The organism is Peterkaempfera bronchialis (assembly GCF_003258605.2).
GTDB lineage: Bacteria > Actinomycetota > Actinomycetes > Streptomycetales > Streptomycetaceae > Peterkaempfera > Peterkaempfera bronchialis.
Window position 1 is genome coordinate 453,718 of sequence record NZ_CP031264.1, and the last position, 54,090, is coordinate 507,807.

Sequence of the window (54,090 nt, forward strand, 5' to 3'; positions counted from 1 at the left end):
CAGCGGGTCCAGCTCGGGCTCGTTCTTGGGGACCGTGATCGCATGGTCGGCCAGCCGGGCGTCCGGCACCCGGTGGCCCACCGTCAGCACCCGGCCGCTGCGGGCCCGGATCTCGCCCAGCGTGGTGAGGTTCTTGTCCAGCAGCTCGTCGTCCGGGACGACCGCGACGGTCGGCAGCTCGGGGCTGATCAGCGCCAGCGGCCCGTGCTTGAGCTCGCTCGCCGGATAGGCCTCGGCGTGGACATAGGAGACCTCCTTGAGCTTCTGGGCGCCCTCGCGGGCGACCGGCCAGCCGCGCACCCGGCCGATGAACATCATGCCGTCGTGCTTGGCGTACTCCGCCGCCAGTTCGGCGATGCGCTGCTCCTGGGCGAGGATCTCCCGGATCTGGTCCGGAAGGGCCTTCAGCCCGGCGCAGATCCGCCGGCCCTCGGCGGGCGACAGGTCGTGGATGCGGCCGAAGTGCAGGGCGAGCAGCGCGAAGGCGACCACGGTGGAGGTGAACGCCTTGGTGGAGGCCACCGAGATCTCCGGTCCGGCGTGCAGATAGACGCCGCCGTCGCAGGCGCGGGCGATGGCGCTGCCGACGGTGTTGACCACACCCAGGACACGGCCGCCCTTGCGCTTGACCTCCTGCACGGCGGCCAGGGTGTCATAGGTCTCGCCGGACTGGCTGACCGCGATGTAGAGGGTGTCCGCCTCGATCACCGGGTTGCGGTAGCGGAACTCGGAGGCCGGTTCGGCATGGGCGGGGATCCGGGCCAGCTCCTCGACCAGCTGGGCGCCCATCTCGCCGGCGTAGTAGGCGGAGCCGCAGCCCAGGATCTTGACCCGGCGGATCTCGCGCAGCTCGCGGGCGTCCAGGTTGAGGCCGCCGAGGTGGGCGGTGTGGAAGCGGTCGTCGAGACGGCCGCGCAGGGTGCGCTCCACGGCGGCGGGCTGCTCGTGGATCTCCTTCACCAGGTAGTGCTCATGCCCGCCGGTGTCATAGGAGCCGAACTCCCAGTCGACGGTGGACGGCTCCTTGGCGGTGGTGCGGGCGTCCTCGGTGAAGGTGCGGAAGCCGTCGGCGCGCACGGTGGCCAGCTCGCCGTCGTCCAGGTGGACCACCTGGCGGGTGTAGCGGACCAGCGCGGCGACATCGGAGGCGGCGAACATCTCCTTCTCGCCGATCCCCAGCACGATCGGGCTGCCGTTGCGGGCGGCCACGATCCGGTCGGGCTGCTCGGCGTCCAGCACCGCGATGCCGTAGGTGCCGACCACATGGGTGAGCGCCTGCCGTACGGCGTCCTCCAGTTCGGTGCCCTCGGCGACATGCGCGGCGATCAGATGGGCCAGCACCTCGCTGTCGGTCTCCGAGGCGAAGGCGACGCCGTCGGCGGTGAGCCGGGCGCGCAGCTCGTCGGCGTTTTCGATGATGCCGTTGTGCACCACCGCGATCCGCTGGGAGCCGTCCAGATGCGGATGGGCGTTGGCGTCGCTGGGCTCGCCATGGGTGGCCCAGCGGGTGTGGCCGATGCCGACCGAGCCCTTGAACCGGGCGGGCAGTGCCTCGGCGAGGTCGGCGACCCTGCCCTTGGTCTTGCGGACCTTGAGGCCGCCGCCGCGTCCGCAGACGGCCACACCGGCCGAGTCATAGCCCCGGTACTCCAGCCGCTGAAGGCCCTCCAGCAGGATGGGGGCGGCGTCCTTGGGGCCGATGTAGGCGACGATGCCGCACATGGTGGTCTCCTCCTGGGGTGGTGGGGTCCGGCTCAGCCGTAGACGATGCGGCGGAGCTGCCGGGCGGACAGCTCGGGCGCGGCGACCCGGCGGGCGGGCAGCTCGGCGGCGATCCGGGCGAAGATCTTCTCGTTGGTGAGGCCACGTGCCTGGAGCTCGCCGTGGCGGCGCCGCACATACTCCTCGGCGGTCTCCGAGAAGTACGCCAGCACATCGGCGACCACCCGCGCCGCCTCCCCGGGCGCCAGCGGACTGGTGCGGGTGAGGTGGGCGAGCAGGTCCTCATGCGGATGCTGTGGAAGGGGCACGGAGCAGGAGCCTAGGCATACCGCGCCGGACACACCAAGATTCCTGCCCGAATTCGGGCAGGAACGGCACCCTTCCGGCTCGTCGCGGCCCCAAAGGCCCGACGGTGGGACGGGACACGTACGATCGACTGCGCCCGCAGCGCCGACGACGCCGCCCCCGGGACCCACCCCGCGCCACCCCCTCCCCTGGAGCACCGACGTTGAGCGAGACCCCCCGTGAGGACTTCCGCGCCGCCGCCCACGCCACGGCCGACCTGGTCGCCGACTACCTCGGCGGGGTGGCCGAGCGCCCGGTGTGGCAGCCCACCGGCGAGGCGGCGCGCGAGCGGCTGCTGACGGCTCCGCTGCCCGCCGCCGGACGGCCGCTTGAGGAACTGCCGGCCGCGCTCTCCACCGAGGTGATGCCGTACCCGATGGGCAACGGCCACCCCCGCTTCTTCGGCTGGGTGAACTCCGCCCCCGCCCCGGCGGGCGTACTGGCCACGCTGGCCGCCGCCGCGATCAACCCCAGCTCGGCCGGCGGCGACCACGCCGATGTGCACCTGGAGCGGGCGGTGGTGCGGTGGATCGCCGAACTGGTGGGCTTCCCCCATGAGCCGGGCGCCGGCATCCTCACCTCCGGGACCTCCATGGCGACCATCCTCTGCCTGGCCGCCGCCCGGGAACGGGCCGCCCGCCGGGCCGGCTGGGACGTGCGCGCGGACGGACTCGCCGGGATGCCCCCGCTGGTCGCGTACGCCACCGGCGAGACCCACTCCTGTGTCCGCAAGGCCGCCGAGCTGCTGGGCCTGGGCAGCCGCCGGCTGCGTACCGTGCCCACCGACGCCGACGGCCACCTGGACGTGGCGGCGCTGCGCCGGGCGGTGGCGGCCGACCGGGCCGAGGGGCTGCTGCCGTTCCTGGTCGCGGCGTCCGCCGGCACGGTGAACACCGGGGCCGTGGACCCCCTGGACGCCGTCGCCGACCTCTGCGCCGAGGAGGGCCTCTGGCTGCATGTGGACGGCGCGTACGGCGCCTTCGGCGTACTGGACCCGGAGATCGCCCACCGCTACGCCGGGATGGAGCGGGCCGACTCGCTGGCGCTGGACCCGCACAAGTGGCTGGGCGTGCCGGTGGACTGCGGCTGCGCGCTGGTCCGGGACGCCGCCGGGCTGCGGGCCACCTTCAGCCTGGTGCCGCCCTATCTGCGCGACGAGCAGGCCGGCGGGCTGGGCTGGTTCTCCGAGTACGGCATGGAGCAGACCCGGCCGTTCCGCTCGCTCAAGGTGTGGGCCACCATCGCCCACCGGGGCAGGGACGGCATCGCCGCCGACATCGCCCGCTGCACGGCGCTCGCCCGGCACTTGGGCGCGCTGGTGGAGCAGGACCCGGAGCTGGAACCGGCGGCCCCCGTCGAGACCTCCATCGTGGCCTTCCGCCACCGCGCCCCCGGGCTCTCGGACGAGGACGTGGACGCGGTCAACCGCGACCTGCCTGCGGCCGTGCAGCGGCGCGGCCGGGCCTTTGTCACCGGCACGGTGCTGGACGGCCGGGAGGCGCTGCGGGCCTGCCTGCTGAACGCCGCCACCACCGAGCAGGACCTGGAGGTGCTGCTGGCTGAGGTGCGGGCCGCAGCCGCCGAGCTGGTGGCCGAGCGGCGGCGCGGCTGACGGGGTGCCCGGGCCCGCTCAGCCTCAGCCTCAGCCTTGGCCGAGCGGGACGCCCAGCCCTTCCAGCACCTCGGCGCCCGGCAGCGCGGCCAGGACCTTGCCGGGCAGCAGCAGCTTGGAGCGGCGCACACCGCTGCCGACGACCACCCAGGGGGCGTCCGCAGCGGCGGCGTCCACCAGCAGCGGCCAGGCGGCGGGCAGGCCGACCGGGGTGATGCCGCCGTACTCCATGCCGCTCTCCGACACCGCGGTATCCATCGGCGCGAAGGACGCCTTGCGGGCGCCGAGGTGGCGGCGGACCAGGCCGTTGACGTCGGCCCGGGTACCGGCCAGCACCATGCAGGCGGCCAGGGTGGTGGTGGAAGCGCGCTTGGCCGCGACGATCACGCAGTTGGCGGACTGCTCGGGCAGCACGCCATAGGTCTCGCAGAAGACGGCGGTGTCGGCGGCGTCCGGGTCGGTGTCGACGACCAGCACCGACTCCACGGGCTCGGCCGCGCTCCACGCGGCCAGGGCGGCGGCCACCGGCGCGGCGACCAGGTCGGGACGTTCCACGGCGGGCCAGGCTTCGGCGAAGGTACCGATCGGTGCGCTGCTGCTCATGGCGGGATCCTATGCCGCGCCACCGACGTCAGGTGGCGGCTTTCGCGTCGACCACGGCCAGGGTGAAGCCGTCATAGCCCTTGCTGCCCACGGTCTGCACGGCGGTCGCGGTGACCCCGGGCTCGGCGGCGATCAGCTCATGCAGGCGGCGCACACCCTGGACGGCCGGGTCGGTGGAGGCGGCGTCGGCGACGGCTCCGCCGCGCACGGTGTTGTCCACGATGATCACCGTGCCGGGGCGGGAGAACCGGAGCGCCCAGCGGAAGTAGTCGGCATTGCTGGGCTTGTCCGCGTCGATGAAGACCAGGTCGAACGGGCCGTACCCCTGCTCGGCGAGAACGGGGAGGATGTCCAGGGCCGCTCCCTGGCGGATCTCGACCCGGTCGGCGAGACCCGCCCGCTCCACATTGGCGCGGGCGACCTCGGCGTGCCGGGGGTCGATCTCCAGGGTGACCAGGGTGCCGTCCTCGGGCAGGGCGCGGGCCAGCCAGATGGTGCTGTACCCGCCGAGGGTGCCGACCTCCAGGATGGACCGGGCCTGCTGGACCCGGGCCAGCAGGTGCAGCAGCTTGCCCTGGCCGGGGGTGACATTGATCGAGGGCAGTCCTGCGGTCTCGCTGGCCCTCAGCGCCGCGTCCAGCGTCGGGTCGGCACCGATCAGGGTGGCGGTGAGGTACTGGTCGACTGCCGTCCACCGGTCCTGTGTCATGGGCTTCCCTCTTCCTGTGGTTGGTCGCCTGCCGCCACCATGATCCCCCGCCCCGGCGTGCCCCGACGGGAGACACAGAGAGGCGGCCGAATGCCAGACGCTGGGCGCTGGGCGCTAGGCGCTGGGCGCTGGACGGCGACAGCGAGGCCGAGAGGGCAGGCCACACCGCCCCTGTCCGGACCGGCACAGCCAGGCCGAAGGCCAGGAGGAGGCGGGAGGCGGGGGCCCGGCGGCCAGGGTGGGGGTCAGCGGGGGGCGGGGGGTACGGAGACGACCATGGTGAGGTGGAGGGGGAGGTCGGCGGTGTTGCGGTAGGCGTGGGGCAGGGCGGCGTCGAAGGAGGCGGTGGTGCCGACCGGGACGGTGTGGTCGCGGCCGTCGACGGTGAGGGTGAGGACGCCCGCGTCGACCCGGACCAGTTCGACCGTGCCGGGCGGGTGCGGGTCGGAGGAGTGGCCCTCGCCGGGTTCGATCCGCCAGGACCACAGCTCCAGCGGGCCGGGCGCCTCGACCCCGGCTTGCAGGGTGCCGCTGCTGCCCGCCGGGGTGGTCCACAGCGGCACCGCCTGCTCGGCCGGGACCAGCCGGACCGCCGCCCCCTCGGCGTAGTCCAGCAGCCGGGCGATGGAGACCCCGAGGGCGTCGGCGAGCCGGACGACCGTGCCGACGCTGGGGTTGGTACGGGCCTGCTCGATCTGCACGATCATGCCTCGGCTGACCCCCGAGCGGGCCGCCAGGGCGTCCAGGGTGTGTCCCCGGTCGCTGCGCAGCCGCTTCAGGTTGCGGGCGAGCGCCTGCGAGACAACGTCGGTGTCGGGCACGCCGTCGACCCTTCCTATGGTCCAGTAAATTGCATCGCGGAGTTCACTCTGCTGCACTACGCTCCAGGCTGTCCGCAGAGTCCATCGAACTGTACTGCGAGGTTCACCATGCTGCCCTGCTCCGAGATCGCGCCATGACCGCACTGCTCGCCCTCACCAGCAGCCTGCTGTGGGGGTTCGCCGACTTCGGCGGGGGCCTGCTCACCCGCCGGATGCCCGCCCTGGTCGTGGTGGTCGCCTCGCAGGCGGTCGCCGCCGTGCTGCTGCTGGGGGCCGTGGCGGCGACCGGGGCCGTGGGTGACGCCGGTCCACGGCTGCTGTATGCGGTGGCGGCCGGGGTGATCGGACCGCTGGCGATGTTCTGCTTCTACCGGGCCCTGGCCATCGGCCCGATGGGTGTGGTGTCGCCGCTGGCCACGGTGGGTGTCGCGGTGCCGGTCGGGCTGGGCCTGGTGCTCGGCGAGCGTCCGGGGGCCGCCCAGGCCGCCGGGATCGCCGTGGCCGTCGCGGGGGTCGCCCTGGCGGGCGGGCCCGAACTCCGGGGGGCGGCGGTGGCACGCCGCGCAGTGGTGCTGACCCTGACCGCCGCCTTCGGGTTCGGCGCCGTGATGGCGCTGATCACGGAGGCGTCGGCGGGCGGCGGGCTGCTTCTCGCGCTCTGTGTGCAGCGGGTCTGCAATGTCGCCGTCGGCGGGGCCGCGCTGCTGCTCTCGGTCCGCCGCGATCCGGTCGGCGCGCTGCCCGCCGGCGGCCTCTGGCCCGCCGTACGGCTCCGGCTGCCCTCGCTGGCCTGGGTGGGCGTGGCGGATGTGGCCGCCAATGGCTCGTATGCGCTGGCCGCGCACGGCGGCCAGGTCTCGGTGGCGGCGGTGCTGGCATCGCTCTACCCCGTGGCCACCGCCCTGCTCGCCCGGGGGGTGCTGAAGGAGCGGCTGCGCCCGGTGCAGGCGGTGGGGGCGGGCCTGGCGCTGGTGGGCACGGTGCTGCTGGCCGCCGGGTGACCCGACGCGGCGGGCGGGGCGGTCACTCCCCGGCGGGGGCGGTCACCGACTCCGGCTCGGCGGCGGACTCCACCTCGCGGGCGTGCATGCGGGACGCCCGCCGCTTCATCAGCAGGAACGATCCCGCGCCGAGGCAGACGGCCAGGATCAGGCCCACATAGGAGAACCTCTTGAGCCAGTCCTCGGCCACCACGCCCAGGTAGTAGACGGCGGCCGTGGTGCCGCCCGCCCAGATGACGCCGCCCAGCACATTGGCGACCAGGAACTTCCAGTACGGCATGCGCAGCGCGCCCGCCAGCGGCCCGGCGAAGATCCGCAGCAGGGCGACAAAGCGGCCGAAGAAGACCGCCCACATGCCCCACTTCTGGAACGACCGCTCGGCGGACCCCAGGTGCTCGGGGCCGAAGTGCTTGGGGAAGCGCCGCCCGAGCCGTTCGAAGAGCGGCTTGCCGCCCTTGCGGCCGATGGCGTAGCCGATGGAGTCGCCCACGATGGCGCCGACGGTGGCACAGACACCCACCAGCACCGGGTTGACCGTGCCGTGCGAGGCCAGCAGGGCGGCGGCGACCAGGGCGATCTCACCGGGCAGCGGGATGCCCAGGCTCTCCAGGCCGATGATCAGCCCGACCAGCGCATAGACCGCCGTCGGCGGGACGCTCTCGATCCACACGTCGATATGCAACGCCGCTACCTCCGTGGGCGGTCGATGTCCGCTGTCTGCCGCCGATGCGCTGCACAGACGCTGCTACCTGCCGCTGAAGCCTATCCCGGCCGCCGCTGACCGGGACCGACCCCACGGGGGCCGACGCGGCCTCCGTACGCCCCCGGTTACTCCGACGAACCAGGTCCCCCGCACGGTTCCCGCCGGGCCCAAGTGGCCGCCGCCCGTCTCCGGGCGGCGGCCGGGGGCGCTCGCGGTCAGCGCGCGCCGGGTCCGTGGTGGGTTGCGAGATGCTCCACGATGCAGTCCGGGCCTGGGAAGATGAGCCGTTCGTGGCCGTCCTCGAAGCGCACCAGATAGGGCGGGGAACCGTCGGGTCCACGGACCTCGGCGATCCGGCCGATCCTCTCCTGGGCACCGACCGTGCGGCCGTGGATGTGCACCATGTCCCCGATGGCGGCGTGCATGGCAGGCCCTCCTTTCGCCGACGATGCCTCTCCCTTCGTTGGTATCAGGCACGGGCTCCCCTGTCACCCGCTGGACGGCCACCCGTCGGCCCACCCCGCGCGGACCGCCTCTATGCTGTGACCGGTCTCAGGGCCAAAGGGGCTTACAAGGGGGGAACGTGTTCGGCATCATCCGGCCGTGTCGGCACCGGCTGTCCGAGCGGTTGCGCACCTCCTGGGTGGCACACCTGTGCGGCCTCTGCCTCGCCCTGCGCGACGACCACGGCCAGCTCGCCCGTACGGCCACCAACTACGACGGGCTGGTCATCTCGGTGCTGGTGGAGGCGCAGTCCGACCGCGCCGACTCCACCGGGCGGCGTACCGCCGGGCCGTGCCCGCTGCGCGGGATGCGCACCGCCGAGGTGGCGCGCGGCGAGGGTGCCCGGCTGGCGGCGGCGGTGTCGCTGGCGCTGGCTGCGGCCAAGGTCCGGGACCATGTCGAGGACGGGGACGGCGCCTTCGCCCGCCGGCCGGTGGCCGCCGGGGCGCGCGCGGTCGCCGAGCGATGGGGGCGGCAGAGCGCTGGCGGCGGTGCCGGGGTGGGGTTCGACACCGGCGTACTGCTGGACGCCGTCGCCCGGCAGGGCGAGCTGGAGCGGACCGCGGGGCCGGGCACCTCGGTGCTGCTGGTCACCGAGCCGACCGAGACGGCCACCTCGGCGGCGTTCGCCCATACCGCCGTACTCGCCGGGCGGGAGGCGAACATCGCGCCGCTGGCGGAGGCCGGCCGCCTCTTCGGCCGACTGGCACATCTGCTGGACGCGGCGGAGGACCTCACCGACGACACCGAGCGCGGCGCCTGGAACCCGCTCACCGCCACCGGTACCGACCTCGGCGAGGCGCACCGGCTCTGCCGGGACGCGGTGCATGGCATCCGGCTTGCACTGGACGACGTGGAGTTCGCCGACGGGGCGCTGGCCCACCGGCTGCTGGTGCATGAGACGGCCGCAGCCGTGGACCGGGTCTTCGGCCGCCCCGGGCACAGCTGCGCCTCCGGCGGCCACGCCCCGGGGGAGGCGCCCCCGGAGGCACCGGAGGACCCGTCCGGGCCGCAGCCGCCGGGCCTGGTGCCACCGCCGCGCCGGGGTCTGCTGGCGGGTTGCGCGGTCTGGGCGATGATGGCCTGCACCTGCCAGCTGTGCTGCCGCGAGCAGTACCCGGACCCATGGACCGGCAAGACCCGGAGCGGCTGCTGCCAGAGCGCCGACTTCTGCTCCGGCTGCGACTGCTGCTGCGACGGGTTGGACTGCTGCGGGGATGACGGCTGCTGCGGCTGCGACTGCTGCGGGTGCGACTGCTGACGATCCGTCACCCGATGGCGGTGCGGCCCGGCTCGGCGAAGGCCAGATGGACCACCGACGGGCGCTTGGCCCGCAGCACGGGCAGCCGGGCGGCGTACGGCAGCAGGGCGCCCAGCAGTCCCCGGCCGGGCGGCGGCAGGACATCCCGTACCTCGGCGATCCCGGGGTGGGCGGTGCGCAGCCGCTGCTGCTCGGAGGCGTCCATGCCCCAGGGCATCGGCGGCGCCTGGTAGCTGCCGACGCGCAACCGGCCCTCGGTGGCCAGCCGGCTGAACCAGCGCGGCACCGCGTCCATCACCAGCCCGCCACCGGGGAAGTGCGCCGCACAGCCGGCGATCACCTCCCGGACCTCGCCCGGCCGCAGATACATCAGCAGCCCCTGGGCGGTGATCAGCACCCCCTGGGAGGCATCCACCTCGCGCATCCAGCGGTCGTCGGTGACCGAGCAGGCGATCAGCCGCTGCCGGGGGCCGGGCGGCAGCAGCCGCTCGCGCAGCGCCACCGAGCCCGGCAGGTCGACGGTGAGCCACTGGGCGCGGCCGTTGTCCACCCGCCAGAACTGGGTCTCCAGCCCCTCCCCCAGGCAGACCACGGCGCCGCGCGGGTGGCGGAGCAGGAAGTCGGCCACCTCCCGGTCGAAGCAGCGCACCCGCTGCGCCTGGAGCTGCGACTGGAAGCGGACGGCGGCGGAGGAGGGCGCCCCGAACCGCTCCTCGAAGGGGTAGTCCAGGGTCTCCACCAGCCGCACCGCCATCGGGTCGGGCAGCAGGGTGTCGGGGCGGCGGGCCTCCACGGCGCGGTGGTACAGCGTCCAGAGCGCCGTCTCGGAGACCGGCCCGAGTCCGGCCGGGGTACCGGTGGGCCGGTCGTCGGTCGTCATCCGCGTCCCTCCTCGGTACGGGCGGTGCCGGTACTCTCCCCAGTCTGGCATCGGGGCCCGTGAGGCGGGTCTCAGGAGTCTCAGGAGTCTCAGGAGAGGGTGAAGGCGCCATCCGGCGGGGCGGGTGACGGGCGGGCGCCGACATCCGCCACCGGTGCGGCGGCGCCGATGAAGCGGTCCAGCGCGGCGCCGTCGACCGTCCGGGCCGGGAAGGGGTCGCCGGCCAGCCGCCGGGCCAGGTCCGCGACGGCGATCGGACGCCGGGAGCCGACCAGCACCAGATTGCCGAACCGCCGGCCGCGCAGCACCGAGGGCTCCGCGATCAGGCAGACCTCGGGCAGCACCGCCCGTACGGTGGCTGCCTGGGCGCGGGCGAAGTCCAGCGGCGGGCCGTCGGCCAGGTTGGCGGCGTACAGCCCGCCGGGGCGCAGCACCCGGGCCGCCTCCCGGACGAACTCCACGGTGGTGAGGTGGGCGGGCACCCGGGAGCCGCCGAAGACATCGGCCAGCAGCAGGTCGGCGGAGCCGTCGGGGGCGGCGGCCAGTGCCTCGCGGGCGTCCCCGACGACGGTCTCGGGGCGGGCGTCGGGGCCCTGCCAGGGCAGTTGCTCGGCGATCAGGTCGAGCAGCGGGCCGTCGATCTCGACCACCCGCTGGCGGGAGCCGGGGCGGGTGGCGGCGGTGTAGCGGGGCAGGGCGAGGGCGCCGCCGCCCAGGTGCAGCACCTCCAGCGGGAGGCCGGGGGCGGCTGCGGTGTCCACGACGTGGCCGAGCCGCCGGACGTACTCGAACTCCAGGTGGGTCGGGTCGTCGAGGTCGACATAGGACTGCGGGGTGCCGTCGAGGGTCAGCAGCCTGGCGCGGGGCCGGTCGACGTCGGGCAGCAGCCGGGCGGTGCCCAGCGCGACGGTGCGCTGCACCGGTATGGGCTCGTCGCGGGGGTCCACCGGGTGATGCGGGTCGTGCGGGTCGTCGGCCATCGGACCATTGTCGTACGGCGGAGGGCCCGCACCCGGGCCGGTCCCCTTCCGGCCGGAAGGCCGAGGCCGGAAGGGGACCGGCCCGGGTGGTCAGACCCGCCCGGAGGTGCCCTTGCGGAGGGCCCGCAGATACTCGCGGTTCATGGCGGCGATGGACGGCAGCGGGATGCCCTTGGGGCAGGCGGTGGCGCACTCCCCGGTGTTGGTGCAGCCGCCGAACCCCTGCTCGTCCATGGCCGCCACCATGTCCAGCACCCGCGACTCACGCTCCGGGGCGCCCTGCGGCAGCACATTGAGGTGGACGACCTTGGCCGAGGTGAAGAGCATCGCCGAGCCGTTGGGGCAGGCCGCCACGCAGGCGCCGCAGCCGATGCACTCCGCGTGCTCGAAGGCGGTGTCGGCGGCTGCCTTGGGGACGGCCGTGGCGTGCGCCTCGGGCGCCGAGCCGGTGGGGGCGGTGATGTAGCCGCCGGAGCCGACGATCCGGTCGAAGGCGGAGCGGTCCACCACCAGGTCCTTGACCACCGGGAAGGCGGCGGCCCGCCATGGCTCCACGTCGATGGTGTCGCCGTCCTGGAAGTGCCGCATATGGAGCTGGCAGGTGGTGGTCCGCTCCGGGCCGTGGGCCTGGCCGTTGATGACCATGCCGCAGGCGCCGCAGATGCCCTCGCGGCAGTCGTGGTCGAAGGCCACGGGCTCGTCGCCGCGCAGGATCAGCTCCTCGTTGAGGACGTCCAGCATCTCCAGGAAGGACATGTCGGGGCTGATCCCCTCGACCCGGTAGGTGGTCATGGCGCCGTCCTGCTCGGGCGAGCGCTGGCGCCAGATGCGCAGGGTGAGGTTCACGCGTAGCTCCGCTGGGTGGGGTGGACGTACTCGAAGACCAGGTCTTCCTTGTGCAGGACGGGCGCCCCGCCGCCGGTGTACTCCCAGGCGGCGGCATAGGAGAAGCGCTCGTCGTCGCGCCGGGCCTCGCCGTCGGGGGTCTGGGACTCCTCGCGGAAGTGCCCGCCGCAGGACTCGGCGCGGTGCAGCGCGTCCAGGCACATCAGCTCGGCCAGCTCGAAGTAGTCGGCGATCCGGTTGGCCTTCTCCAGCGACTGGTTGAGCTCGGCGCCGCTGCCGGGCACCTTGACCCGCCGCCAGAACTCGTCGCGCAGCGCGGGGATGCGCTCCAGCGCCTTGCGCAGACCCGCCTCGCTGCGCGCCATCCCGCACTGCTCCCACATCAGCTCCCCCAGTTCGCGGTGGAAGGAGTCCGGGGTGCGGTCGCCGTCGATGGAGAGCAGCAGATTCAGCCGGTCCTCGGTCTCGGCGACGGCCTCGGTGACGGCCGGGTGGTCGGGGGACACCTCGTCGTGCGGGTGCCGGGCGAGGTAGTCGTTGATGGTGGCGGGCAGCACGAAGTAGCCGTCGGCCAGGCCCTGCATCAGGGCGCTGGCGCCGAGCCGGTTGGCGCCGTGGTCGGAGAAGTTGGCCTCACCGATGGCGAAGAGTCCGGGGACGGTGGTCTGGAGGTCGTAGTCCACCCAGAGGCCGCCCATGGTGTAGTGGACGGCCGGGTAGATCCGCATCGGCCGGGTGTAGGGGTCCTCGGCGGTGATGCGCTCGTACATCTCGAAGAGGTTGCCGTACTTCTCGGCGACCTTCTCCCGGCCCATCCGGGCGATGGCGTCGGCGAAGTCCAGGTAGACGCCCTGGCCGCCGGGGCCGACGCCACGGCCTTCGTCGCAGACGTTCTTGGCGGCGCGGGAGGCGATGTCGCGCGGCACCAGGTTGCCGAAGGACGGGTAGATCCGCTCCAGGTAGTAGTCGCGCTCGTCCTCGGGTATCAGCTCCGGGGACCGGGTGTCGCCCTTGGCCTTGGGGACCCAGATGCGGCCGTCGTTGCGCAGCGACTCGCTCATCAGGGTCAGCTTGGACTGGTGGTCGCCGGAGCGCGGGATGCAGGTGGGGTGGATCTGGGTGTAGCAGGGGTTGCCGAAGTACGCGCCGCGCCGGTGGGCCCGCCAGATCGCGGTGGCGTTGGAGTTCTTGGCGTTGGTGGAGAGGTAGAAGACATTGCCGTAGCCGCCGGAGGCGAGCACCACGGCATCGGCCAGGTGCACCGAGACCCGTCCGCTGACCAGGTCGCGGGCGACGATGCCGCGGGCCCGGCCGTCGATGACGATCAGGTCCAGCATCTCGGTGCGCGGGTGCATCTCCACGGCCCCGGCGTCGATCTGCCGGGAGAGCGCCTGGTAGGCGCCGAGCAGCAGTTGCTGGCCGGTCTGGCCACGGGCGTAGAAGGTGCGGGAGACCTGGACGCCGCCGAAGGAGCGGGTGTCCAGCAGGCCGCCGTACTCGCGGGCGAAGGGGACGCCCTGGGCGACGCACTGGTCGATGATCTGCACCGAGACCTGGGCGAGGCGGTGGACGTTGGACTCGCGGGCGCGGAAGTCGCCGCCCTTGACGGTGTCGTAGAAGAGGCGGTGCACGGAGTCGCCGTCGTTGCGGTAGTTCTTGGCCGCGTTGATGCCGCCCTGGGCCGCGATGGAGTGGGCGCGGCGCGGGGAGTCCTGGTAGCAGAACTGGACCACCTGGTAGCCCTGCTCGGCGAGGGTGGCCCCGGCGGAGCCGCCGGCCAGGCCGGTGCCCACGATGATGATCCGGTGCTTGCGGCGGTTGGCCGGGTTGACCAGCTTCGCGGAGAAGCGCCGGCTGTCCCAGCGCTCATGGACGGGGCCGGCGGGCGCCTTGGTGTCGGCGATCGGGTCGCCCACGGTGTAGTCGGCGTAGGGGGTGTCGGTGTGCGAGGTCATGGTCAGTCCACCAGTCCGGTCATCACGGCGACGGGCACGATGAGGAAGCCGACGGTCAGCACCGCCGCCAGGATGTCGGCCGTCGCCTTCAGGGCACGGTCGCGGCCCCGGTTGTTGGCGCCGAGCGTCTGGGCGGCGCTCCAGAAGCCGTGCCGGATGTGCAGGCCGACGGCGAGCATCGCCACGATGTAGATGACGTCGGCGTACCAGTTCCGGAAGTCGGCGACCACGTTCTGGTACGGGTGGCCCTGCTGCCCGAGGGGGTTCACCGTGCCGGTGGTCAGGTCGAGGATGTGCCAGACGATGAAGAGGCCCAGGATCACCCCGCCCCAGCGCATGGTGCGGGTGGCGTAGCTGGCCCGGGCCGGCGGCCGGTGGGCGTAGCGCTGCGGGCGGGCCTTGAGGTCGCGCCGGCTGAGCTGGTACGCGGCGACCGCGTGCAGCACCACGCAGAGCACCAGCGCGGTGCGCTGGATCCACAGGTACCAGCCGGTGTGCAGCACGGGCTCGCCGATGGTCCGCAGCCACCCGGCGTAGCTGTTGAAGTCGTCCGGGCCGAAGAAGATCTTCAGATTGCCGAGCATGTGCACGATCAGGAAAAGCAGCATGATCACGCCCGTGGTGGCCATGACCGTCTTCTTGCCGACGGTGGAACCCCACAGCGTGCGAAGAGCGGACGTTCGTGCCGTCCGAGTCGCCAGAGCCATGTCCTCAGACGTTACGACCGGGTCCGCCGACAGGTCCAAGACATGGAACGGCTGGTTCCGATAGGGAAGAGCTATCGTGGAGCCGTGCAGTTGCAGCAGTTGGTCTACTTCGTGGCCGTTTCCGAGACCCGGCACTTCACCCGCGCCGCCGAGCGGGCCCATGTCGCCCAGCCCTCGCTCTCCCAGCAGATCCGTTCGCTGGAGCGGGAGTTGGGCGCCGAACTGTTCAGCCGCGCCCGGGGCAACATCGCCCTCACCGACGCCGGCGAGGCGCTGCTGCCGCTGGCCCGGCGGATCCTGGCCGATGCCGACACCGCCCGCCATGAGGTGCAGGAGCTGGCCCAGCTGCGGCGCGGCCGGGTCCGGCTGGGCGCCACCCCGAGCCTCTGCACCGGCCTGCTGCCCGAGGTGCTGCGCGCCTACCACCGCCGCTACCCCGGCATCCAGCTGCTGATCGAGGAGGGCGGCTCCCGGGACCTGGTACGGGAGCTGGCCACCGGCAGCCTGGACCTGGCGCTGATCATCCTGCCGTTGCAGAGCCACGACCCGGCGCTGGCCACCACCGAGCTGCTGCGCGAGGAGCTGGTGGTGGTCTCCGCCGCCGGGTCGCCGCCCGTGGTGGACGGGCAGCGGGTGCGGGTGGAGGACCTGGAGGGCCGGCCCATGGTGATGTTCCGGCGCGGGTACGACCTGCGCGAGTTCACGGTGGGCGCCTGCCGGGCGGCCGGCTTCGAGCCGACCCTGGCGGTGGAGGGCGGCGAGATGGACGCGGTGCTGGGGTTCACCGAGGCGGGGCTGGGGCTCGCGGTGCTGCCCAGCATGATCGCGGACCGGCGGGCCTTCGTCCAGGTGACCCCGTTCGCCGGCGAAGGTCTCCAGCGCACCATCGGCCTCGCCCACCGCAAGGACGTCGAGCCGCCGCGAGCCGCCCGCGAGCTGCGGCGAGTGCTGCTGGACTACCTGGACCGGGCGGACGCCACCGGCACCCTGCCGCCGGGCACCCGGAGGGTCCGCACCCCGACGCGGGACGAAGATGATCTGCCTCCCGCATAGTCTTGACGAGACCCGGACAATGCTGGCTTCATGGAGATACTCGGACGCATCGCCCGGTGTGCAACCGCGAGCTATGGGAGCGCTCCCATACGTCCTCGCCCCCCGCCGCGCCTCCGAACCTCTGGAGCCCCCCTGTGAACTCACCCCTGCCCCAACGCTGGACCCACCTGACCCTCGGCCTCTTCCGGGTGGTCGTCGCACTGCTCTTCACCTGCCACGGCATCGCCACCCTCTTCGGCGTCCTCGGCGGGGCCCAGGGCGGCCACGCCCCGGCCCTGCTGGAGTGGCCCGGCTGGTGGGCCTCGCTCATCGAATTCGTCGGCGGCATCCTGGTCGCCTTCGGCCTGTTCTCCCGCCCCGCCGCCCTGCTCTGCTCGGGCTCGATGGCGTACGCGTACTTCACCGTGCACCAGGAGCACGCCCTGATGCCGATCCAGAACGGCGGTGAAGCGGCCGCCATGTTCTGCTGGGCCTTCCTGGCGATCGCCGTCCTCGGCCCCGGCGCCGCGGCGCTCGACAACCGGCTGCTGCGCCCCCGGACCGGACCGGACGCCGCCGCCTCCACCGGCGCCACGGCGCCGGCGCTCAGCAAGTAACCCCCCGTCGCAATGCGCCGCCGGTCCCGCGATGCGGGGTCGGCGGTGGCCGCATGCACTCGTCGGGCGGACCCCGACGTCATCGCCAGCCCCGCCCTGCGGGAACCGTTGGCGGAGACCTTCGCCTGGCTGACCGGCCGGATCGCGGAGGTGCTGGCCGAAGGGCAGCGGCGCGGGGAGTTCACCGCCGCCCTGGACCCTGCCGAGACGGCGGCGGCGGTGGTCGCCGTCGTACAGGGCGGCTATGTGCTGGCCCGGTCCGCGGACTCCGCCGAGCCGTTCGATCGCGCGGTCAGGGGGGCGCTCGCCCTGCTGGCCGCCCATGCCTGAGGGGAACCGGCCCGTGCACGCCATGCAGTACGAGATCACCCTGCCCGCCGACTACGACATGACGACCATCCGGCACCGGGTGGCGACCAGGGGGGCGCTGCTGGACGACTTCCCCGGCCTGGGGCTGAAGGCGTACGGCATCCGGGAGCGCGGCGTCGACGGCTCGCCGGTCAACCAGTACACCCCCTTCTATCTGTGGGCGGCCCCCGACGCCATGAACCGCTTCCTCTGGGGCCCCGGCTTCCGGGGCATCCGCGACGACTTCGGCCGCCCCGCCGTCCAGCACTGGACCGGGCTGGGCTTCGCTCGGGGCCCGGCGTCGGCCTCGGCCCCGCGCGCTGCCGTACGGCGCACCTGGCGCCTCCCGGCGGACGCCGACCCCGCCGAGGCCGTCGACGGTGCGCTGGGTGAGCTGACCCGGCTCGGCGGGACGGCGGGGGTGCACTGCACGGCGCTGGCCGTCGACCCCCGCCACTGGGAGCTGGTCTCCTTCACGGTCTGGGAGCACGCTGGACCGGACACTCCGGAGCGGCCGGGCGTCGCCGAGGCGCGCTATGAGGTGCTGCACCTCTGCCGGCCGGAGCTGGACGCCCTGCCCGAGGGGCGGCAGTGGTGAGCGGCGCCTTGCCCCTCGGGGAGGGCTGGTGACCTGGGGGTGGCGCCCGGCCGGGTCATCCTGGGGACCTCAACCGCTCGCCGGACCTGCGAGTCCACCGGCAGGCCGCCGAGCGGGGCGCGTACCTCGCCTTTGACGGCCCGTCACATGCCAACCACGCCACCGACTGGCGGCTGCTGGATGTGCTGACCGCCCTGGCCGACGCCGGGTACGCGGACCGGCTGCTGCTGGGCGGGGACACCACCACGCCCGACGCCCGCGCGGCCACCGGCGGCGGCCCGGGCATGCCCTTCCTACTGCGGCGGCTGCGCCCGGCCCTCGCCCGGGAACGCGGGGACGACCTGGCCGACCTGGTCTTCACGGCCAACCCGGCCGGGCCTTCGCCGCCGACTGGCGCTGAGACGGCCGCGCCCCGGCGGGGCCTTGGCAGCGGGGGTGCCTCCGGGCCGGGGCCAGGCGGAATTCAGTGGCACGCGGGGCAAGGGCCGCCAAGTGGCGAGGCTGCCTCCGGCCGGGTCAGCGGGGGGCGCGGACCGCCACCACGGTGGAGAGGTCCGGGGCCAGGCGGAGTTCGGTGGCACGCAGGGCGGGGTGGCCGAGCCAGTGCATCCGGGCGGTGTCGGGGGCGCCGCAGTGCTGGGGCGGCCAGGTGTCGGAAGGGGTGAAGTCGTCGACCACCAGCGTCCCGCCCGGGGTGAGCAGCCGTTCGGGGTCGGCCGGGGTGTCGTCCTTGCCCTGGCCGCCTCCGTCCAGGACCAGCAGGTCGAACGGTCCATGGCCGGTGATCGCCTGCCACTCCCCCGGCACGATCCGCACCTGCGGGTGGTCGGCGAAGACCTCGGCGGCGAGGCGGGCCCGCTCGGGGTCGCGTTCCACGCTCACCAGGCGGACCCCGTCGCGGGCACCGGAGGCCAGCCAGGCCAGTCCCACCCCGAGCCCGGTACCGGTCTCCCCGATCAGACCGGTCGGGCCGGGGGCACCTGCGGCGAGTGCCTGAAGGAGGCGGCCCTGCTCGGGGCGGCAGGAATAGGCGAAGCCGCTCCGCCGGGCGGCCCGTACCGCGCGCTCGACCAGCGGCGGCAGGTCGCGGAGGTCCGTGTAGGCGTCGGTTCCGGTGGCTGACATGGCGTCATTCTGGGGTCCGGCTGGCGGCGGTACAACTGCCCCGACGACGCCGCCTCCAGGTGGACCGGGCGCACCACCACGGCCGGTGGATGCCGCCGCCGCTCAGGCGGTACCCCGCACGGGATGCCGTCCCCGGATAACGCTGGCGCGGGGGCAAAGCACGACCGTCGGCGACGGCCTGGCCGACGCCACTCGACCGGGCAGTGACCGCCCACACCTGCGAGGCCCTGGCGAAGCACCACCGGTAGGGACGGCCCCGCAGCACACACAGCAAAGCCTCCGAACGGCGACCGCCGACACCAGCGCAGCCCTGGCCAAGCACCACCGGCAACCCGGGCCCGCGTACTCGGGGCAGTGGGCAGCAGAGGACTAATGAGGCCGGGCCGCAGGGCAGTTGACTGCGCAACTCCGACCGTCGCGAGCCGCGCTGTTGCCCCGGGTGGGGGGCCAGGAATGAGTGGGCGCCCGGGGACGCTGAACGAGGGGAACCGCGTGTGCCGAGAGAGTGTGAGGACGCCATGACCACCGCCGGGCCCCAGGACCAGCCCAGCCACCACTTCGACCCGGCAGGCCGCCCCTATGCCGCCGCGACGGCGGCGGCCGCAGCCGTGGTGACGGCCTGCGGGCGGCGGATCGCGGTGGCGCCGCTCTGCATCGGCGCGGCGGGCGGCCCGTTCGCCCGGGTCGCGCTGGACGTGGGTCCGGAGCGCGGCGGGGCCTCCCGGGCGTGGGCGGGGCTCAGCCCGCAGGAGGCCCGGGGGTTGGCGTTCCTGCTGCTGGAGCAGGCCGCCCGGGCCGAGCAGTTGGCCGGTCCCGGGGCCTGACCGCACACTGCGGACGGGGGGTGTCCGCGACGGCTGGCAGAGTGGGTGCCGTGCTTCAGACTTCCGCGCGGTTGCTGCGCCTGCTGTCCCTGCTCCAGACCCGGCCGGACTGGACCGGCCCGGAGCTGGCCGAGCGGCTGGGGGTGACCGCGCGCACGGTACGGCGGGATGTGGACCGGCTGCGCGAGCTGGGCTATCCCGTGCATGCCACCCTGGGCGCGGCGGGCGGCTACCGGCTGGGCGCCGGGGCGGCGCTGCCGCCGCTGCTGCTGGACGACGAGGAGGCGGTCGCGGTCGCGGTGGGCCTGCGCACTGCGGCGGGCGGCACGGTGGAGGGGATGGCGGAGTCGTCGGTGCGGGCGCTGGCCAAGCTGGAGCAGGTGCTGCCGTCCCGGCTGCGCCGGCGGGTGAACGCGCTCCAGACGGCCACGGTCGCGCTGTCCGGGGGCGGCCCGACGGTGGATCCGCAGCTGCTCACCGTGATCGCGAGCGCCTGCCGGGACCGGATGCGGACGCGGTTCCACTACCAGGACCACGGCGGCGCGGAGAGCCGCCGGATCGCGGAGCCGCACCGGCTGGTCTGCACCGGGTGGCGCTGGTACCTGGTCGCCTGGGACACCGACCGCGACGACTGGCGTACCTTCCGGGTGGACCGGATCACCGAGCCGCTGCCGACCGGTCCGCGCTTCGAGCCCCGGGAGCTGCCGGAGGGCGCCGCCGAGCGGGTCTCCCGGGGGGTGTCGACCGAGGCCTACCGCTACCGGGCGCGGGTCACCCTGCACGCTCCGGCGGAGGCCGTACGGGCCCGGACCAGCCCCACGTCGGCCCAGGTGGAGCCCTTGGACGAGCATCGCTGCACGCTGCGCGCCGGGGCGAACTCGCTGGGCGCCCTGGCCATCCATCTCGCCCTGTTCGGCGTGGAGTTCGAGGTGCACGAGCCCCCGGAACTGGTGGTGCACCTAAGGGAGTTGGCCGAGCGGATGGTCAGAGCGACAGGCCCGACAGGCCCGGCGAGCCCATCCGACTGAGCCGGGCTCGACGGGTCGACGGGCTCACCCCTTCCGGCTGCCCAGCTCCTGCGCCCGGGCGTGGCGGCGGGCGAAGACGCCCTCGCGCTGCTCCTCCATCCGCCGCAGGGCCTCCTTGCGGTCCCGCTTGGCCAGCCGGTCGAGGTAGAGGTGGCCGTCCAGGTGGTCCGTCTCGTGCTGGAGGCAGCGGGCGAAGTACCCGGTGCCCTCGATCACCAGCGGGCGGCCGTGCTGGTCGACGCCGCGCACCACGGCCCGGTCCGGGCGGGCGAGGGGCAGTTGGGGGCCGGGGACGGACAGGCAGCCCTCGTCGTCCTCCAGCAGGTTCCGTCCGGCGGGACCGAGGTCGTCGAGCACGGGGTTGAGGATGTGGCCGACGTGCCGGACGCGGTGCTCGTCCCAGCAGTCGTAGACGAAGAGGCGCAGGTCGACATCGACCTGGTTGGCGGCCAGTCCGCAGCCCTCGGCGACCCGCATGGTGGCGAACATGTCGTCGATCAGCGTCGCCAGTTCCTCGGTGCCGAACTCCACGGCGGCCCGGCACGGCCGGTGCAGGATCTCCTCGCCGACCATGGTGACCCGGCGCACCGAGCCGCGCTCTGCCTCGGGTGCGACCGGCGGGTAGGAGTCGACGGGGGTGCCCAGGACGCGGACGCGGCGGTCGGCTGCGCCGGTGTGCTGGGCCGACTGGCGGGACATGGTGCGGGCGCTCCTTTGCTCGGCGGATCACCAGTCTGGGGCATGCCCATCGCCCGGAGGGGTGGTTTTCGGTCACCCCGGCGGGGCAGTCGCCGTGGCGTCGATGAGGGCGCGCAGCACGCCGATCCGGTTGGTGGTGAGCGAGACGGCTCCGGTGCGCAGCAGCCGGGCCATGGTGCGGCGGACGTCCACCGTCCAGGCGCTCACCTGGAGGCCGGTGCGGCGGGCGCGGTCCACCAGCGCGGGAGTGACCAGGCCGAAGGGCAGGTTGAGCAGATGCGGTCGGAGGTCGGCCAGCAGCGCGGGCGGTGGGGCGAGCGGGGTCTGCCAGGTGAGCGAGACCTCGGCGGCGGGGGCGTGGTGGCGTACGGCGAGCATGGCGGAGGGCGGGCCGCAGTACACCACGCGGTCGGCCGCGCCGAGCCGGGCGACCTCGGCGCAGGTGGCGGCGGCGGGTCCGGCGTCGTCCAGGTCGACCATCAGCAGCGGGGGTCTGCCGGTGCGGGTCGGCGGGGCGTCGGCGAAGGCGGTGAGGGCCTCGGCCAGGGTCGGGATCCGGGGTGCGGCGGCCGGGCCGCCGAGGCGGCGCAGTTCGGCGAGGGTGAGGTCGGCGAGCGGCCGGTCCAGGCCCCAGAGGCGTCTGAGGGTGGGGTCGTGGAGCAGCACGGGTATGCCGTCGCGGGTGAGGCGGACGTCCACCTCCACCGCGTCGGCGCCGGCGGCGAGGGCGGAGCGGAGCGAGGGGAGGGTGTTCTCGCGGTGCCGGTAGGGGTCGCCTCGGTGGGCGACGGCCCGGAGGGCGGCCGGGCGGGGCTCGGCCGGGCGGGGCTCGGCCGGGCGGGGGATGCCGGGGTGCATGGGCTCGCCTCAGCCCCGCTCGACCACGACATTGGTGGACTTCACCACGGCCACCGCCGGGGCGCCGGGTTCCAGGCCGAGTTCCTCGGCCGACTCCCGGCTGATCAGGGAGACCACCCGGAACGGCCCGGCCTGGATCTCCACCTGGGCGGCGACATCGCCGAGGATCACCTCGGTGACGATGCCACGGAAGCGGTTGCGGGCGGAGGAGGACGAGGGGGCACCGGCCGCCTCCGGGTGCTCCTGGCGGGCGAGTTCGCGGGCGAACGCCGCCAGCCGGGCGCCGGGGACGATGCGGTGGCCGTGCTCGTCCCGTTCGGCGGCGATGCGGCCCGCGTCCACCCAGCGGCGCATGGTGTCGGCGCTCACGCCGAGCATGGCCGCCGCTTCCCCGATCCGGTAGCTGTTCACCGGCCGGCCGGACTGCGCCATCTGGTCTCCTCGGGACGTCGCTGTGATCAGCGCAATCCTGCCCCATGGACCACCTGGGAGGGTGCATCCCGTACCGGCGACTAAGCTGACATTCGTGCAGAAGTTCGGCGATTCGGACATATGGTCGCCGACATGAGGGTGAGGAGCCATCGATGGACCAGGGCCAGGGGCCGGACAGCAGCTTCCGGAGCGATGTGACGCCGCCGCCACGGCCACGGCCGACCGTGGCGCAGCTCTGCGGGCGGATAGCCTTCGGCGCCACCGTCATAGCCGGACTGATCGCCTCGGTGGTGCTGGGCACCCCCGCGCTGCACGCCCCCGAAAGCGGCTCCGGACGCTCCGTACAGCACACGGCGGACGCCTCCCACTGACGGCCTACCATCTGCGGGCCTCCCACCGGCGGCTTCACCGGCGGCCCCTCAGGGCGTGCCGAAGAGATCCCGGTGGACCGCGTCCAGGGCAGTGAGCACAGCGCCGCCGAGCACGGCGCTGCCGGCCACCGTGCCGGGGCGGACCTCGGTACGCAGCGGGAAGATGTCGGCGAGGCGCCGGGCCACCCGGTCGGCGAGAGCGGTTCCGCCGGCCCGGCCGACTTCGCCGCCGAGGACCACACACCCCGGATCGAGCACCACGCAGAGCGCGGCGGCGCCCAGCGCGACCCGCTCGGCGAGGGCGTCCAGGAACGGCTCGCCCGCAGGTCCGGCGGCCACGGCCGCGCGTACGGCGGCCTCGGCGGCCGGGGCGTCATCGGCGGAGGCGGCGGGGAGGCCGTGGGCGCGGGCGAGCGCGCAGACGGCGGCGCCACCGGCCAGGGCGTGGAAGTCGCCGTCGCGGACGGCCGAGGCGGGCGACCCGGAGGCGCCGGATACGGGCAGGAAGCCGATCTCGCCGGTGCCGCCGGAGGCTCCCCGGCGCAGCCTGCCGTCCAGGACGACGGCGGCGCCGACGCCATGGCCGAGCCAGAGCAGTACGAAGGTGTCGCGGTCGCGGGCCGCGCCGAGCCGCTGCTCGGCGATGCCGGCCAGGTTGACCTCGTTCTCCAGCAGCACGGGGGCGCCGAGCCGGTCGCGCAGGGCGTGCACCAGGTCGGCGTGCCAGCGGGGCAGGCAGCCGGTGGGGTTGAGTTCGCCGGTGGCGGGGTCGACCAGCCCGGGGGCGCCCACGGCGATGGTGTGCAGGGTGGCGGCGCCGGCCCGGCGGGCGGCGTCGGCGAGGGCCCGTACGGCGTCGTCGACCAGGGAGCCGGGGGTGGCGCCGTCGGGGGCGACGGCGAGTTCGGCGGTGGCGCGGGTGCGGCCGGTGAGGTCGGCGACGGCAAGGCCGACGCTGACGGTGCGTACATCGACGCCGGCGATATGGGCGCGTCCGGCCACCAGCCCGTACAGCTTGGCATTGGGGCCGCGCCGGGCCGCGCCGGACTCCCCCACGACGGTGACCAGCCCGGCGCACTGGAGCCGTTCCAGGAGGTCGGCGACGGTCGGGCGGGAGAGCCCGGTGAGTTCCTTGAGCTGGGTGGCGGTGAGCGGGCCCTGGTCCAGCAGCAGGCCGAGCGCCAGCCGGTCGTTGATGGCGCGGGCTGTGCTCGGGGTGGCCGGACGCGCGATGGTCATGGGGCCGCATCCTCCCAGACGGCGATGGGTATTTCTATCAGGGACCCTTCCTGATAGTTTTCCCTCCGCAGGAATCGCCTGCACCACCGTCGACCGGACACACCACCGCAGGGTCGCGCAGCCGCGCACCGGGGGAGGACACTCACGCATGGACCAGCGCGCCGCAGGAGCCGCCATGGGCGGAGCCGCCGAGGACAGAACCGCCGTACAGAGGGCCAGGGTCGCCGTGGCCGTGGTCTTCGCCCTGCACGGGGCCGTCACCGGCAGCTTCGCGACCCGTATCCCCTGGATGCAGGAGCGGCTGCACCTGAGTTCCGGCGAACTCGGCGTCGCCCTGATGATGCCCGCAATCGGCGCGTCCCTGGCGATGCCGCTGGCCAGCCGGATCGTGCACCGCTACGGCGGCCGGGCGGCCGTCCGGGGACTGCTGGCGCTCTGGTGCGCCGCGCTGGCGCTGCCCGCCGCCGCCCCCGGCCTGCCCTGGTTCTGCCCGGCGCTGCTGCTCTTCGGCGCGACCGCCGGCATGGCGGATGTCGCCATGAACGCGCAGGGCGTGGAGGTCGAGCAGCGGTTCGGCCGGTCGATCATGTCGGGGCTGCACGGGATGTGGAGCGTCGGCGGGCTGGTGGCCTCCGGCTTCGGCGTCCTGGCCGCCCACGCCGGGATCGACGCCCGGCTGCACCTCGGGGTGATGGCGGCGCTGCTGGTCGTCGGCGGCCGGCTGGTCTGCCGCCACCTGCTGGACGTACGGCCCGCCGCCGAGGAGGAGGCGCCGCCGAGGTTCGCGCTGCCGCCCAGGTCGGCGCTGGCCATCGGGCTGGTCGGCTTCTGCGCGGTCTTCGCCGAGGGCGGCAGCGCCGACTGGTGCGCCGTCTACCTGCGGGACATCACCGGGGCGTCGGCGGGGGTCGCGGCGGCGTGCTACTCGGGGTTCGCGTTCACCATGGCCGGAGCCCGGCTCGCGGGCGACGCCGTGGTGCGGCGGCTGGGCCCGGTGCGTACCGTGCGGCTGAGCGGTGCGGTGGCCACCGTCGGCGGTCTGCTGGTGGTGGTGTCGGAGAGCCCGGCGCTGGCAATCCCCGGCTTCGCGCTGCTCGGGGTGGGAATCGCGGTGGTGGTTCCGCTGGCGTTCGCCGCCGCCGGCAAGAGCGGACCCAATCCCAGCCAGTCCATCGCGGGCGTGGCCACCATCACCTACACCTCCGGGCTGGTCGCCCCGGCGGCGATCGGGCTGCTGGCCCAGGCCACCTCGCTCACCGTCTCCTTCATGCTGGTCACCGCGCTGGTGTCGGCGCTGGTGCTGTCGGCCGGCGCCCTGCGGCGGGCGGCGGTGACGGTGTCGGCCGGCGCCGCCGCGCCCTCCGACACCCCGGCCGTCTCGCCCTGAGCGGCGGTCCCGCCCTGAGCCCGCCCGGCCGGTCTCAGCCCAGGACGCCCTTGGCCAGCGTGGCCAGGGCGCCCAGCAGCGCCAGACCCAGCACCAGCCGCCGGGCCTGCCGCTCGGAGAGCCGGTCGCCGAGCAGCCGCCCCAGCACGGCACCGCCTGCCACCCCCGACGCCACCAGCAGCCAGCCCGGGGCCGCGAGTGCGGGCAGGCCCTTGGCGGCGATCGAGAAGAGGTTGACCAGCACCCCGTAGAACTGCGCATTGGGGACGAACTCCCGTACCGGCCACCGGGCGTTCACCGCATAGAGGGAGAGGGCAGGGCCGCCCACTCCGGCCGAGGAGTTGAGGAACCCGCTGGCCGCACCGGCCACCACCGCCCCGGCCCGTCCCCGCAGCGCGGCGACCCGCACGCCGCCGATCACCAGCAGCACGGCGGCGGTGACGGTGAGGCCGATGGCGGTGAGCAGGACCCGTTCGGGCAGCCGGTCGGCGACCCAGGCCCCGGCCGGGACGGTACAGGCGGCGGCCAGTACCAGCGGCACCATCGCGGAGACCCGCACCCGGCGCCAGCCCCCGCAGAGCCCGACGGCGCTGATCGCCCCGGCGGCGCAGTTGGAGACCAGGACGCCCTGGCCGGGGCCGACCAGCAGCGCCAGCGCGGGCGCGGTGACCAGCGCGAAGCCGATGCCGGTGACGCGCTGCACGGAGGCACCGACCAGCACGACGGTGCCCAGCAGCAGCTCTGCGGCGGTCATCGCTGCGGCCCTCCCCACGCCGGTGGGCGGATCCCGGCGGGAGAGACCGTAGTCCCCGGCCCGGCGGCGGCACCACGGTTTTCCGCCTGCCCCAGGTGCGTACGGTTCGGTGACGGTCCGTCAGCCAAGCCATACGGCCGACCACCTGCGGCCATAGGACCAGAACCCGGATCCGGCTACGCTCCACGCGTGCCCGAAGAACCGCCGCCGCGTGCCGCCCGCGCACTGCTCCCGCCTCGGGCCCGGCTCGCCCTGCTGGTGCTGCTGCTGTCCGCCGCCGCCTGCTCACTGCTGCTCTGGAGCCCGCAGCGACTGCTCTCCCCCGGCTTCACCGGGCTGGTCCCGGCCCCCTGGGCGGGCCCGGCCTTTGCCGTACTCTTCGCGCTCAGCACCCTCGCCTTTGTGCCCAAGCCGGTGCTCAACGCCGCAGCGGGAGCCCTCTTCGGCATCCACCAGGGGCTGGCACTGGCCGTCGCCGGCACCACCCTCGGCGCGGCGCTCGCCTTCGCGCTGGGGCGCGGACTCGGCCGCGATGCGCTGCGCCCGCTGCTGCGTACCAAGGTGCTCGCCGCCCTCGACCGGCGGCTGACCCACCAGGGCTTCCGCAGCGTCCTGCTGCTGCGCATCATCCCCGGCGTCCCGTTCGCCGCCGCCAACTACGGCGCGGCCTTCTCCGGCGTGCGGCCGCTGGTGTTCCTCACCGCGACGGCGGTCGGCGTGGTCCCGGGTACGGCCGCCTATGTGGTCGCCGGCGCCTCGGCGGCCTCCCCCACCTCCCCCGCCTTCCTGCTGTCGGCGGGACTGATCGTCGCCACCGGCCTCTTCAGCACCGTCTCCCTGTGGCGGGCCCGACGCCGGTCGACCCCCCGTCCGGCCGAGCCGGTGCCGTCCCGCCCCGGCTCTCGGGGTGCCAGGGGTCAGCGCTCCTCCGCGTAGACGGTGCGCAGGAAGTCCTCAAGGATCCGGTTGTAGGCGTCCGGCTGCTCCATGGTGGGCATGTGGGCGGCGCCCTCGATGGTCGTGATGCGGCCGTCGGGCACGGTGGTGGCGATGCGTTCGGCTATGGCCGCGAGGTCTGGCGTGTCGAGGGCGCCGTTGACGGCCAGGACGGGGACGGTGATCTCCTTGGCGCGGGTCGCGGTGTCGGGCACGGGGCGGTGGTGGTCCGGTTCGGCGGCGGTGTGCTTGGTGATGGTCCGCCGCGCCATCTCCCGCAGCCGTCGTACGACCGCGGGGTCGATGTCGTCGAGTGTGCGGTGCGGCCCGGCCGCCCAGAGCGCGGACCCGTCGATCCAGCCCTCGATGTCGCCTGCTGCCAGTGCGCGGGCCTGGGCGGCCTGGACGTCCCTGGCCCAGGGGTCGTGGAGTTCGGGTGCGCTGGTGCCGCCGCCGCTGATGACCAGCGCGCGTACCAGGTCCGGGTGGACCAGTGCGGTGTCGACCGCGATCGTCGCCCCCATCGACACCCCGGCGAGGACGGCGGGGCCGACCCCGAGGTGGCGCAGCAGCGCGGCGAGGTCGTCGGTCTGGCGGAAGGGCCTGCTCGCATTGGCGGAGGCGCCGTGTCCCCGGGCGTCCGGTGCGATCACCCGGTGGTGGCGTGCGAGGACCGGCACCTGGTCGTCCCACATGGTGTGGTCCAGGTAGCCGCCGTGCAGCAGCACCAGCGGTCGGCCGGCGCCGGTGTCGCGGTAGGCGAGGAGGCCGTCCTCGGACGCGAAGGTGAAGATGTCGGAGGCGTCATTCATGACAACCAAGGTGTCATCTTCTCCCGACATTGGCAACCGAGGTGTCATCATGGTCGGGTGACCGACCTCGACCCGCCCCTCGCGCCCGATGACCTCTCCCACCGGCTCATGGAGGTGTTCGCCCTGGTGGGGCCGCTGTACCGGCGGGTGCAGCGCAAGGTCGAGCAGGACGCGCCGATCCAGGGGCTCTCCATCGGCGTACGCGCCGTGCTGGACCTGCTCCGCGAGCACGGGCCCATGACCGTGCCGCAGATGGGCCGCGCCCAGGCGCTGAGCCGCCAGTTCGTACAGCGCATGGTCAATGACGCCATGGCGCAGCACCTGGTCGAAGCCCTCCCGAACCCCGCCCACCAGCGGTCCTCGCTCATCCGGCTGACCGACGACGGCCGGGCGGCCATCACCGCCGTGACCACCCGCGAGCGCGCCCTGCTGCGCCAGGTCGGCGGCGACCTCACCGAGGCCGACGTCGCGGCCTGCGTACGGGTCCTCAGCCGGATGCTGGAACTCTTCGACGACGTCGATGTGAACGGCTGATCCACACTCCCGGCCCCCACCGGTAGGGTCACTGCCCGTGGACGGCATACGGATCGGCACGGCAGCCGGGCGGCCCCTGCGGACCAGGGCGGCTGCGGCCGGGGCCGCATTGCTGACGGTGGCCGCCGGGCTGGCGGTCAGGTCGGTGGTGGGCGGCGAGTTCGCGGCGCGGTCCGGGACGGCGCTCTACACGGTGCTGGTGTACACGCTGGTGGTGGTGGCGGCGCCCCGGGCACGGCCGGTCATGGTGGCCGGGGTGGCCCTGGGGGTGAGCTGGGCGGTGGAGTTCCTCCAGCTCAGCGGGGTGCCCGCGGAGCTGTCCGCCCGGAGCTGGCCGGCCCGGATGGTGCTGGGTTCCACCTTCGACCCGGCGGACCTGCCCTGGTACGCGGTGGGCGCCGCGCTCGGCTGGCTGGCCCATGTCGCGGTACGGGCGATCGGCGCCCCGGCCCGAGACCGCTGAAGGCACCGGGCGGGGGTCAGTCCTCGGCGTCGCGGCCGACCACGAACTCGCTCCAGACGCACTTGCCGGTGCCGCGCGGGTCCACCCCCCACACATCGGCGACCCGGTCGACCAGCAGCATGCCGCGCCCCGAGGTGGCCTCCCAGCCCGGCTCGCGGCGGCGGGGCAGGGCGCTGGAGCGGTCCTGCACCTCGACCCTCAGCCGGCGGTGAGGCCCGGTCAGCAGCCGCAGGCTCAGCAGCGCCCCGCCGTCGGTGTGCCGCAGCGCATTGGTGACCAGTTCGTCGGCGACCAGCTCGATCTCGTCGGACCGCTCGGGGACACCCCAGGCCCGCGCCGCCTCGCGGATCAGATGGCGGGCGGCGATCAGCGCCTGGGGGTCGCCCGGGGCGATGTACTGGTGCAGAAAGCGGGCCTGCTCGGCGGCGGTGCCCTCCTCCCGGCTGAGCAGCAGCAGCGCCATGTCGTCCTCGCCACCGGTCTGCTCCGTCATCACCTCGCAGAGCCGGTCGGCCAGCTTCTCCAGGTCGCCCGGCCCCTGGTGGACGACCCGGCCGAGCAGGTCCATGCCGTCGTCCAGGTCCCCGCCGGGCTTCTCCACCAGGCCGTCGCTGCACAGCAGCAGGCTCTCCCCCGGGGCGAGCTCAAAGGCGGTGACCGGGTACTCCAGGTCGCCGAACTGGGCGGAGAGCCCCAGCGGCAGCCCCACCGGGCCGGGGACCTGGCGGCACCAGCCGTCGGTATGGCGCAGCATGGGCGCGATATGCCCGGCCCGCACCACCCGCACCGCGCCGTCGGCGGGGTCCACGTCGGCGTAGACGCAGGTGGCGAAGCGCTCGGTGTCCAGCTCGCAGAGGAAGACCGAGGCGCGGGCCATCACGGTGGCCGGCGAGTGGCCCTCGGCGGCGTAGGCGCGCAGGGCGATCCGCAGCTGCCCCATGACGGCGGCGGCATGGGTGTCATGGCCCTGGACGTCGCCGACCATCACCCCGACCCGGCCGCCCGGCAGCGGGACGGCGTCGTACCAGTCGCCGCCGATGTCCCGGCCGAGGCGGGCGGAGCGGTAGCGGGCCGCCACGGCGACGCCGGGCACCTGGGGGAGGCTGCGCGGCAGCATGGCGTTCTGGAGGCCCTTGGCCAGGTCGTGCTCCTGGTCGAAGAGCACCGCCCGTTGCAGGCTCTGCGCGATGCCGCTGCTGAGCGCGACCAGCAGGTTGCGCTCCTCGGCGGTGAAGGCGTCCTTGTCGCGGTAGAGCAGGCCGAGGCCGCCGATCGCGCGGCTCTGGGCGACCAGCGGCAGATAGGCGGCGGCGGAGACACCGAGCGGGCTGATGTGGGGCCACAGGTGCGGATAGCGCTTCGCGAACTCGTCGGCGGAGGTCAGGAAGACGGGCGCCGTGGTGCGGACCACCTCGCTCAGCGGGTAGTCGTCCTCGATCCGCGACCACTCCAGCTCGGGGACCAGGGTGCCCTCCCGGCCCTCCGCGATCACCTGTATCCGGCCGCCCTCGACCACCCCGAGGACCAGGCTGGCCGCGCCGAGCCGCCCGAGGCCGTCCGGGTCGCTCAGTACCGCCGTGACGTCCTGGACGGTGATGGCATTGGCCAGCGCGGCGGTGGTGCCCTCGACCACGCTGGTCTGGCGGTCCCGTTCGCGCTCCACGGACAGCCGCTCGGCGGCCTGCTCCAGCTCCTCGGTGGCGTCCCGGAGGATGCCGATCACCCGGCGCGGCAGGCCGTCGGGGCCCCGGTGGATATGGCCCTGGGCGTGCAGCCAGCGGCGGCCTCCGTCGGGGCGCAGCACCCGGAAGTAGAAGCCGTAGGCGGTGGAGCCGTCCTTGAACGCCTGGGAGATCCTGGCCTGTACGCCGGACCGCTCCTCGGCGGGCATCCGGGCGGCGAGGACGGTGGGATCGGCGTGGTACTCGTCGGATGCCACTCCGTAGACCTTGAGCGCGGGCTCGTCCAGGTGGATCCGGCCGGTGTCCACCTCCCAGTCGAAGCTGCCCATCCGGTTGAGGGCGAGGCTGGCGTCCGGACCCGCGGGCCACGGGGCCGGCAGCTCGGTGCCGGACTCGGTTGCGCGCTCGTCCATCTCGCCTCCCGATGCGGTGAGCCGCCGCGGGCAGCGCTCCCATGCTGTGGAACAGGTCACAGCCTAACTTTGCCCGGGCGGTCGATGGTGAGCGGGTCACCCGTACAGCTCTGCCGTGGCGCGTGCGGTGGCGGCGATCCGCTCGCGAAGTTCGGGGGGTCCGAGCACCTCGGCGCCGGCGCCGAGCCGCAGTAGGTCCCAGGCCGCGTGCCGGAGGGACTCCACGGGGAGCGCCACCCGGAGGCGGCCGTCCGGGCCGGGGGCGCCGGCCGCCTCGACGGCGTGGGCCTGGACGGGGGCGAAGAGGGCCCGCACCCGGCGGGCGGCCTCCTCGGTGAGCAGGATGTCCACGCTCTGCCCATAGGCGGACTCCTGGAAGCCTCGGGACCAGCCGTCCCAGTAGGCGGCCAGGTCGAAGTCGGGCGGGCGTTCGAAGGGGTCGCCCTGGGAGCACGCCAGGATGCGGGCGACCCGGTAGGTGCGGAAGCCGCCGTCGGCTGCGGCGACCAGGTACCACTCGCCGGCCTTGAGGACCACGCCCAGCGGCTCCACGGCGCGGTCGACCTCGGCCGGGCCCCACTTGCGGTAGCGGATGCGCAGCGCGCGCTGCCGCCAGACGGCGTCGGCGACGGTGCCCAGGTGCGGCACCGGGGAGGCTTCGGCGAACCAGCGGCCGGGGTCGAGGTGGAAGCGCTCCCGGATGCGCTCGGCCCGCTCCCCGGTCTCGGCGGGCAGCGCGGCCAGCAGCTTCAGCCGGGCGCTGGCCAGCTCCGCGCCGAGGCCCAGCTCGGCGGCCGGGCCGGGCAGTCCGGCCAGGAAGAGCGAACCGGCCTCGTCGGCGTTGAGCCCGGTGAGCCGGGTGCGGTAGCCGTCCAGCAGCCGGTAGCCGCCGTCGGGACCCCGGTCCGCGTAGACCGGGACGCCGACGGCGGCCAACGCCTCGACATCCCGGTAGACCGTGCGGACCGACACCTCCAGCTCGGCCGCCAGCTCCCCGGCGGTCAGCCGGCCTCGGTTCTGGAGCAGCAGGAGCAGGGAGAGCAGTCGATCGGCTCGCATGGGGCGATTCTGCCTCGCGGCGGCGGGTGAGCGGATGCCCAGGCGGTCCGGGGTCAGCCGGGGGCGGCGGCATTGGCCACCAGGACGGCGGCGAAGACGCCCGCGAACAGCAGACGGCCCGCGACGGCGAGGGCGGCGTACGGCGGTGGTGGAACGAATAGCCCGGCGGTCCGGGGTCAGCCGGGGGCGCCGGGGCGGGGTGGGTGCCAGGCACCGAGGGTGGCGAGGGCGGCGGTGTTGGCCACCAGGACGGCGGCGAATACGCCCGCGAGCAGCGGATGGCCGGTGGCGGCGAGGGCGGCCACCGCGGCGCCCATGACGGCGAGCTGGGTGGCCAGCCAAGCGGCGGGTGAGCGCCGCACCGGGGCGCGCGGGGCGGCGTAGCGGCCCCAGAGGAGCGCGGCGGCCGACGGGAGCACGGCGGCGAGGGCGATCCGCAGCGGCAGCGGCCCGCCCAGGTTGTACCCGTCGAACCCGCCGTAGCCGAGGGCGGCCAGGGCGCACAGTTCCAGCAGGAAGCGCAGCGCCAGATTGAGCGCGGTGGCCGCAGCCCGCATCGTCCATCCCCCCCGTCTCGGTGACGCCGTGCCCGATTGCCGTGCCCGATCGCCGTGCCCGACGGTCGGCCAGCGTAGCGGGCAGCGCGCGAGGCCGGTCGGAAATGGTTCGCGGTGGGCAGCGGAGGCCGGTCAGGATGGCCGTCATGACCGGTACACGTACCGCGCCGCCCTTTGTCGGCGGCGAACGGGACCTGCTCGACTCCTGGCTGGACTTCCATCGGGCCACCCTCGCCATGAAGTGCGAGGGCAGCGACACCTCCTGACCGCGCCACAGCCTCTTGGCCACCGTCGGGCATGCCGACCTGCTCCGCGAGCGGATCGACGGCGCCACGGGAGACTGACGTTCAGTCAATCCTGGTTGACGGCTGCCCGCCTGGAACCGTTCGCCGACCTGCGGCGTCGCACAAGGCGTCAGTCGTCCCGCGCGCCACCACCCGAACGGCGGTCCTCCACAGGCGCGGATCGACTGATCAGTGCGATACTCGGACAGTTCCGGCGAGTGGATGACACGTCAGAAGACGGGTAGGCCGCGGGAACAGGACGTGACGGGATGGGGAGGCGCGACATGGGAGCACTTCGTGACGAGCACCACGGGTGGCTGATGCCCTCCGGCGGCTACGCGGCCCCCGTGTACGAGGATCCCTGGGCCACCGATGCGGTGGCGGCCCAGGCCCCCGCCGAGGCCGCCCGGATCGTCTCGGTGCGCCCCACCGGTTTCGAGACCGCCCGGGTCGTCGGTGAGCATGTGCGGGCCGGGACGCCGGTGGTCATGGATGTCTCGGAGATGCCCGACGGCGACGCCAAGCGGCTGGTCGACTTCGCCTCCGGTCTGGTCTTCGGCACCCGGGGCAGCATCGAGCGGATCGCCCGCCGGGTGTTCCTGCTGGCGCCGCCCGAGGTCGAGGTGATGGTGATCGACGGCCCGATGGACGACACCGGGTTCTACAACCAGAGCTGACCGGTCCCGCAGAACCCCCGATCCCGCAGAACCCCGAAGCCGGTGGGCGGCCCTGAGCCGCCCACCGGCTTCTGCTGTGCGCCACAACCGAAAAATATGAGACACCACTGTCTCACATGGGCTACAGTTGGCTCATGGCGATCGACCGTGACTCCGTGCTCAATGCCGCTGTCGGCGTACTCTCCCGGCAGCCCCAGGCGGCCATGGACGAGATCGCCCGCGCCGCCGGCATCAGCCGCGCCACCCTGCACCGGCTCTTCCCGGGCCGGGACGCCCTGGTGCGCGAGGTGGGCGCGCTGGGCCTGCGGCGCTTCGCCGAGGCACTGGACGAGGCCCGCATCGAGGAGGGCGATGCCACGGCCGCCGTCCGCCGCCTGGTCGACGCCGTGATCCCGGTCTCCCAGCTGTGCGCCTTCCTCACCGGCGAGAGCAAGCTCTACGAGGACAGCGAGATCAACCAGTCCTGGGACCGGCTCGACGCCCGCGTCCGGGAGCTCTTCCTCCGTGGGCAGCAAGAGGGCGCCTTCCGCATCGAACTTCCCGCCGCGTGGCTGAGCGAGGCATTCCTCGATCTCGTCGCCGGGGTGGGCTGGGCCGTCCAGGACGGCCGCCTCGCCCCCCGTGACAGTGCCCACGCCCTCGCCGAACTCTTCCTCGGCGGGGCCACCAGGAGACCCGCTACACCATGACCAGCGCCCCGCAGACCCCGAACTCCTCCGCCCGCACCGACCGCTCCGCCCGCACCGACCGCACCCGCACCGATCGCATCCGCACCGAGCGCATCCGCACCGAGCGTGGCCGCCGGCTCGCCCTGGGCGTGCTGGTCCTGGGTGTGCTGCTGGTGGCCGTGGACGCCACCGTGCTCTCCCTGGCCATCCCCTTCATCAGCGAGGACCTGCACCCCAGCGGCACCCAGCTGCTCTGGATCGGCGACGTCTACTCCTTCGTCCTCGCCGGACTGCTGGTCTCCATGGGTTCGCTCAGCGACCGCATCGGCCGCCGACGGCTGCTGCTCTGGGGCTCGGCCGGCTTCGGCGCCGCCTCCCTGGTCGCCGCATACGCTCCCGGGCCGGGCTGGCTGATCGCCGCCCGCGCCGTACTCGGCGTCGCCGGCGCCACCATCATGCCGTCCACCCTGTCGCTGATCCGCAGCATCTTCCCCGACGACCGCGAACGCGCCACCGCCATCGGTGTCTGGGGCGCCGCCGCCACCGCCGGTGCCGCAGCCGGGCCGCTGGTCGGCGGGTTCCTGCTGGAGCACTTCTGGTGGGGCTCGGTCTTCCTGATCAACCTGCCGGTGATGGTCCTGCTGATCGTCCTCGGCGCGCGGCTGCTCCCCGAGTCCCGCGACCCGAGGCCGGGCGCCTGGGACCTCCCCAGCGTGGCCCTGTCGATGACCGGCATCATCGGCGTGGTGTACGCGGTGAAGGAGGCCGCCGTCCATGGCACCGCCCGCGCCGATGTGGTCGCGGCGGGTCTGCTCGGGGCCGCCGCCCTGGTGGTGTTCGCCCGGCGCCAGCTGCGGCTGGCGGTGCCGCTGCTGGACATCCGGCTCTTCACCGACCGCCGCTTCACCGCAGCCGTCATCGGCGCCCTGGTCGCCCTGGTCGGCCTCTCCGGCGTGGTCTTCTTCGTCTCCCAGTACCTCCAGCTGGTCCGTGGCTACTCCCCGCTCCGCGCCGGACTGGCCGAGCTGCCCGCCTTCGCCGGCGCCATCGCCGGTGGGCTGCTCACCGGGTGGATCGTCCGGCGGGCCGGTGCCCGTGGTGCCCTCTCCGGCGGGCTGCTGCTGATGGGGCTCGGCCTCGGCGCCCTCGGCTGGGCCCGGGCCGACACCTCCTATCTGCTGCTCGGCACGGTCTTCCTCGCCGTGGGCACGGCGGAGGGCCTGGTCTACACCCTCTCCACCGACCTGGTGCTGACCGCAGCCCCGGCCCGCAAGGCAGGCGCCGCCTCGGCGGTCTCCGAGACCGCGTATGAGCTGGGCGCGGCGCTGGGCATCGCCCTGATCGGCTCGGTGCTCACCGGTCTGTACCGAAGCGGGGTAGCCGTCCCCCAGGGGCTCGGCGGGGCGGCCACCCACCAGGTGCGCGACTCGCTGGGCGGCGCCGCCGAGGTCGCCGCCGGGCTGCCGCAGCCGACCGCCGGCGCGGTCCTGAGCAGCGCCCGGGCCGCCTTTGTGCACGGTATGAACGCGGCCTCGCTGCTCGCCGCCGCACTGCTGGTCGCCGCCACCGTCGGGAGCTGGCTGCTGCTGCGCCGCCCGGAGTCCCCGGTGGCGGACGAGCACCCCGCCGACCTGCCGGCGGACCGCCGGGGCGCCACGGCGACGGAGCACGGCACCGCGGCCTGACGGCCACCCGCCGGGCCCCGGAGGTTCAGACCGGCAGCGGCAGGAAGGCGGCGATCCGCTCGCGCAGCGAGCGCGGGTCCAGCCCATGCGCGGCCAGGTGGTCGGCCATGGTGCCGTAGCGGCGCAGCTCGGGCCGGGCGACGCCGAGGCCGAGCAGCCGGTGCGGCAGCCGCTCCAGGGCCTCGGCCGCGAACGGCACCGAGGTACCGGCGAGATACGGCTCCACCAGCACCACATCCGCCGGACCTGCCGCCACGGCCGCCCGCAGCGCTGCGGCGTCGAAGGGCCGCACGGTGGCCGCGTACAGCACGGTCACATCCAGGCCCGATACGGCGGCCAGCACCGCGTCGAGCATCGGGCCGACCGCCACCACCGTGCCCGCCGAGCCCTCGCGGACCACGGTGAAGCGCCCGGGGATGACCGGCTGCGCCGACGTGTTGCGCTGCTCGGAGAGGCGTACATAGACCCGGCCGTCCGCCGCCACCGCGTCGCGCAGCAGGGCCTCCGCCTCATCGGGGTGCCCGGGGATGTGCACCGTCCAGCCGGGCAGGGTGTCCAGCAGTGCCACATCGCCGGGCGACTGATGGGTCCGGCCGCCCTCCGGCAGGTCATAGGAGCCCATGGCGCTGACCAGCACGGCTGCGACGTCCTGGTGGTTGAGGTCCAGTTTGATCTGCTCGAAGGCCCGCTCGACCAGGAAGCTGGCGAAGGTGTGCACCACCGGCCGCAGTCCGGTGAGGGCGAGGCCGCCGGCGACGGAGACCATCAGCTGCTCGCGGATGCCGACATTGAGCACCCGGTCGGGGTGGGCGGCGGCGGCCGTGGTGAAGCGGTCGGCGGAGATGTCGGCGAGGACGAGGGCGAGGCGCGGGTCCTCGTCCAGCAGGCGGCTGGTCACGGTGGCGAAGCGGTCGCGCATGGTCGGCATGGCGGGGGTCTCCTCGGTGGGGGTGGGGGCGGGCCTGGGGAAGGTCAGCGCTTGGGTTCGACCAGGGCGACGACGACATGCGGGCGTCCCGGGTGCGCGGTGGTGAACGCCTCGTACAGGGCCGCGTGGTCGCGCCCGTCCACGGTGCGGGCGGACCAGCCCTCGGCGGCGAAGCGGGAGGCGATGCCGCCGCTCCAGCCGTGGGTGGCAGAGGAGTTGTCGACGACCACGGTGTGCAGGGCCTCCAGGCCGACCGCGCCCGCATAGGCGATGGCCTCGTGGTTGGAGCCCTCGTCCAGTTCGGCGTCGCCGACAAGGGCCCACACCCGGGAGCGGGTCAGACCCTGGGCCCGCAGGCCGAGCGCGGTACCGACGGCGAGCGGCAGGCCGTGGCCGAGCGAGCCGCTGCCGATCTCCACGCCGGGGAGCAGCACCCGGTCGGGGTGGTGGCCCAGCGGGGAGTCGAACGCGCCGAAGCCGGGCAGCAGGGAGGGGTCGAGGAACCCCTTGGCGGTGAGCACCGCGTAGTAGGCCATCGGACCGTGGCCCTTGGAGAGCAGAAAGCGGTCGCGGTCCGGGGCGTCGGCGGTCTCCGGTGTGACCCGGAGTACCCGGTCGTAGAGCACCCAGAGGGCGTCCAGGGTGGAGGTGGCGGCCGGGCCGTGCTTCTCGTCGCCGGTCATCAGCGCCATCAGGCGTGGCAGATCGTGGTAGCGGAATCGGGTGCTCTCGCTGGTCAGCGTCATGCCACGATGCTGCAACTTCAAGCGGGCTTGAAGTCAACACCGTATGATCGCCGCCGTGACTCCACCGCACGACCGCCTCACCATCGGCGAGCTCTCCGCCCGCAGCGGCCTGGCCACCTCGGCGCTGCGCTACTACGAGGAGCTCGGCCTGATCCACGCGCAGCGCACCTCGGGCGGGCAGCGCCGCTACCCCCGGGCGACGCTGCGCCGGGTGGCCTTCGTCCGGGCCGCGCAGCAGGTCGGGCTCTCCCTGGAGGAGGCCCGCCGGGCCCTCGCCACCCTGCCGGAGAACCGGCCGCCCACCGCCGTCGAGTGGGCCGGGGTGGCGGCTGCCTGGCAGGACCGCATCGACGCGCAGATCGCGGATCTCCAGCGGCTGCGCGCCCGGCTGGGCGACTGCATCGGCTGCGGCTGCCTGTCGCTGCGCAAGTGCGGCCTGTACAACCCGGACGACACGGCGGCTCGGACCGGCGCCGGTGCCCGCTATCTGCTGGGCGAGGAAGTCCCGCCGCCCCCAGCGTCTCCGGGGGCCCGGTGATACCCGAGTGCGGGCGGCGCGGCCGTTCTGCTACCGTCGAGCGCATGATCACGTCGCCCGCGCACCAGCAGATGATGCCCCGCTCCAGGGGCTGCTGAATCCGGACGACCTACACCATCCGAGGCCCCGAGTCGGGGCCGTCGGGCGCACAACGCGCAGCCGGAGCCCCGCCGCTGGACGACGAGGAGCTCCCCGCGTGAACCCCCAGGCGACGCCCCGCCACTACCTGACCACCACCATCCCCTATGTCAACTCCCGGCCGCACCTGGGCTTTGTGCTGGAGCTGGTGCAGGCGGACGTACTGGCCCGGCACCATCGGCGGCTCGGCCACCGGGTGCGGCTGCTCACCGGCACCGACGACAACTCGCTGAAGAACGTCCTGGCCGCCGAGGAGCAGGGCGTTCCGGTGCAGCAGCTGGTGGACCGCAACGCCGACGCCTTCGCGGCGCTGCGCGGTCCGCTCTCGCTCTCCACCGACGACTTCCTCCGCACCAGCAGCGACCCGAGGCACCGGCCCGGGGTGGAACGGCTCTGGCGGGCCTGCGCGGACAACGGCGACCTCTACCGCAAGCACTACGCGGGCCTGTACTGCGTGGGCTGCGAGCAGTTCTACCCGGAGGAGGAGCTGGACGGAGGCCGCTGCCCGGAGCACGGCACCGAGCCTCAGCTGGTGGTGGAGGAGAACTGGTTCTTCCGGCTCTCCCGGTACACCGAGCGGCTGCACGGGCTGGTCAGCAGCGGCCGGCTGCGGATCGAGCCGGAGGCCCGCCGCAATGAGGTGCTCTCCTTCATCGCCTCCGGGCTGCGCGACTTCTCGGTCTCCCGCTCCCGGGAGCGCGCCCGAGGCTGGGGCATCCCGGTGCCCGGCGACCCGGACCAGGTGGTGTACGTCTGGTGGGACGCCCTCGGCAACTACGTCACCGCGCTGGACCACGCGACCGGCGGCGCGGCCTACGACGAGTGGTGGGAGGGCAGCGAGCGGCGGGTGCACCACGTGGGCAAGGGCGTGGTCCGCTTCCACGCCGTGTACTGGCCCGCGATCCTGCTCTCCGCCGGGCTGCCGCTGCCCACGGACATCCTGGTGCACGACTATCTGACCGTGGACGGCCGCAAGATCAGCAAGTCGGCGGCGGGCGGCACCGTCGATCCGCTGGGGCTGGTGGAGCGGTACGGCGCGGACGCGGTCCGCTGGTGGCTGCTGCGGGAGGTGCCCCGGGTCGGCGACGCCGACTTCACCGAGCAGCGGCTGGTGGCGCGGTTCGACATGGAGCTGGCCAATGGGGCGGGCAACCTGGTGCACCGGACCGTCGCCATGGTGCACCGCTACCGGGGCGGCGTGGTGCCTGATGTACCGCTGCCCGACTGCCCGGTGGTGCGGGCCTGCCGGACCGCGCCGGACCGGGTGTCGGCGGCGCTGGACGGCTTCGACCTGCGGCGGGCCACCGCTGCGGTCCTCGGCCTGGTCGAGGAGGCCAACCGCCATATCGAGGCGGCCCGGCCCTGGGAGCTGGCCCGCGCCGAGCGGTCCGGCGACCGCAGCGCCGGGGCCCGCCTGGATGAGGTGCTGGCCGTGCTGGTGCACGCCTGCCGCGCCCTGGGCCGGGAGCTGGCCCCGTTCCTGCCCGACGGCGCCGCCCGGATCACCGCCCAGTGCGCGGGCAGCCCGCTGCCCGCCCCGGCCCCGCTCTTCCCCCGCCTCTCCGACCCGCGCGCCGACCCCGGCCCGCGTGCCACCCCCGGCCCGCGCCCCGCCGCCCGGCTGCGTTAGTGCTTCGCCCGCCGCAGTGGACCAACTCCGGGGGGCGGTTTCGGAGTTCAGCCCACGGCCTCCCGGCGCCCACCCTGGCCCGGCACAATCCCCGCATGGCGATCACCGAGACCGGGCGCCCTGCCACCGCCGCACCGGCGGCCCCGGCGCGCGGCTTCCTGGTCGGCGGCACGGCCGGCTGCGGCCTGGCGTGCCTTGTCGTCGCACCGATCACCGGAAAGGTGCCCCTGGCCGTCGCGGGCGTCGGCCTCCTGCTGCTGATGGGCCTGGTGCCGGCGGTCAGCGCTCACCTGCGGCGGGCGCGTACGCCGAGGATGCCGGTGGACTCCGCGCCCGAGTCCACGACGGTGGAAGCGCTGCCGGATGGCGCGTCCTGTGGGATGGGCATCCTGGGGTTTCTGATCGGCGCGGCGGTCGTGGTCCTGCTCTGCCGGGCGGAGCTGTTCGCGAACGACACCGCGCACCCCTCCCCGTCCTCGCGGTCCACCCTCACCGTCACCGCCTCCGGCGCATCGTCGTCCGGCGCGTCGTCGTCCGGCGCGTCGTCGTCCGTCACCACGGTGTCCGTCACCACGGTGTCCGGGCCCGAGGGGGCGATGCTCCGCGACAGGGAGATCCGCCGCCTCGCCGAGTCGATGACAGCGGCGGCGGGGACATCGCAGGTCTCCGAACTCACCATCGAGGACGGGCGGATGACCATGAGGACGGCGGCAGCGCCGCCCCCACCGGGGATCGATCTGCGCTCCCTTCCGTATGAGCGGCTTCCCGTGCTGGTGGCCGAGGCGCGGACCACGCTGGGCATCCGGAACCCGGTCTCCTGGCGCATCGGTTGCACCCAGGACGCGACGACCAAGGCGCTGGTCATCCGGGTGACCGTGTCCGACCAGCACGGTGCCGCATCCCTGGAGGCCGACGCCCGAGAAGAGGTGACGGTGCGTCACTCACGCTGAACGGCCGGAGCCCCGGCGGCGTCGAGGCGGGCCAGCTGGTCGGCGTCGAGCACCAGGTCGGCCGCCGCCAGCGCCTCCTCCAGCTGGGCCATGGTGCTGACGCCGAGGATCGGGATCGCCGGCGGGTCGCTGCGCAGCAGCCAGGCGAGCACCACCTGGTGGGGCGTGGCACCGGTCTCGGCGGCGACCCGGCGCAGTTCGCTCAGCCGCTGCCGGGTGCCCGGGTGGCGGTACTGCTCCGGGAGCGGCCGGTCGGGCCGGGTGTAGGAGCCGGAGAGCAGCGGGGAGTAGGCGAGCAGGGTGAGGTCGTCCTCGGCGCGGACCAGGTCCAGGATAGGCCCGTCCGCCCAGCGCTGGACGCCGAAGTCGGCGTCGGGACGGGGGCGCAGATAGCTGTGCCGCTGCTGCACCGCGCGGTAGCGGGGGCGGTCGCCGGCCAGGGCGCGGGCCTCGGCGATCCGGTCGGCGCGGTGGTTGCTGACGCCGAGCAGTCCGACGGTGCCCTCCTCGGCCAGGTCGGCGAGGACTCCGACGGTCTCGGCCGGGGGGACGGTGCGGTCCTCGATGTGGGTCTGGTAGAGGTCGATCCGGTCGGTGCCGAGTCGGCGCAGGCTGCCCTCGACGGCCGCGCGGACGGCCCGCTCCCCCAGCCCTTCGGCGTTGGCGGGCCACTCGGTGCCGCGCCGGGGGTCGGGGAGGGCGCCGACCTTGGTGGCGACCACGGTCCGGTCGCGGGCGCCTCGGGCTGCCAGCCAGCGGCCGAGCAGCAGTTCGCTCTCGCTGCCGTCATAGCCGTCGATCCAGCAGGGGTAGTTGTCGGAGGTGTCGACGAAGGTGCCGCCGGCCTCCGTGAAGCGGTCGAGGAGGGCGAAGGAGGTCGCTTCGTCGACGATGGTCGAGAAGTACATCACGCCCAGGCAGAGCGCGCTGACCTCGATGCCGCCGGGTCCGCCGAGGCGGGTGGTCTCCATGGCAGGGCTTCCCTTCCGGTGGGGTGCGGTGGTCCGTACCGGGAAGGGACGCTAGGTGCTCGCGCGCGCTCCAAGGCAAGCGCGCGCCGCTATGCGGTCACCTGCTCCACCACGTACTCGCACACCTCATGGGTGCGCAGGGCGTCGCGGGCGGAGACCACCCTGCCCTGCCGTACCGCGCCGAGGAAGGCCGTGCACGCCTGCTCGATGCCGCGCTGGCGGGCGACCGGAACCCAGTCGCCGCGTCGGCGCAGCGTGGGCTGGCCCCGGTGGTCGACCACCTCGGAGAGGTTGTGCACCTCGCGCTTGCTGTCGGCGCCGGAGACCTCCAGGATCTCCTCGGCGGAGCCGCTGACCCGGTTCATGATGCCGAGCGCGGTGAAGCCGTCCCCGGCGAGGGTGAGCACCACATGGTGGAGCCTGCCGCCCTTGACCCGGGCCCGGACGTCGGTGTGCCGGATCTCGCCGGGGACCAGGAAGCGCAGGGTGTCGACCACATGGATGAAGTCGTCGAAGACGGCGGTGCGGGGGTCCTCCGGCAGGCCCTCGCGGTTCTTCTGCATGACGATCAGCTCGCGGGGACGGTCCAGTGCCTGCGTGTACGCGGGGGCGTGGCGGCGGTTGAAGCCGACCATCAGCGACCGCCCGGTCTGCTCGGCGAGGTCGACCAGCCGCCGGGCGCCGGACAGCCGGTAGTCGAGCGGCTTGTCGACATAGACATCGACGCCGGCGGCCAGCAGCCGTTCCACGATGGGCACATGCTGGTCGGTGGAGGCGTGCACAAACGCGGCGCGTACCCCCGCGTCGATCACCGCGTCCAGCTCGGTGTGGCGGTGCGGGAGGCGGTAGCCGTCGCCGATCCGGTCGAGCTTGGCCCGGTCCCGGGTCATCAGGTGGAGGTCGAGCCCGGGTTGCGCGGTGAGTACCGGGAGATACGCCTTCTGGGCTATGTCGCCCAGCCCGATCACCGCCACCGGGATCGTCTCGCCGCCCATGTCCGCTGCTCCCCTCGCCGCCGGTCCGCCGTCGGTGCAGCATAGTGCGACGGCAAGGGGGCCGGGCGGGTCGGTCAGACCCCTGCGGCGCGGATGTCCGCGTGCACCCGGGCCGCCAGGTCGGTCAGCTCGCGGCCGTCGCGGGCGCAGTTCTGGAGGTCGATCAGCACCTCGTGGACGCCCGCTTCGGCGTGCGCGGCCACATCCGCCACGATCTGCTCGACGGTGCCCACGAAGGGCCGCCGGTCCGCGTCGCCGACCGGCGCCGTGGTGAGCCGCACATTGGCCCGTACGCAGAATCCGAGCGCAGCCGCGTCGCGGCCGTAGGAGGCGGCCTGCTCGGTCAGCTGCCGCCAGACGGCCGCCAGCTGCTCCGGCGGTCGGCCGGTCGGCAGCCAGCCGTCGGCGCGGCGGGCCACCCGGTCCAGCGCCCTGCCGTTGCCGGCCGCCAGATAGACCGGGATGGGGCGGGCGGGCTTGGGTCCGACCTCCGCCTCGGTGATGACGGCGTGGGCGCCCTGGTACGAGACCGGGTCCGGGCCCCAGACCGCCGCGCAGATGTCCAGCAGCTCGTCCAGGGCCGCGCCGCGCTCCTCGAACGGGACCACGGACGCCGCCGCGTACTCGTCCAGCGACCAGCCGGTGCCGAAGCCGGCCACCACTCGGCCACGGCTTGCCGCGTCCAGGGTGGCGAGGGCGCGGGCGAGTTGGACCGGCCCATGCAGCGGCGCCACCAGCACGCTGCTGCCCAGCCGGGCCCGCTCGGTGACGGCGGCGGCCAGGGAGAGCACCACCAGGGGCTCCGCGATCGACCGGTAGAAGTCCGGCCAGGGCAGTCCGGGGATTCCGTACAGCCCCTGCTTGGTCCGTTCGGGGAAGAGCACCCGCTCGAAGACCCAGAGGCTCTGGTAGCCGGTCTGCTCCGCCGCGCGGGCCACCTCCACCACATCCCGGCCCAGGTCGTACTGCTTGGCCTGCGGCAGCCCGAGTCCCAACCGAATCGCCACGGGTGTTCCCCTTCTCTCCCGACTTGACCGCGCCTGCGGCCGACCCTACTGCCCGGCGGCCGGGTGGACACCTCGAAGCCGGGCCCCGCCGGGGGGCCGGGTCAGGCGGCCTGGCCGCCGGGGTGGATCGGCTCGGCGGCGGTCTTCAGGGCGTCCAGTACCGGGCGGATCAGCGGGTGGTCCTCCGCGCCGCGCCGCACGGCGGCGAAGACCCGGCGGGTGGCGGACACCCCGTCGACCGGGCGCACCACGACCCCGGTCAGCTCCATGCCGCGCAGCGCCGAGCGGGGCACCAGGGCGACCCCGGCACCGGCCCCGGCCAGCGCGACCACGGCGCGGAAGTCGTCGGAGGAGTGCACCAGGCGCGGCTGGAACCCGGCGTACTCGCAGGCCAGCACGACCACGTCATGGCAGGGGTTGCCCGGGTAGGGGCCGATCCAGGGCTCGTCGGCCAGGTCGCCGACCGGGACCCGGCCGGCGTCGGCGAGCCGGTGGGCGACGGGCAGCACCGCGTCGAACGGTTCGGCGTAGAGCGGGACGCGGGCCAGCCGCTGGTCGTCCTCGCGGGGCGCTCCCCGGTACTCCACGGCCACGGCCAGGTCGGCCCGCCCGTCGAGCACCATCGGCAGGCTCTCGTCGCCCTCGGCGTCGCGCACCCGGACCCGGATGCCGGGCGAGGTGCGGGCCAGCTCGGTGAGGGCGGGGGCGAGCACCAGGCCGATGCCGGTGGCGAAGGAGGCGACGGTCAGCTCGCCCGCCGCACCCGAGGTGTACGCGGCCAGCTCGGCCTCGGCCCGCTCCAGCTGGGCCAGGACGGCGTGGGCGTGGGTGAGCAGGATCTCCCCGGCGGGGGTGAGCCGGATGCCTCGGCCGTGGCGCTCCAGCAGCCGGTGGCCGGTCTCGCTCTCCAGGGCGGCGAGCTGCTGGGAGACGGCGGAGGGGGTGAGGTACAGCGCGGCGGCCGCGGCGGTCACCGTACGGTGGTCCGCCACCGCCCGGAGAGTCCGCAGCCGCCGCGCATCGATCACCCGTTCATCCTGCCAGGGCGGCCCGCGCGGCGACGAACGCGGCCACGGCCTGCTCCACGTCGGCGGCGGAGTGCGCGGCGGAGAGCTGCACCCGGATGCGGGCCTGGCCGTGCGGCACCACCGGGTAGGAGAAGCCGACGGCGTAGACGCCCTGCTCCAGCAGCAGCTCGGCCATCCGCCCGGCGGTGGCGGCGTCGCCGATCATCACCGGGGCGATGGGGTGGTCGCCGGGCAGGATCTCGAAGCCCTCCTCGGTCATCCGGGTGCGGAACAGCGCGGTGTTGTCGCGCAGCTGCTGCCGCAGGCCCTCGGAGTCCTCAAGGAGGTCGAGGACCTTGAGGGAGGCGGCGGCGATCACCGGGGCGAGGGAGTTGGAGAAGAGGTACGGGCGGGAGCGCTGGCGCAGCAGGGCGACGATCTCGGCGCGGGCGGCGACATAGCCGCCGGAGGCGCCGCCGAGCGCCTTGCCGAGGGTGCCGGTGACGATGTCGACCCGGTCCATCACACCGTGCAGCTCAGGGGTGCCCCGGCCGCCGGGGCCGACGAAGCCGACGGCGTGCGAGTCGTCCACCATCACCATGGCGTCATAGCGGTCCGCCAGGTCGCAGATCTCGCGCAGCGGGGCGACATAGCCGTCCATGGAGAAGACGCCGTCGGTGACGATCAGCCGGCGGCGGGCGTCGCCGGACTCCTTCAGCCGCTGCTCCAGCTCGGCCAGGTCGCGGTTGGCGTACCGGAGGCGGCGGGCCTTGGAGAGCCGGATGCCGTCGATGATGGAGGCGTGGTTGAGGGCGTCGGAGATCACGGCGTCGCGCTCGTCGAGCAGGGTCTCGAAGACGCCGCCGTTGGCGTCGAAGCAGGAGGAGTAGAGGATGGTGTCCTCGGTGCCGAGGAAGCGGGAGAGCCGCTCCTCCAGCTCCTTGTGGACCTCCTGGGTGCCGCAGATGAAGCGGACCGAGGCCATGCCGTAGCCCCAGCGGTCCAGCGCCTCGCGGGCGGCGGCGACGATCTCGGGGTGGTCGGCGAGCCCCAGGTAGTTGTTGGCGCAGAAGTTGAGCACCGGGCCGGGTCGGCCGCCGGCCGTGACGGCGACGGCGGCGCTCTGCGGGGTGCCGATGACCCGCTCCGGCTTGTGCAGGCCGGCGGCGCGGATCTCGTCCAGGGTGGCGCGCAGGTCGTCGCGTACCGAGTCGAACATGGCGGGAGGCTCCTAGGTGTGCTCAGGTGCTCGGGGGCTCGGGTGCTCGGGTGCTCAGGCGGTCCAGTCGAGGATGACCTTGCCGCAGCGTCCGCTCGCGGCGTCGTCGAAGGCGGCGTCGAAGTCCTGGTACGGGTAGCGGCCGGTGATCACCGGGCTGAGGTCCAGGCCGCCCTCCAGCAGCACCGACATGGCGTACCAGGTCTCGAACATCTCCCGGCCGTAGATGCCCTTGATGGTGATCATGGAGGTGACGATGCGGGCGAAGTCGACCGGGAACTCCTGCGACGGCAGGCCGAGCATGGCGATCCGGCCGCCGTGCGTCATATTGGCGATCATGTCGCGCATGGCCTCCGGGCGGCCCGACATCTCCAGGCCGATGTCGAACCCCTCGCGCAGCCCGAGGCGGCGCTGCCCCTCCTCGATGGAGGTCTCGGCGACGTTCAGGGCCAGGCTCACGCCGACCTTGCGGGCCAGCTCCAGCCGGTACTCGCTGACATCGGTGATCACCACATTGCGGGCGCCCGCGTGCCGGGCGACGGCCGCCGCCATGATGCCGATCGGGCCCGCGCCGGTGATCAGCACATCCTCGCCGACCAGCGGGAAGGAGAGCGCGGTGTGCACCGCGTTGCCGAACGGGTCGAAGATGGCGGCGGTGTCCAGGTCCACCGGCACCCGGTGCACCCAGACATTGGCGGCGGGCAGCGCCACATACTCGGCGAAGGCGCCGTCCCGGCCCACGCCGAGGCCCACCGTGGCCCGGCACAGGTGGCGGCGGCCCGCCAGGCAGTTGCGGCACTTGCCGCAGACCAGGTGGCCCTCACCGCTGACCAGGTCGCCGACCGCGATGTCCACCACGTCCGCCCCGGTCTCGGCGACCTCGCCGACGAACTCATGACCGAGCACCAGAGGGGTCCGCACGGCCTGCTGCGCCCAGCCGTCGTACGCCCGGATGTGCAGGTCGGTGCCGCAGATGCCGGTCCGCAGCACCTTGATCAGCACCTCGCCGGGCCCGATGGACGGCTCCGGCACATCCATCAGCCACAGCCCGGGCTCGGCCTTCTCCTTCACCAGTGCCTTCATGGCTGCGGCTCCTGTACGCGCGGTGGACACGCCTGTCCGCGCCCTGGGGGGAAGGCGCGCGGACAGGCATGGGGGATGCCCTGCGTACGGTCACCGCACCGGGCAGAGACAATCTGCCCGGTGGCGGGGTTTCAGTCCATCGAGGTTTTCTTAACCGGAGCCACAGCTACGCTTCACGGTCGGTGCTCAGCCCTGCTGCTGCCAGTCCTGGTAAGGAATCCGGGCCAGCTCCTTGATCTCGCCCATGGTCCCCCACTCGTTCTTCCCCAGCCGCGACAGCGGCCGCAGCCGCCCGATCTCGGGGTGCCCGTCCACCACCGTGTCCGCCCGCACGGCGGCATGGACGACCGTGCCGAAGACCACCGTGGAGTTCCCCAGGCAGAGCGTGCTGTGCAGCCGGCACTCCAGCGCCACCGGCGACGCCGCCACCCGAGGCGGCTTCACCCGCAGACTGGGCTCCCGCTCGATGCCGACCGCGTCAAACTCCCCCAGGTCCTCGGGGAAGTCGGTGGCCGTGGCGTTGATCTGATCCAGGAGCGGCTCCGGCGCGAAGTTGACCACGAACTCCCCGGTCGCCTCCGCATTGCGCAGCGAGTCCTTGCGGCCCACGGAGGTGAACTGCACCACCGGCGGATCGGTGCAGGCCACGGTGAAGAACGAGTGCGGTGCGAGGTTGGCCGTCTCCCCGTCCGCCGCGAGGGTCGACACCCAGGCGATCGGCCGTGGCACCACCACGGCGGTGAGCAGCTTGTAGAACGCCCTGGAGTCCATGGCCTGAGGGTCGTAGTCGATGCGCATGGCAGCCAGTATCCCCGCGCCGGCACCGGGCACCCCCGAGCCACCCGGGGGTGCCCGGTGCCGGGAGGATCCGGGCCCTGGAGCGGAGCATCTCGTTCGTCTCGCCCGAGAGGCAGTCGTTGAAGATCTTCCGTGACGCGTTCGGCCTCCTCGTACTCTTCCCTGCCGTCCAGACCGGCATCCGGATCCCCCGCATCAATACGATCACGGAACGCTGGGTGCGATCCTGTCGAACCGAGCTCCTCGACCACACCCTCATCCGGAACCAGGCTCACCTACTCCACGCGCTGCGCGAGTACGAGCAGTTCTACAACCAGCAGGCCCCACCGCAGCCTCGCCAGCGCCGCACCTCTCTGCGCACTACCCGAACCGATCACCGAGCTCGACCGGCTCACCCACCTCGACATCCGCCGACGTGACCGCCTCGGGGGCATCCTGCACAAGGCGCCCGGCTTCCTCGGGTGTGCCGGCCGGTGCCTTCCAGCAGGAGCGCACCGATGAGTGCGGAGCGCATCGGCGCGGGTGGCGGCTCCGTGCCCAGGGGCGGACCCGCGTGCAGGAAGGTGCGGTCGTCGCCGTCCAGGTGTTCAGCACCGATCGCAGGGGGTTGATCGGCTGCCGCCGCCTCACGCGACGGCGGCACGGGGCCGCATGGTGGCCATGATGTGGCCGCTGCCCACCGGGAGGTCGACGACGGCCAGGCCGGCCTGGGCCCGGAGCGCGGCACGGACGCCTGCGATGGCCGCGCGGTGCTCGGCGAGGGTGTAGCGGGCTGGGTCCATGTCGTCGAGCAGGAGGACGCCGCCGTCGCGCAGGGCAGCGAGCGTGCGGTCCAGGCCGCTCCACTTGCCACCCTCGGCGTCGGCGAAGGCCAGCCGTGCCGCCGTAGCAGCCGCCACGTGCCCTCCACGGTGTACGAGACGTGGAACAGTCGGCCGATCACCGTCTTCACCCGGGCCGGCGTCCACCGCTGATCGGTCCACCCGTGGGCCGGCGGGCCGCGCTCCAACTCCCGCTCCAGTCTGGCTATCCGCATGTCTGACAGTCGACGCCACCCCGGCCAGGCCCTCCTCGCGCCACTGCCGCCGCCAGCGTTCCACCGACCGCTCCGAGACTCACCGGCGAGATCGTGCCCATGATCCAGGTCGCCCCGTCCAAGCTCGACCAGGAGCGGCTGCTGCTGGTCTCACCAGAGCTCGGCGAGGTGCTCACTGCGATCATTCATCGCGTCCGGCGCGGGCAGCAGGCCATGCCCCTGGTCTCCGCCTACGACAGTTTGGAACGGCTCTGGAGTGCACCGATGCCGTTCCTCTTCCAGCGCCGCTGCGGCTCGGAGGACCGGGCCATCCCGCGCAACGACATCTACACCTGCCTCAACGACGCCCTCGCCGCCAGCGGGCTGACCGGGCCCGGCAACGAGCAGCTGCGATACACACCCCACGACTTCCGAAGAATCTTCATGACCGACGCCCTCCGCTCCGGCCTGCCCCCGCACATCGCCGCCCGCATCTGCGGCCACCGGATGGTCGACACGACCCTCGGCTATGCCGCGATCTATCCCGAGGACGTCATCAACCACCACCGGTTCTTCATCGCCCGCCGCCGGTCACTGCGCCCCGGGGAGGAGTACCGCGAGCCCACCGCCCAGGAGTGGCAGGACTTCCTGGCCCACTTCGAGCTGCGGAAGGTCGCCCTCGGCACCTGCGCACGCGACTTCGGCACCCCCTGTGTCCACGAGCACGCGTGCATTCGCTGCCCTGTCCTGCGGCCCGATCCCGAGCAGATGCCCCGTCTGAAGGAGATCCACGCGAACCTGCTCGACCGGCTCCAGGAGGCCAAGGAACAGGGCTGGCTCGGCGAGGTCGCCGCGATCGAAGCCAGCCTCGCCGCCGCCGAGCAGAAACTCCGCAGCAGTGCCGGACGTCTTGATGCCGAGCAGTGACAGCGGTGCCGCCTCGCATCAGTACCGTCGGTCCAAAGCCTCAACGAGGCTGCGGAGTTCGCGCGACCGGCGACGGGACATCGCCAGCATCACCGCTTCGAGGAACTCGCGGGCCTGCCACGGATCACCGCAACAGGCCCACTCCGTGCAGCCACCGCTCTCGTACTCCCACAACCGTCGACTCGGCTGGTGGACAAAGCTCCGCCAGCGCACCATCGCTGACGCTATCGAGCCCGGCCACAGGTACTTCTTCTGACGTTCGATCCGTCGAACCTCGGCGAGTGCGGCCGAGGAGATGCCACGGATGGCCGTGATGTCGTCATGCTTCGGGCGCCGGCGCGGCAACTCGGCCAGGACGCGCCCAGGCCGCCTACGCGGCATGGGCCTTTCTGTTGATCGTCATACTGGCCATCTTCCCATCTGCGGTCGCTACGCGACCAGCCCGGATTGACCCGCAACCCCCCGAGCGACTCGGATACCCTGCAGATCGCCCTACAGATCTCCCTCGCGCCCAGGGACGGAAGGCGGTGTGACCTCGATGATCACGGCCGTGCCGACAACCGGCCTGCCCTCGTGCATTGTGATCACACCGCCAGGCTGCACATGGCGCCACTGTTCGGGGCTGAATGGCGCCAAACGGACCGTCGCGCTTTCTCCCGGTGCCAGGCCGGGTGCGCCCTCCACCCACAGTCGCGCAACGTTCACTGACTGTCCGCCATCGGGCGCCCGGTTGCCGATGTCCCAGAGCGGCCGCAGCTCCCCCTGCCCGGAGAAGGCGGTCTGACGTCCGCCCTCCTCCGTGCTCAGCAGGCTCAGCCTGGCCCGGAGGGTGCCGTGCTGCGTCTCCCAGGCCCGCCACTCGCACCAGTCGGCGCTGTGCTCCAGCATCATCTGGCGGGCTGCGTCCTCGAGTAGCGACCAGAATCGCAAGGAAGCCGGCTGCTCGTCCGCGATCTCCATCAAGAGGTCAAGGACAAGCTCCCACTCCTGGTGCCGTTGATAGTCGCGCACGTCGTCAACCGTCACACCGTTTTCGGCCCGGGCGCCCTCGGGGAGTAGATCAGTCGCTCGCCGAAGGAGCGTAAAAGCATCGTCCATGAGGAGCATTTTCCAAGGCCCAGTGACGTTCTCGTCGGGCACCCTCGCGAAAACCGGCTCGGCGACACGGCCCGGGAGGCCGCTGATCCTCAAGGAATTCGGCCGCTACTCTCAGCGACCTATCGGCGGACAGACGGCCCCAGGCGGTCAGCATGCCAAGTTCGGATAAGACCAGATCGGCGCCCTGGGCCTCGTCCTCAACGCCCTCGTACTGTTCGACACTCGGTACATGGACGCTGCGGTGAACCAGCTGCGTGCGGACGGCGAGCTGCCCGGGGGCCTGCGCCCGCTGCGTGATCCGGGCGGGGCCGAGGACGGGTAACGTGCGCGGGCCCGCGCGACCGTGCGGCAGCGGATCAAGGGGTGCCGGCACGTACGGCGGTGGTCGCCAGAGTGGTGTAGTGCATCGTGAAGCGGCCACCCAGAGCGTCGATAGCACGGCCGACCGCGCCCAGTATCTCGGCCAGCTGATCGGGACGAAGTCGGGTGAGGCTGCCGGTAGTGGGGAGCAGGTCCAGCCATTGGTCGCGCGTGTAGGACTGCTCCCAGTCGAATCGCCACTGTTCCGGGTCGTTGAACTGCTCGGTCTCGCGGATCTTGTCGGCGACCTTCGCGTACCCCGCTTGGTACATGTCCAGCGGACGTCGCGCCGGCTGATTACTGAACGGGGAGTCGGGCGCCACCCGACGGTAAGCAGCCGCGAACGGCTCGGCCACCTCGACAGGCGGCTCGAACACGTGCCCGAATATCGCCAGGTGCCCGTCCGGACGCAGCACCTGGGCCGCCTTCACGACGCGCGGCAGCAACTGTTCGACGCCGCCGAACGCGTGCTGCTGCGGGATGGCCCGAACGGGCTGACCAGTCGGGCCGTCACTGACGAGGCAGCCTGCGCCAAAGGCGTCCTGCACCGGCACTTCACCGGCTTCGACTTTCCTCATGGAACTCGTGCTCGACCGGGCCGCACAGCTCGAGACACAGGCGCAGGTGCTGCGCGAGACCGCCGGCACCGGCACCGTGGCCGACAACCTCACCCGCGCGCTGACCACCCTGTTCGGACCGGTTCCGGTGGCGATCATCCCGCTCATCACTTTCCGGGACGAGTTGCGCGCGCGGCTGCGGCAAGCCAGACCTGGAGATGGCATCGCGATCCTCGCCCAGGTCACGAGCGCGGTCTCCGCTTACCTGGCCGACGAGCGCGCAATGGGCCGCATCTCGGCCGACGCCGACATCGACTCACTCACCCTCTCCCTGGTCGGAGGCGGGCATCTGCTGTTCGCGGACCGCGACCCGAACCTACCGACCACGGCAACCGTCAACAGGCTGGTGACCACGGTGCTCGCCGACGTCGTGCATCGGCGACCACGCTGAACCTGACTCGCAGCCCGCAACGGTCCGCGCCGAAAAGGGCCATCAGCGTCGGCTGCCGCCGGGCGCGAGCAGGCTGGTGAGCCTGGCAATCGCGTCTGGGTGGATCCGGCAGGATCTCGTGCATGTGCGAAGGGAAGCTCGACGCGCTCTCGCAGATGATGGCCGAGCACATGTCCCTGCCGTTCCCGCCGGGCGTCCGTGGCCTGGACAAGCGGAGGTCTCACCAGGCCGGCACCACCCGCTGGACCTTGCTTCGCGGCCCCAACGGACTTGATCCCGGGTCAACTTCCAGAACTCGGCGCCAGAGCAAATGATAGAGAACCGGCAGCACAGCCAGTCGGTCACCGACCTGCTCGCCCCCGGCCAATAGGGCCTCCGGCTCAGTGCAGGCCGCCGCCAAGTGCGAGGCGGCAGGTTCCCGGTGGTTGCGCGGGTGCCGGTAGCCGCCGGCCACTTGACGTTCGCCAACAGCACCGGATCGATCGCTCCCACCCGGCGAAAGGCCCAACCGGCGAGTTCGCAGGCCCGTGCGGTGGCTGCGAACGCCTCCGCATCGTCCGGCTCGATCCGATCGTCCGGACGGACATCCACCACCAGGCCGCCACCGTCATCGAGTCGGGCGAAGAAGTCCGGGACGTGCCCGCGACGGCCCCGCCGGCCGGGCCAGAACAGCCGCAAAGGCTGGCCAGCCAGAGCCGTGACCTGCGGATCGAAGTCCATCAGCATCGCGTGGTGCCGTTCCAGGTGCGACTCGCAGGACAGCTGCCCGGCCGTCGTGGCCGCCCAGTAGTCACGGGTCCTTCTGCCCCTGGTAGGACTCGACCGTACGCACCGGCGACGGCCGCTCGAATCTCAGTGTCCAGCAGGCCGACAACGGCTCGCGGCAGCGTACGCAGTCCTCATCGACGTATACCATCTCGAACGCAGCCTGCCCCAGCCTTTCGACATCCGTCGCCCAGCCCCCGGATCGATCACACGGAATCGATCCAAGCGAAGTCGCCAGCAGACACCTCCGCCAGCGATGCGGCCTCAAACCACCCGTGAGAGGGAACAGCACCTGAGACGGCGGTCCGGGTCTGCCCAGGTCAGGAACGTGATGGCAGAGGACGAGCCAGGGCACTGGGGGGCATCGGGCGGAGCCGTTCCCGCCGCCGAGTGGGAACGCCCTCGCAGAGCACCTCGTCACCGTTTCTCTGAGCTGCGGTGATGTCCCTCAAACCGGAGCCGGTGGCGGTCTACCGGCCTGGTTCGCGGCCCGGAATCACGGTTGCTGACCCGATCACTCCGTTACGGGCATGCACTCGGTGAGCAGGTCGATGACGTCGCGCCAGGCTCGCTGCGCGTGTCGTGGGTGGTAGCCGACGCCGGGGACCGTGGGGTGGTCGACCGGCGGGTGGTGGAAGGCGTGCAAGGCGCCGCCGTAGACCGCGAGGCGCCAGTCGACGCCCGCGGCCTGCATCTCGGCGGTGAACGCGTCCCGTTGCGCGGGTGACATGATCGGGTCTTCCGACCCGACCCCGGCCCACACCGGGCAGCGAATGCGCGCCGCCTCGCCCGCTCGGCCCGTGGTAGTTGCGTTGACTGTCCCGATCGCACGCAGGTTGACGCCATCGCGCCCGAGTTCCAGCCCGACGGCGCCGCCGGTGCCGTAGCCGACGGCGGCGATCCGGTCGGGGTCGGTCCGCGGTTCGGCGCGCAACACGTCGAGCGCCGCATGGCCGATGCCCCGCATCCGGTCGGGGTCGGCGAGCAGCGGCATGCAACGGGCCAGCATCTCCTCAGGGTCGCTCAGATAGCGCCCGCCGTGGAGGTCGAAGGCCAGCGCTACGTATCCCAGCTCGGCAAGCGCATCGGCCCGGCGGCGCTCGACGTCGCTGAGCCCCATGCCCTCTGGTCCGAGTAGCACCGCGGGCCGGCGGTCGACACCGGCCGGGAGCGCGA

Annotated in this window: 55 protein-coding genes and 6 pseudogenes (2 of these 61 cut by a window edge); 24 read left to right on the forward strand and 37 right to left on the reverse strand. The window is 73.5% G+C overall.

Translation table 11 applies throughout. From position 1 onward, the window contains the following. Positions 1 to 1,722: the 5' portion of a glutamine--fructose-6-phosphate transaminase (isomerizing) gene (gene glmS / locus C7M71_RS02020; RefSeq protein WP_111491997.1), read on the reverse strand. Its footprint begins 105 nt before the window's first position; 1,722 of the gene's 1,827 nt are visible here — the first part of the coding sequence; it begins with the start codon at positions 1,720 to 1,722; its stop codon lies beyond the left edge, outside the window. 32 nt (positions 1,723 to 1,754) lie between these two features. Further along, positions 1,755 to 2,030, reverse strand: a complete 276-nt coding sequence (locus C7M71_RS02025) for a hypothetical protein (RefSeq protein WP_111491998.1) — start codon at positions 2,028 to 2,030, stop codon at positions 1,755 to 1,757. A gap of 200 nt (positions 2,031 to 2,230) precedes the next feature. Here C7M71_RS02025 and C7M71_RS02030 point away from each other — a divergent pair, with 200 nt between their 5' ends. Beyond that, a complete protein-coding gene (locus tag C7M71_RS02030; RefSeq protein ID WP_111491999.1) occupies positions 2,231 to 3,679 on the forward strand; it encodes a pyridoxal phosphate-dependent decarboxylase family protein in 1,449 nt (482 codons plus the stop codon). Between the two features lie 30 nt (positions 3,680 to 3,709). Here the strand turns inward: C7M71_RS02030 and C7M71_RS02035 are convergent, their stop codons facing one another. From C7M71_RS02035 to C7M71_RS02045, 3 genes are all read right to left on the reverse strand, one after another. After that, entirely contained in the window at positions 3,710 to 4,282 is a 573-nt protein-coding gene (locus C7M71_RS02035) for a YbaK/EbsC family protein (protein WP_111492000.1), read from the reverse strand. Positions 4,283 to 4,310: 28 nt separating this feature from the next. Continuing rightward, complete coding sequence (locus tag C7M71_RS02040) at positions 4,311 to 4,991, reverse strand: O-methyltransferase (RefSeq protein ID WP_111492001.1); 681 nt, start codon at positions 4,989 to 4,991, stop codon at positions 4,311 to 4,313. Between the two features lie 245 nt (positions 4,992 to 5,236). Then, positions 5,237 to 5,812 (reverse strand): XRE family transcriptional regulator, encoded by a 576-nt coding sequence (locus tag C7M71_RS02045; protein ID WP_111492002.1) that lies wholly within the window; start codon positions 5,810 to 5,812, stop codon positions 5,237 to 5,239. Positions 5,813 to 5,946: 134 nt separating this feature from the next. Here C7M71_RS02045 and C7M71_RS02050 point away from each other — a divergent pair, with 134 nt between their 5' ends. Further along, the gene (locus C7M71_RS02050) at positions 5,947 to 6,813 is read left to right on the forward strand and encodes an EamA family transporter (protein WP_111492003.1); all 867 of its coding nucleotides are present in this window, start codon (positions 5,947 to 5,949) and stop codon (positions 6,811 to 6,813) included. Between the two features lie 22 nt (positions 6,814 to 6,835). On the opposite strand, the gene C7M71_RS02055 is transcribed toward C7M71_RS02050, so the two are convergent. Both C7M71_RS02055 and C7M71_RS02060 read right to left on the reverse strand, forming a co-directional pair. Further along, positions 6,836 to 7,495 (reverse strand): DedA family protein, encoded by a 660-nt coding sequence (locus C7M71_RS02055; RefSeq protein ID WP_111492004.1) that lies wholly within the window; start codon positions 7,493 to 7,495, stop codon positions 6,836 to 6,838. A 236-nt stretch (positions 7,496 to 7,731) separates the two neighbouring features. After that, positions 7,732 to 7,941, reverse strand: a complete 210-nt coding sequence (locus tag C7M71_RS02060) for a DUF1918 domain-containing protein (protein ID WP_111492005.1) — start codon at positions 7,939 to 7,941, stop codon at positions 7,732 to 7,734. Positions 7,942 to 8,099: 158 nt separating this feature from the next. On the opposite strand from C7M71_RS02060, the gene C7M71_RS02065 reads away from it, so the two are divergent. Next, complete coding sequence (locus C7M71_RS02065) at positions 8,100 to 9,281, forward strand: DUF5685 family protein (RefSeq protein WP_114914133.1); 1,182 nt, start codon at positions 8,100 to 8,102, stop codon at positions 9,279 to 9,281. Positions 9,282 to 9,288: 7 nt separating this feature from the next. Here the strand turns inward: C7M71_RS02065 and C7M71_RS02070 are convergent, their stop codons facing one another. The 5 genes from C7M71_RS02070 to C7M71_RS02090 all read right to left on the reverse strand — a co-directional run bounded on the left by C7M71_RS02070 (position 9,289) and on the right by C7M71_RS02090 (position 14,649). Further along, on the reverse strand, positions 9,289 to 10,161 hold the full coding sequence (locus tag C7M71_RS02070; protein ID WP_111490902.1) for a class I SAM-dependent methyltransferase: 873 nt from the start codon (positions 10,159 to 10,161) through the stop codon (positions 9,289 to 9,291). An 89-nt stretch (positions 10,162 to 10,250) separates the two neighbouring features. Then, positions 10,251 to 11,141 carry a spermidine synthase gene (locus tag C7M71_RS02075; protein ID WP_111490903.1) on the reverse strand — a complete coding sequence of 297 codons (891 nt, stop codon included), beginning with the start codon at positions 11,139 to 11,141 and terminating at the stop codon, positions 10,251 to 10,253. Between the two features lie 90 nt (positions 11,142 to 11,231). Beyond that, positions 11,232 to 11,987, reverse strand: a complete 756-nt coding sequence (locus C7M71_RS02080) for a succinate dehydrogenase/fumarate reductase iron-sulfur subunit (RefSeq protein WP_111490904.1) — start codon at positions 11,985 to 11,987, stop codon at positions 11,232 to 11,234. Beyond that, the gene (locus C7M71_RS02085) at positions 11,984 to 13,942 is read right to left on the reverse strand and encodes a fumarate reductase/succinate dehydrogenase flavoprotein subunit (protein ID WP_111490905.1); all 1,959 of its coding nucleotides are present in this window, start codon (positions 13,940 to 13,942) and stop codon (positions 11,984 to 11,986) included. The genes C7M71_RS02080 and C7M71_RS02085 overlap by 4 nt, the downstream gene beginning before the upstream one ends. 2 nt (positions 13,943 to 13,944) lie before the next feature. Continuing rightward, positions 13,945 to 14,649 carry a succinate dehydrogenase cytochrome b subunit gene (locus C7M71_RS02090; RefSeq protein WP_111490906.1) on the reverse strand — a complete coding sequence of 235 codons (705 nt, stop codon included), beginning with the start codon at positions 14,647 to 14,649 and terminating at the stop codon, positions 13,945 to 13,947. Between the two features lie 84 nt (positions 14,650 to 14,733). On the opposite strand from C7M71_RS02090, the gene C7M71_RS02095 reads away from it, so the two are divergent. The 4 genes from C7M71_RS02095 (at position 14,734) to C7M71_RS02110 (ending at position 17,244) form a co-directional block, all read left to right on the forward strand. Further along, positions 14,734 to 15,702: a LysR family transcriptional regulator gene (locus C7M71_RS02095; protein WP_229758478.1), complete on the forward strand. Its 969-nt coding sequence runs from the start codon at positions 14,734 to 14,736 to the stop codon at positions 15,700 to 15,702. Between the two features lie 134 nt (positions 15,703 to 15,836). Beyond that, complete coding sequence (locus tag C7M71_RS02100; RefSeq protein ID WP_229758479.1) at positions 15,837 to 16,298, forward strand: DoxX family protein; 462 nt, start codon at positions 15,837 to 15,839, stop codon at positions 16,296 to 16,298. Positions 16,299 to 16,343: 45 nt separating this feature from the next. Beyond that, positions 16,344 to 16,628 carry a TetR family transcriptional regulator C-terminal domain-containing protein gene (locus C7M71_RS02105; RefSeq protein ID WP_407675846.1) on the forward strand — a complete coding sequence of 95 codons (285 nt, stop codon included), beginning with the start codon at positions 16,344 to 16,346 and terminating at the stop codon, positions 16,626 to 16,628. A 13-nt stretch (positions 16,629 to 16,641) separates the two neighbouring features. Continuing rightward, positions 16,642 to 17,244, forward strand: coding sequence for a DUF4865 family protein (locus tag C7M71_RS02110; protein ID WP_111490908.1), 603 nt, complete (start codon positions 16,642 to 16,644; stop codon positions 17,242 to 17,244). Between the two features lie 516 nt (positions 17,245 to 17,760). On the opposite strand, the gene C7M71_RS02115 is transcribed toward C7M71_RS02110, so the two are convergent. After that, complete coding sequence (locus tag C7M71_RS02115) at positions 17,761 to 18,369, reverse strand: O-methyltransferase (protein ID WP_111490909.1); 609 nt, start codon at positions 18,367 to 18,369, stop codon at positions 17,761 to 17,763. A 518-nt stretch (positions 18,370 to 18,887) separates the two neighbouring features. On the opposite strand from C7M71_RS02115, the gene C7M71_RS02120 reads away from it, so the two are divergent. Then, positions 18,888 to 19,193 carry a hypothetical protein gene (locus C7M71_RS02120; protein ID WP_229758480.1) on the forward strand — a complete coding sequence of 102 codons (306 nt, stop codon included), beginning with the start codon at positions 18,888 to 18,890 and terminating at the stop codon, positions 19,191 to 19,193. 50 nt (positions 19,194 to 19,243) lie between these two features. Then, positions 19,244 to 20,221: a helix-turn-helix transcriptional regulator gene (locus tag C7M71_RS02125; protein WP_162824104.1), complete on the forward strand. Its 978-nt coding sequence runs from the start codon at positions 19,244 to 19,246 to the stop codon at positions 20,219 to 20,221. Positions 20,222 to 20,245: 24 nt separating this feature from the next. Here C7M71_RS02125 and def read toward each other — a convergent pair whose 3' ends face one another. The 3 genes from def to C7M71_RS02140 form a co-directional block, all read right to left on the reverse strand. Further along, the gene (gene def, locus C7M71_RS02130) at positions 20,246 to 20,920 is read right to left on the reverse strand and encodes a peptide deformylase (protein ID WP_111490911.1); all 675 of its coding nucleotides are present in this window, start codon (positions 20,918 to 20,920) and stop codon (positions 20,246 to 20,248) included. A gap of 72 nt (positions 20,921 to 20,992) precedes the next feature. Beyond that, positions 20,993 to 21,778 (reverse strand): glycerophosphodiester phosphodiesterase, encoded by a 786-nt coding sequence (locus C7M71_RS02135; RefSeq protein ID WP_111490912.1) that lies wholly within the window; start codon positions 21,776 to 21,778, stop codon positions 20,993 to 20,995. A gap of 9 nt (positions 21,779 to 21,787) precedes the next feature. Beyond that, the gene (locus C7M71_RS02140; RefSeq protein WP_175607619.1) at positions 21,788 to 22,210 is read right to left on the reverse strand and encodes a TOBE domain-containing protein; all 423 of its coding nucleotides are present in this window, start codon (positions 22,208 to 22,210) and stop codon (positions 21,788 to 21,790) included. A gap of 152 nt (positions 22,211 to 22,362) precedes the next feature. Here C7M71_RS02140 and C7M71_RS02145 point away from each other — a divergent pair, with 152 nt between their 5' ends. Continuing rightward, entirely contained in the window at positions 22,363 to 22,581 is a 219-nt protein-coding gene (locus C7M71_RS02145; RefSeq protein WP_111490913.1) for a hypothetical protein, read from the forward strand. 48 nt (positions 22,582 to 22,629) lie between these two features. Here the strand turns inward: C7M71_RS02145 and C7M71_RS02150 are convergent, their stop codons facing one another. After that, positions 22,630 to 23,820, reverse strand: coding sequence for an ROK family transcriptional regulator (locus tag C7M71_RS02150; protein ID WP_111490914.1), 1,191 nt, complete (start codon positions 23,818 to 23,820; stop codon positions 22,630 to 22,632). Between the two features lie 148 nt (positions 23,821 to 23,968). Here C7M71_RS02150 and C7M71_RS02155 point away from each other — a divergent pair, with 148 nt between their 5' ends. Next, positions 23,969 to 25,207: an MFS transporter gene (locus C7M71_RS02155; RefSeq protein WP_229758481.1), complete on the forward strand. Its 1,239-nt coding sequence runs from the start codon at positions 23,969 to 23,971 to the stop codon at positions 25,205 to 25,207. A 34-nt stretch (positions 25,208 to 25,241) separates the two neighbouring features. Here the strand turns inward: C7M71_RS02155 and C7M71_RS02160 are convergent, their stop codons facing one another. Continuing rightward, a complete protein-coding gene (locus C7M71_RS02160) occupies positions 25,242 to 25,961 on the reverse strand; it encodes a sulfite exporter TauE/SafE family protein (protein ID WP_111490916.1) in 720 nt (239 codons plus the stop codon). Between the two features lie 189 nt (positions 25,962 to 26,150). Here C7M71_RS02160 and C7M71_RS02165 point away from each other — a divergent pair, with 189 nt between their 5' ends. Then, on the forward strand, positions 26,151 to 26,897 hold the full coding sequence (locus tag C7M71_RS02165; protein WP_111490917.1) for a TVP38/TMEM64 family protein: 747 nt from the start codon (positions 26,151 to 26,153) through the stop codon (positions 26,895 to 26,897). Here C7M71_RS02165 and C7M71_RS02170 read toward each other — a convergent pair. After that, on the reverse strand, positions 26,879 to 27,709 hold the full coding sequence (locus C7M71_RS02170) for an alpha/beta fold hydrolase (protein WP_111490918.1): 831 nt from the start codon (positions 27,707 to 27,709) through the stop codon (positions 26,879 to 26,881). The two genes, C7M71_RS02165 and C7M71_RS02170, sit on opposite strands and share 19 nt — an antisense overlap. A gap of 108 nt (positions 27,710 to 27,817) precedes the next feature. On the opposite strand from C7M71_RS02170, the gene C7M71_RS02175 reads away from it, so the two are divergent. Both C7M71_RS02175 and C7M71_RS02180 read left to right on the forward strand, forming a co-directional pair. Then, entirely contained in the window at positions 27,818 to 28,243 is a 426-nt protein-coding gene (locus C7M71_RS02175) for a MarR family winged helix-turn-helix transcriptional regulator (protein WP_175607768.1), read from the forward strand. A gap of 46 nt (positions 28,244 to 28,289) precedes the next feature. Then, positions 28,290 to 28,706: a ribosomal maturation YjgA family protein gene (locus C7M71_RS02180; RefSeq protein ID WP_407675968.1), complete on the forward strand. Its 417-nt coding sequence runs from the start codon at positions 28,290 to 28,292 to the stop codon at positions 28,704 to 28,706. A gap of 16 nt (positions 28,707 to 28,722) precedes the next feature. On the opposite strand, the gene C7M71_RS02185 is transcribed toward C7M71_RS02180, so the two are convergent. From C7M71_RS02185 to C7M71_RS02195, 3 genes are all read right to left on the reverse strand, one after another. Continuing rightward, a complete protein-coding gene (locus C7M71_RS02185; RefSeq protein ID WP_111490921.1) occupies positions 28,723 to 30,801 on the reverse strand; it encodes a SpoIIE family protein phosphatase in 2,079 nt (692 codons plus the stop codon). A gap of 96 nt (positions 30,802 to 30,897) precedes the next feature. Continuing rightward, the gene (locus tag C7M71_RS02190; protein WP_111490922.1) at positions 30,898 to 31,860 is read right to left on the reverse strand and encodes a helix-turn-helix transcriptional regulator; all 963 of its coding nucleotides are present in this window, start codon (positions 31,858 to 31,860) and stop codon (positions 30,898 to 30,900) included. 176 nt (positions 31,861 to 32,036) lie between these two features. Further along, on the reverse strand, positions 32,037 to 32,417 hold the full coding sequence (locus C7M71_RS02195; protein ID WP_114914134.1) for a YrdB family protein: 381 nt from the start codon (positions 32,415 to 32,417) through the stop codon (positions 32,037 to 32,039). A gap of 137 nt (positions 32,418 to 32,554) precedes the next feature. Between C7M71_RS02195 and C7M71_RS33095 the strand changes: the two are divergent. The 4 genes and pseudogenes from C7M71_RS33095 to C7M71_RS02215 form a co-directional block, all read left to right on the forward strand. Continuing rightward, positions 32,555 to 32,668 (forward strand): annotated as a pseudogene (locus C7M71_RS33095) (Mini-circle protein); the annotation flags it as partial. Between the two features lie 317 nt (positions 32,669 to 32,985). Next, positions 32,986 to 33,378 (forward strand): cell division protein SepF, encoded by a 393-nt coding sequence (locus tag C7M71_RS02205; protein WP_229758482.1) that lies wholly within the window; start codon positions 32,986 to 32,988, stop codon positions 33,376 to 33,378. Positions 33,379 to 33,512: 134 nt separating this feature from the next. Then, a complete protein-coding gene (locus tag C7M71_RS02210; protein WP_111493886.1) occupies positions 33,513 to 34,067 on the forward strand; it encodes a TetR/AcrR family transcriptional regulator in 555 nt (184 codons plus the stop codon). Next, the gene (locus tag C7M71_RS02215) at positions 34,064 to 35,731 is read left to right on the forward strand and encodes an MFS transporter (RefSeq protein ID WP_111493880.1); all 1,668 of its coding nucleotides are present in this window, start codon (positions 34,064 to 34,066) and stop codon (positions 35,729 to 35,731) included. Before C7M71_RS02210 ends, C7M71_RS02215 begins: the two co-directional genes overlap by 4 nt. A gap of 25 nt (positions 35,732 to 35,756) precedes the next feature. Here C7M71_RS02215 and C7M71_RS02220 read toward each other — a convergent pair whose 3' ends face one another. Both C7M71_RS02220 and C7M71_RS02225 read right to left on the reverse strand, forming a co-directional pair. Next, the gene (locus tag C7M71_RS02220; RefSeq protein ID WP_111493878.1) at positions 35,757 to 36,659 is read right to left on the reverse strand and encodes a transketolase family protein; all 903 of its coding nucleotides are present in this window, start codon (positions 36,657 to 36,659) and stop codon (positions 35,757 to 35,759) included. A 44-nt stretch (positions 36,660 to 36,703) separates the two neighbouring features. Continuing rightward, entirely contained in the window at positions 36,704 to 37,405 is a 702-nt protein-coding gene (locus tag C7M71_RS02225; RefSeq protein WP_111493876.1) for a thiamine pyrophosphate-dependent enzyme, read from the reverse strand. A gap of 43 nt (positions 37,406 to 37,448) precedes the next feature. Between C7M71_RS02225 and soxR the strand changes: the two genes are divergently transcribed. From soxR to C7M71_RS02240, 3 genes are all read left to right on the forward strand, one after another. Then, positions 37,449 to 37,943 (forward strand): redox-sensitive transcriptional activator SoxR, encoded by a 495-nt coding sequence (gene soxR / locus C7M71_RS02230; RefSeq protein WP_407675847.1) that lies wholly within the window; start codon positions 37,449 to 37,451, stop codon positions 37,941 to 37,943. Between the two features lie 196 nt (positions 37,944 to 38,139). Further along, positions 38,140 to 39,711 (forward strand): methionine--tRNA ligase, encoded by a 1,572-nt coding sequence (locus C7M71_RS02235; RefSeq protein WP_114914135.1) that lies wholly within the window; start codon positions 38,140 to 38,142, stop codon positions 39,709 to 39,711. Positions 39,712 to 39,806: 95 nt separating this feature from the next. Then, positions 39,807 to 40,661 carry a hypothetical protein gene (locus C7M71_RS02240; RefSeq protein ID WP_111489270.1) on the forward strand — a complete coding sequence of 285 codons (855 nt, stop codon included), beginning with the start codon at positions 39,807 to 39,809 and terminating at the stop codon, positions 40,659 to 40,661. Here the strand turns inward: C7M71_RS02240 and C7M71_RS02245 are convergent. From C7M71_RS02245 to C7M71_RS02275, 7 genes are all read right to left on the reverse strand, one after another. Further along, entirely contained in the window at positions 40,649 to 41,632 is a 984-nt protein-coding gene (locus C7M71_RS02245; protein ID WP_111489271.1) for an aldo/keto reductase, read from the reverse strand. The genes C7M71_RS02240 and C7M71_RS02245 overlap by 13 nt on opposite strands. A gap of 89 nt (positions 41,633 to 41,721) precedes the next feature. Next, positions 41,722 to 42,627, reverse strand: a complete 906-nt coding sequence (locus tag C7M71_RS02250) for a Gfo/Idh/MocA family protein (RefSeq protein ID WP_111489272.1) — start codon at positions 42,625 to 42,627, stop codon at positions 41,722 to 41,724. A gap of 74 nt (positions 42,628 to 42,701) precedes the next feature. Further along, positions 42,702 to 43,634 (reverse strand): LLM class F420-dependent oxidoreductase, encoded by a 933-nt coding sequence (locus C7M71_RS02255; RefSeq protein ID WP_111489273.1) that lies wholly within the window; start codon positions 43,632 to 43,634, stop codon positions 42,702 to 42,704. Positions 43,635 to 43,735: 101 nt separating this feature from the next. Next, positions 43,736 to 44,662, reverse strand: a complete 927-nt coding sequence (locus C7M71_RS02260) for a LysR family transcriptional regulator (RefSeq protein WP_111489274.1) — start codon at positions 44,660 to 44,662, stop codon at positions 43,736 to 43,738. A 4-nt stretch (positions 44,663 to 44,666) separates the two neighbouring features. Then, on the reverse strand, positions 44,667 to 45,860 hold the full coding sequence (locus tag C7M71_RS02265) for a glycine C-acetyltransferase (RefSeq protein ID WP_111489275.1): 1,194 nt from the start codon (positions 45,858 to 45,860) through the stop codon (positions 44,667 to 44,669). Positions 45,861 to 45,914: 54 nt separating this feature from the next. Next, the gene (tdh, locus tag C7M71_RS02270; protein WP_111489276.1) at positions 45,915 to 46,943 is read right to left on the reverse strand and encodes an L-threonine 3-dehydrogenase; all 1,029 of its coding nucleotides are present in this window, start codon (positions 46,941 to 46,943) and stop codon (positions 45,915 to 45,917) included. Positions 46,944 to 47,129: 186 nt separating this feature from the next. Further along, a complete protein-coding gene (locus C7M71_RS02275) occupies positions 47,130 to 47,741 on the reverse strand; it encodes a flavin reductase family protein (RefSeq protein ID WP_111489277.1) in 612 nt (203 codons plus the stop codon). Positions 47,742 to 47,908: 167 nt separating this feature from the next. On the opposite strand from C7M71_RS02275, the pseudogene C7M71_RS31330 reads away from it, so the two are divergent. Further along, positions 47,909 to 48,242: pseudogene (locus C7M71_RS31330) on the forward strand (integrase core domain-containing protein); the annotation flags it as partial. Positions 48,243 to 48,367: 125 nt separating this feature from the next. Here the strand turns inward: C7M71_RS31330 and C7M71_RS30460 are convergent. Together C7M71_RS30460 and C7M71_RS33335 are read right to left on the reverse strand one after the other, a co-directional pair. Then, on the reverse strand, positions 48,368 to 48,640 hold the full coding sequence (locus C7M71_RS30460) for a hypothetical protein (RefSeq protein WP_162824105.1): 273 nt from the start codon (positions 48,638 to 48,640) through the stop codon (positions 48,368 to 48,370). Beyond that, positions 48,598 to 48,856 (reverse strand): annotated as a pseudogene (locus tag C7M71_RS33335) (winged helix-turn-helix domain-containing protein); the annotation flags it as partial. The gene C7M71_RS30460 and the pseudogene C7M71_RS33335, both read right to left, overlap by 43 nt. Before the next feature lie 20 nt (positions 48,857 to 48,876). On the opposite strand from C7M71_RS33335, the gene C7M71_RS02290 reads away from it, so the two are divergent. Continuing rightward, entirely contained in the window at positions 48,877 to 49,683 is an 807-nt protein-coding gene (locus C7M71_RS02290; RefSeq protein WP_111489278.1) for a tyrosine-type recombinase/integrase, read from the forward strand. A 492-nt stretch (positions 49,684 to 50,175) separates the two neighbouring features. Here C7M71_RS02290 and C7M71_RS02300 read toward each other — a convergent pair whose 3' ends face one another. Together C7M71_RS02300 and C7M71_RS02305 are read right to left on the reverse strand one after the other, a co-directional pair. Beyond that, complete coding sequence (locus tag C7M71_RS02300; protein WP_322975137.1) at positions 50,176 to 50,781, reverse strand: hypothetical protein; 606 nt, start codon at positions 50,779 to 50,781, stop codon at positions 50,176 to 50,178. A gap of 356 nt (positions 50,782 to 51,137) precedes the next feature. Continuing rightward, positions 51,138 to 51,572 (reverse strand): annotated as a pseudogene (locus C7M71_RS02305) (SAM-dependent methyltransferase); the annotation flags it as partial. Between C7M71_RS02305 and C7M71_RS02310 the strand changes: the two are divergent. Continuing rightward, positions 51,558 to 52,149, forward strand: a pseudogene (locus tag C7M71_RS02310) (TetR/AcrR family transcriptional regulator). The pseudogenes C7M71_RS02305 and C7M71_RS02310 overlap by 15 nt on opposite strands. A 42-nt stretch (positions 52,150 to 52,191) precedes the next feature. Here the strand turns inward: C7M71_RS02310 and C7M71_RS02320 are convergent. Continuing rightward, positions 52,192 to 52,917: pseudogene (locus tag C7M71_RS02320) on the reverse strand (TnsA-like heteromeric transposase endonuclease subunit); the annotation flags it as partial. Between the two features lie 511 nt (positions 52,918 to 53,428). Then, positions 53,429 to 54,090, reverse strand: the 3' portion of a protein-coding gene (locus C7M71_RS02325; protein WP_111489281.1) for a dienelactone hydrolase family protein. 61 nt of this gene lie beyond the right edge of the window; 662 of the gene's 723 nt are visible here — the last part of the coding sequence; its start codon lies beyond the right edge, outside the window; the stop codon is at positions 53,429 to 53,431.

Excerpts from the sequence above, each read along its gene's own strand:
- C7M71_RS02035 (WP_111492000.1), bottom strand. The coding sequence starts at position 4,282 with ATGAGCAGCAGCGCACCGATCGGTACCTTCGCCGAAGCCTGGCCCGCC.
- C7M71_RS02040 (WP_111492001.1), bottom strand. The coding sequence starts at position 4,991 with ATGACACAGGACCGGTGGACGGCAGTCGACCAGTACCTCACCGCCACC.
- C7M71_RS02050 (WP_111492003.1), top strand. The coding sequence starts at position 5,947 with ATGACCGCACTGCTCGCCCTCACCAGCAGCCTGCTGTGGGGGTTCGCC.
- C7M71_RS02060 (WP_111492005.1), bottom strand. The coding sequence starts at position 7,941 with ATGCACGCCGCCATCGGGGACATGGTGCACATCCACGGCCGCACGGTC.
- C7M71_RS02070 (WP_111490902.1), bottom strand. The coding sequence starts at position 10,161 with ATGACGACCGACGACCGGCCCACCGGTACCCCGGCCGGACTCGGGCCG.
- C7M71_RS02075 (WP_111490903.1), bottom strand. The coding sequence starts at position 11,141 with ATGGCCGACGACCCGCACGACCCGCATCACCCGGTGGACCCCCGCGAC.
- C7M71_RS02085 (WP_111490905.1), bottom strand. The coding sequence starts at position 13,942 with ATGACCTCGCACACCGACACCCCCTACGCCGACTACACCGTGGGCGAC.
- C7M71_RS02090 (WP_111490906.1), bottom strand. The coding sequence starts at position 14,649 with ATGGCTCTGGCGACTCGGACGGCACGAACGTCCGCTCTTCGCACGCTG.
- C7M71_RS02115 (WP_111490909.1), bottom strand. The coding sequence starts at position 18,369 with ATGTCAGCCACCGGAACCGACGCCTACACGGACCTCCGCGACCTGCCG.
- C7M71_RS02120 (WP_229758480.1), top strand. The coding sequence starts at position 18,888 with ATGACCACCGCCGGGCCCCAGGACCAGCCCAGCCACCACTTCGACCCG.
- def (WP_111490911.1), bottom strand. The coding sequence starts at position 20,920 with ATGTCCCGCCAGTCGGCCCAGCACACCGGCGCAGCCGACCGCCGCGTC.
- C7M71_RS02135 (WP_111490912.1), bottom strand. The coding sequence starts at position 21,778 with ATGCACCCCGGCATCCCCCGCCCGGCCGAGCCCCGCCCGGCCGAGCCC.
- C7M71_RS02140 (WP_175607619.1), bottom strand. The coding sequence starts at position 22,210 with ATGGCGCAGTCCGGCCGGCCGGTGAACAGCTACCGGATCGGGGAAGCG.
- C7M71_RS02145 (WP_111490913.1), top strand. The coding sequence starts at position 22,363 with ATGGACCAGGGCCAGGGGCCGGACAGCAGCTTCCGGAGCGATGTGACG.
- C7M71_RS02150 (WP_111490914.1), bottom strand. The coding sequence starts at position 23,820 with ATGACCATCGCGCGTCCGGCCACCCCGAGCACAGCCCGCGCCATCAAC.
- C7M71_RS02155 (WP_229758481.1), top strand. The coding sequence starts at position 23,969 with ATGGACCAGCGCGCCGCAGGAGCCGCCATGGGCGGAGCCGCCGAGGAC.
- C7M71_RS02160 (WP_111490916.1), bottom strand. The coding sequence starts at position 25,961 with ATGACCGCCGCAGAGCTGCTGCTGGGCACCGTCGTGCTGGTCGGTGCC.
- C7M71_RS02170 (WP_111490918.1), bottom strand. The coding sequence starts at position 27,709 with ATGAATGACGCCTCCGACATCTTCACCTTCGCGTCCGAGGACGGCCTC.
- C7M71_RS02175 (WP_175607768.1), top strand. The coding sequence starts at position 27,818 with ATGGAGGTGTTCGCCCTGGTGGGGCCGCTGTACCGGCGGGTGCAGCGC.
- C7M71_RS02185 (WP_111490921.1), bottom strand. The coding sequence starts at position 30,801 with ATGGACGAGCGCGCAACCGAGTCCGGCACCGAGCTGCCGGCCCCGTGG.
- C7M71_RS02190 (WP_111490922.1), bottom strand. The coding sequence starts at position 31,860 with ATGCGAGCCGATCGACTGCTCTCCCTGCTCCTGCTGCTCCAGAACCGA.
- C7M71_RS02195 (WP_114914134.1), bottom strand. The coding sequence starts at position 32,417 with ATGCGGGCTGCGGCCACCGCGCTCAATCTGGCGCTGCGCTTCCTGCTG.
- C7M71_RS02205 (WP_229758482.1), top strand. The coding sequence starts at position 32,986 with ATGGGAGCACTTCGTGACGAGCACCACGGGTGGCTGATGCCCTCCGGC.
- C7M71_RS02210 (WP_111493886.1), top strand. The coding sequence starts at position 33,513 with ATGGCGATCGACCGTGACTCCGTGCTCAATGCCGCTGTCGGCGTACTC.
- C7M71_RS02215 (WP_111493880.1), top strand. The coding sequence starts at position 34,064 with ATGACCAGCGCCCCGCAGACCCCGAACTCCTCCGCCCGCACCGACCGC.
- C7M71_RS02220 (WP_111493878.1), bottom strand. The coding sequence starts at position 36,659 with ATGCCGACCATGCGCGACCGCTTCGCCACCGTGACCAGCCGCCTGCTG.
- C7M71_RS02225 (WP_111493876.1), bottom strand. The coding sequence starts at position 37,405 with ATGACGCTGACCAGCGAGAGCACCCGATTCCGCTACCACGATCTGCCA.
- soxR (WP_407675847.1), top strand. The coding sequence starts at position 37,449 with ATGATCGCCGCCGTGACTCCACCGCACGACCGCCTCACCATCGGCGAG.
- C7M71_RS02240 (WP_111489270.1), top strand. The coding sequence starts at position 39,807 with ATGGCGATCACCGAGACCGGGCGCCCTGCCACCGCCGCACCGGCGGCC.
- C7M71_RS02245 (WP_111489271.1), bottom strand. The coding sequence starts at position 41,632 with ATGGAGACCACCCGCCTCGGCGGACCCGGCGGCATCGAGGTCAGCGCG.
- C7M71_RS02250 (WP_111489272.1), bottom strand. The coding sequence starts at position 42,627 with ATGGGCGGCGAGACGATCCCGGTGGCGGTGATCGGGCTGGGCGACATA.
- C7M71_RS02265 (WP_111489275.1), bottom strand. The coding sequence starts at position 45,860 with ATGTTCGACTCGGTACGCGACGACCTGCGCGCCACCCTGGACGAGATC.
- tdh (WP_111489276.1), bottom strand. The coding sequence starts at position 46,943 with ATGAAGGCACTGGTGAAGGAGAAGGCCGAGCCCGGGCTGTGGCTGATG.
- C7M71_RS02275 (WP_111489277.1), bottom strand. The coding sequence starts at position 47,741 with ATGCGCATCGACTACGACCCTCAGGCCATGGACTCCAGGGCGTTCTAC.
- C7M71_RS02290 (WP_111489278.1), top strand. The coding sequence starts at position 48,877 with ATGATCCAGGTCGCCCCGTCCAAGCTCGACCAGGAGCGGCTGCTGCTG.
- C7M71_RS02300 (WP_322975137.1), bottom strand. The coding sequence starts at position 50,781 with ATGGACGATGCTTTTACGCTCCTTCGGCGAGCGACTGATCTACTCCCC.